We start from the raw sequence: 54,991 nt of genomic DNA, 5'->3' as shown, positions 1-54,991 counted from the left end.
GGATGACGATGTCGGTGTCGACATTCTTCATCCCGAACGGATAGGCCCGGCCGTCGACGATATTCAGCTTTTCCATCAATCCGCCTGTTTGCTCGCCGGGCGTGGCGTATCTTCCGCGCGTCCCAGGGTCGCCGCCATGGCAGCACTCGCCAGCGCGCCCAGCGCCAGCAGCCAGAATACCTTCTTCATGCGACCGCCTCTCCCCTTTTTTCACTCATCAGTTCGCGTACGTCCGTGAGATGTCCGGTGACGGCGGCGGCAGCGGCCATGACGGGCGAGACGAGATGCGTCCGCGACCCCGGCCCCTGCCGACCCATGAAATTGCGATTGCTGGTGGAGGCGCAGCGCTCCCCGGCCGGCACCTTGTCCGGGTTCATGCCCAGGCAAGCGGAGCAGCCCGGCTCCCGCCATTCGAACCCGGCCTCGGTGAAAATGCGGTCGAGACCTTCGGCCTCCGCCTGACGCTTGACCAGCCCGGAGCCGGGAACCACCATCGCATGCTTGATGCCGCTGGCGATGCGGCGTCCCTTGAGCAGGTCGGCTGCGGCGCGCAAATCCTCGATACGGCTGTTGGTGCAACTGCCGATGAAGACATGCTCGATCGCCACATCTTCCATCCGCTGTCCGGCAGAAAGGCCCATGTAATCAAGCGATTTCTGCGCGGCCGCCCGCTTGGACGCGTCCGCGAAACTCTCCGGATCGGGTACCACGCCAGTCACCGGCACAACATCCTCCGGGCTGGTGCCCCAGGTGACGTTCGGCACGATGTCGGCGGCATCGATGACGACGCTCTTGTCGAATACGGCGCCTTCATCGGTCGCCAGCGTCTTCCAATAGGCGACGGCAGCATCCCAGTCGGCACCTTTGGGTGCCAGCGGCCTGCCCTTCAGATAGGCAAAGGTCTTTTCATCGGGCGCGAACAGGCCGGACCGCGCGCCGGCCTCGATCGACATGTTGGCGACGGTCAGCCGTCCCTCGATCGACATGTCGCGGAACACCGATCCGCGATATTCCATGACATAGCCGGTGCCGCCGGCAGTGCCGATCCGCCCGCAAATAGCCAGCGCAACGTCCTTGGGCGTGACGCCATAGCCCAACTCGCCCTCGACGACGACTTCCATCGTCTTCGACTGCTTGAGCAGCAGCGTCTGGGTGGCCAGCACATGTTCCACCTCCGACGTGCCGATCCCGAAGGCCAGCGCGCCCAGCGCACCGTGCGAGCTGGTGTGGCTGTCACCGCAGACCAGAGTGGTGCCAGGCAGGGTGAAGCCCTGTTCCGGCCCGACGACATGGACGATGCCCTGTTCGGGATCCGCGTCGCCGATCAGGCGGACGCCGAATTCCGGCGCGTTCCGTTCCAGCGCCGCCAACTGCTGCGCGCTTTCCGGATCGGCAATGGGAATGCGGTGGCCCGCCGCGTCGCGTCGCGCTGTGGTGGGCAGATTGTGATCCGGCACCGCCAGCGTCAGGTCAGGCCGCCGCACCTTGCGACCGGCAAGCCGAAGCCCCTCGAACGCCTGGGGGCTCGTCACCTCATGCACGAGATGGCGATCGATATAGATCAGGCAGGTTCCATCGGGACGGCGTTCGACGACATGCGCGTCCCAAATCTTCTCGTAAAGGGTGCTGGGCTTGACCATAATGATTTCCCCTAGACCCAGACAGGGGAAGGGAAAAGGGTAAAAGCAGCCAATTTTTGCTGTTGTGGGAGATAATCGGCCGCACCTAGCGTCCAGCCCGGCTCTCGGCCAGTCGCAGCTCAGGCGGCGCGATGGTCCGCCACGATGCGCCCGGCCGCTCCAAGCTCCGCTTCATGGCTTTCCTCGCGCCATGTTTCGGCAAGCGCCGCGCTTTCCCATTCCCGCATGGCGGGCAGCGCCAGCATATGCCCGACCCAGCCCAGCGCCGTCTGGCCGATGTTGAGGCCATAGGTCCGCACCCGAAAAGCGACCGGCGCATAAAAGGCGTCGACGGCTGTAAAGGCGGGTCCGGCCAGGAATGGTCCGCCGAAACGGGACAGTCCTTCCTCCCACAATTCGGTCAGCCGGGCGATGTTGCGGTTCAGTGCGGGCGAAGGCAAATGCGGCTCCACTCGCACGCCGACATTCATCGGGCAATCATTGCGCAGGGTGGCGAAGCCGCCATGCATTTCCGCCACGGCCGATTGCGCCCAGGCCCTCGCCGCCTCCTGCCTTGGCCAGACCTCCGCATGCCTGTCCGCCAGGTAAAGGGTGATGCCCAGCGAATCCCACACCGTCCTGTCCCCATCGATCAGGACCGGCACCTGGCCCGTGGGAGAAAATTCACGGAAAGCGACGTAGTTTTCGGCAGCGGCAAAAGGCTCCATCCGGTCGCTGAAGGGAATGGCCAGCGCCTTCATCAGCACCCAGGGGCGCAGCGACCAGCTCGAATAATTCCGGTTGGCGGTGATGAGGGTGTAGGGCATCGGCTCCTCCGGTGAACGCGGAACCGCAATAGCCCCGCCCGCCCGAATGCGAAACCCGGAACCGGCGAGGGTTTCACAAGCTGGCCTTATAAAAAAACGACCCGGAGCACGAAGCTCCGGGTCGTCAAGTCCTTCCACCCTGCTCGCGGGAACTGCACCCCCGCGACCCGGATCGTTCAGCAGCCTTCAGGGCCGCAAACTGATTCCCTCCGCAGCCTTTAGGCTGCAAACTGATTCATCGTGTTGTGGGTGCCGCCCGCCTTCAGCGCCGCTTCACCCGCGAAATATTCCTTATGGTCGTCGCCAATGTCCGAACCGGCCATGTTCTGGTGCTTGACGCAGGCGATACCCTGGCGGATTTCCTTGCGCTGGACGCCTTCGACATAGCCCAGCATTCCTGCCTCACCGAAATATTCCCTGGCAAGATTGTCGGTCGACAGAGCGGCAGTGTGATAGGTTGGCAGGGTGATGAGGTGATGGAAGATGCCGGCCCGCGCCGCCGCATCCCTCTGGAAGGTGCGGATCTTCTCATCAGCCTCACGGCCCAGCTCCGTCGCGTCATAATCGGCGCTCATCAGCTTCGCCCGATCATAGGCGCTGACATCCTTGTCCTGCGCGGTCCATGCGTCGAACACCTGCTGGCGGAAGTTCAGCGTCCAGTTGAACGACGGCGAGTTGTTGTAGACCAGCTTCGCATTCGGCACGACCTGGCGGATGCGGTCGACCATACCCGCGATCTGTTCGACATGCGGCTTTTCCGTCTCGATCCACAGCAGGTCCGCGCCGTTCTGGAGCGAGGTGATGCAGTCGAGGACGACGCGATCCTCTCCGGTGCCGGAGCGGAACTGGAACAGGTTGGACGGCAGCCGCTTCGGACGGAACAGCTTGCCGCCGCGGGCCAGGACGACATCGCCGCGCAGCGTGTTGATGTCCGTGACCTCCTCGACATCGAGGAAGCTGTTATACTGGTCGCCCAGGTCGCCATCTTCCTTGCTGTAGGCGATCTGCTTAGTGAGACCGGCGCCCAGCGAGTCGGTGCGGGCGACGATGATGCCGTCGTCGATCCCCAGTTCCAGGAAGGCGTAACGGACCGCGCGGATCTTCGCGAGGAAGTCCTCATGCGGCACCGTGACCTTGCCGTCCTGGTGGCCGCACTGCTTTTCGTCCGAGACCTGGTTCTCGATCTGGATGCAGCAGGCGCCCGCCTCGATGAACTTCCTGGCCAGCAGATAGGTCGCCTCGGCATTGCCGAAGCCGGCGTCTATGTCCGCGATGATCGGGACGATGTGAGTTTCGTAATTGTCGATGTCGTGGCTGATCTTCTGCGCCCTCACTTCGTCTCCGGCTTCGCGGGCGGCATCGAGGTCGCGGAACATCATGCCCAATTCGCGGGCATCGGCCTGGCGCAGGAAGGTGTAGAGTTCCTCGATCAGCGCGGGGACGCTGGTCTTCTCATGCATCGACTGGTCGGGCAGCGGCCCGAATTCGCTGCGCAGCGCCGCGACCATCCAGCCGGAAAGATAGAGATATCTGCCCTTGGTCGTGCCGAAATGCTTCTTGATGCTGATCATCTTCTGCTGACCGATGAACCCGTGCCAGCAGCCGAGCGACTGAGTGTAGTTCGCCGGATCGGCATCATAGGCGGCCATGTCCCGGCGCATGATGCCGGCGGTGTAGCGGGCGATGTCGAGGCCGGTGTGGAAGCGGTTCTGGAGGCGCATCCGGGCGACCGATTCGGCCGCGATGCCGTCCCAATGGCCCTGACCCCCGATGATGGTGCCTGCCTTCGTGATTTCCTGCTGATAGGTCATGACTGCTCGATCCCATGAATGTGGCGGTGAATTGATGGCGTTTTCCTAGAAGCGATTTTGCGGGTGCGGCAGGGGGCGCGAAGTTCAGTTGTAGAACTTTACAAGATTTGCGTGTAAAGTTGTAAGGGCTGCACAGGAGCGCTTCACCAATGGCCAAGGATCGTCCGGTTTACATGGGCCCGCGCCTGCGCAGGTTGCGGCGCGAGCTGGGCCTGACGCAGGCCGACATGGCCGAGGATCTGGAGATTTCCGCCAGCTATGTGGCCTTGCTGGAGCGCAACCAGCGGCCGCTGACCGCCGACATGCTGCTGCGCCTCGCCCGCACATACAAGATGGACATGAGCGAGCTGGCGGGCGACGGCGGCGCGGAGCAGACCGCGCGGTTGCAGGCCGTATTGAAGGATCCGATGTTCGCGGACATCGACCTGCCGGTGCTGGCGACCGGGGATGTCGCGGTCAACTATCCTGGGATCACGGAGGCTTTGCTGCGGCTGCACACGGCCTATCGCGAGGAGCAGCTGGCCCTGGCCGATCGAGGCCTGGAAGGCGGCATGGAGCGGGAGGAGGCGACGGAAGCGGCCGATCCGGTGGCCGAATCGCGACGCTTCCTGGGCGCGCGGCGGAACAGCTTTCCCCTGCTGGACGATGCGGGGGAAAAGCTGGCTCAGGAAATCGAGGCTGCGGGCAGCCTGTCGGCATGGCTGAAGGCGAAGCACAACCTGCGCGTCCGGCGGCTGCCGCCCGATGTCATGGCGGGGTCGATGCGGCGGCTGGACCGGCATCGCGACGCGGTGCTGCTGGACGACGCGCTGGACGGAGCGAGCACCCAGTTCCAACTGGCGCTGCAGGTCGCCTATCTGGAAATGCGCCGCGATTTCGACGCGCTGCTGAAGGACGGCCAGTTCGCCGGCGAAAGCGGGCGGCGGCTGACGCGACGGGCGCTCGCCAGCTATGGCGCGGCGGCGATCCTGATGCCCTATACCGCCTTTGCGCGGGCGGTGGAGGCTCGGCGTTATGATGTCGAGGCGCTGGCCCGGCAGTTCGGCACCAGCTTCGAACAGACGGCCCATCGCCTGACGACCTTGCAAAAGCCGGGTCAGGAGCGCGTCCCCTTTTTCTTCCTGCGCGTCGATCATGCGGGCAATGTCAGCAAAAGGCTGGACGGCGCGGGCTTTCCCTTCGCCCGCCATGGCGGCTCCTGCCCGCTCTGGTCGGTGCACCACGCGTTCGAGCGTCCTCGGGAAGTGCTCACCCAATGGCTGGAGCTGCCGGACGGGCAACGTTTCTTTTCGATCGCGCGCACGGTGACGGCGGGCGGCGGCGGCTGGGGCGCGCCGAAGATCGAGCGGGCGATCGCGCTATGCTGTGCGGCGGAGCACGCGCATCGGCTGATCTACGCCGCGGGCGAGGCCGCAGCCGAACCCACGCCGATCGGCGTCACCTGCCGCCTGTGCCATCGCAGCCAGTGCATGGCCCGATCCGCGCCGCCGATCGGGCGCGACATGCTGCCGGAGGATTTCCGGCGGACCCATGCGCCCTTCGGCTTCGCGGCAGGGTGAGGCGGGAGGAAATCAGCCCTCCAGAAGATCGAGATAGGCGACGACATCATTGTCGGTGGCCAGGAACAGGCCGTCCTGCACGTCCTCCGGCTGCTGCCCGGCTATGCGCATGGCTTCGTTCAGCGGGCCGTAGAATAGGGTCGTCGCCCCGCCCCCGCCATCGGCATCGCTGAGATGATAGAGTCGAACGGTGGCTGAACCATAGGTGCTGCGCATGGGGCGGTTATCGGCGCGGGCGCGCCCGCTTGCAAGCCCGGTGCAGGAGGGATCACGCCATCCTGCCCCCCCCATGCCGACGGCCGGCGGCCGGTTCCTTCAGCGCCGATCCGTCACCTTGATCCCGTTCGCCAGGCGGTTCGCGCCGATTTTCACTGCATCGTCGGTGAAATTGGCGACGAAGCTGCTGTTGCGCTGCAATCCGGGCACGAAGGAGGCGCTGTTGTTGGCGATGGAAAGGTTGCTGCTGTCCTGTTCCCGTCCCTCCGGCGCGACGGTGATGAAGGCGCTGTAATTGTCCTTGTCGCGGCCCTGCACCATCGCATTGCCGCTGATCGTGCCGCTGGCCCCGTTGGAGAGGTCGATCATATAGTTGGTGAGGCGCCCGCCGCTGTCGTCGAAGCTGTTGTCGGTGATGGTGACCCGCGGCGTGCGGGTTTTCAGATAATGGCCGCCATCGCCCTGGTCGAACCGGGAATGGGTGACCGACAGGCTGCCATAGCGCCCCGCATAAATGCCGTGAGCGCAGGCGAGGTCGCGGTCGCAGCGCCCCAGATGACGGAAGGTCGACCTGTCGATGCTGATCCTGTTGCCGGGCGCGTCGCCGGTCAAAATACCTTCCTCGCTGTTGCGGAACAGGCTGTTGGTGACGGTCAGGTCGCCGCTTTCCAGCCGGATGCCCGCCCCATTGCCGTCCGGGACGCGCAGATTCTGGAAGATGAGGCCGTCGATGCTGCTCGACCGGCCGCGCAGGACCAGGGCCGCCTTCTGTTCGCAGGCGACGCCGTCGAATATGGCGGTGCCGGGCTTCTGCGCGCGGATGGTGACGTCGCCGCCCTGCTGCACCGCGCATTGCGCATAGCTGCCCGGCGCCACCAGAACCGTGCCGCGGCCATCGCCGATCGCCCTGATCGCGTCGCCCAGTGACGCATAGCTTCGCCCGCTTTCCGCCACGGTGAAGGGCGAAGTGACGCCCTGGGCCAGCGCCGTGGCCGTGACGGCAGCGGAGATGAGCAGGATTATCGAGAAGAGGCGCATATCCGAGGATATAGAATGATGCGCGCGCCGGGCCAATGCGAAGTCATGGTTAACAAAATCCTGTACCGCTATGGGACAGGGGCAAACCTGGCTGCATCAGAGCGATTTCCAAGCGATCGGAACCGATCGCTGGTTAAGAAATCGCGGCAAACAAAGAAACCAGAGCGGCGATCTGGTTCAATCAGATCGAAACCCGCTCTAAGGCAGCGGCGGCAAAATCACGCCTGGCCGGAGCTGAAGCAGCGGGTCGCGTGATGGTGGTTGGCGCGGGCGCCGTTGCGGGTTAAGCCCTGTCTGTACATGTTGTCCCTCCTTCCTCACCGGCTTCTTGCCCGATCACCGCTTGGCGGGCTGGTCATGATGGCCATGATGTTGGGAAGCTGTTCGGACGAGGGCAGCGGTCCGGTGACGGTCAGCGTGATCGGCGACCCTGCGGATTTCGCCAAGCCGCTGGAAAATCTGCCCGATCCCGGATCGAAGCTGTTCCTGGAAACCACCGCGCAGGGGCTGGTGGCATTCGACGCCGACGGGGAAATATTGCCCGCCCTGGCCCAGCGCTGGATCGTCGAGGACGATGGCCGCAGCTACATCTTCCGCCTGCGCCGGGCGTTCTGGCCGGACGGGCGCAAGGTGCTGGCGAAGGATGTCGGACGGCTGCTGATGGCGCGGATAGAGGCGCTGCGGCGGCTGGACCCCGCCGGGCCGCTGGATGCGGTGAGGGACGTCGTCGCCATGACGGGCGAGGTGATCGAGATCAGGCTGGCCGCGCCGCGCCCCTATGTGCTGCAGATGCTGGCCCAGCCCCAGATGGCGATCCTGTCGCGGGAGGGCGGGACCGGCCCCTATCGTCGTGAGGAGCGGGATGGTGTCCACGCCGGGGCGCTGGTGCTGACCCCGGTGGAACGGGTCACGAATGAATCCGGCGATGAATTGCCCATACCCCCCTGGCAGACCCGGATCGTGCGGGCCGAACGCGCGGCGCTCGCCATCACCCGATTTCAGCAGGACAAGGCCGATCTGGTCCTGGGCGGCCGTTTTTCCGACCTGCCGCTGCTGGTGCCCGCCGGTGTCGACCGCGACGATGTGCGGATCGACCCGGTGCAGGGCTTGCTGGGGCTGGCGATGATGAAACGGGGCGGCGCCAACGGCAAACTGCTGGAGGACGACGGCGTGCGGCGGGCGATCAGCATGGCGATCGACCGCAGCCGCCTGCCGGTGCTGTTCCCCGTGGGCGGCTGGGCGACGACGGAGCAGATCGTGCCCGGTCAGTTCGACCTGCCCGGACCGCCGGCCGTGCCGGATTGGTCCGGCCTGTCGATGGAGGATCGCTGGGCGCAGGGACAGGCCATCATGAAACGATGGCGCAGCGATAATGGCGACCCCCCGACGCTGCGCGTGGCGCTGCCCGCCGGGCCGGGCTCCACCCTTCTCTTCGGCTTGGTGCGGCATGATCTGGGCATGATCGGGCTGGCGGTCGAGCGGGTCGACATGGCGGCCGATGCCGATCTGCGGCTGGTCGATGAAGTTGCCGCCTATGACAGCGCGATCTGGTATCTGGGCCGCATCGGCTGCGCGCGGAAGGTGCATTGTTCGGCAGAGGCGGAGGCGCAATTGCAGGCGGCAAGCCTTGCCAGCAGCCTGGACGAGCGCATGGCGCGGGTGGCGCAGGCGGAGGCGCTGATGCAGGCGCATAACGGCTTCATCGCCCTGGGCGCGCCGGTGCGCTGGTCGCTGGTGGCGCAGCGGCTGACCGGCTTCATGCCGTCCCCTCGCGCGCGGCACCCATTGAACCATCTGTTCAGGAGCACCAACTAGGACTTCAGGAAGCCGGATGCCTGGAGGACAGAGGATGGCGATTTCGCAGGAGCAGTTCGATCGGATCGTGCGCGACATGCCCGGATTCGGCCGTGATCCGGCGTCCGTGCGGCGGCGGATCGAAATGATGGAGGCGGTGCTGGAGGGGCTGTTCGTGCTGCCCGGCACCAACCGCAGGGTCGGGCTGGACAGCCTGGTCGGGCTGATCCCCGTGGTGGGCGATCTGGCGACGGCGGCGATGGGCGCATGGATCGTGTGGGAAGCCCGGAACCTGGGCATGTCGAAATGGCAGCTTACGCGCATGGCTGCCAATGTCGGCTTCGACACGGTGATCGGCGCCATTCCCTTCGCCGGGGATATTTTCGATTTCTTCTACAAATCCAACAGCAAGAACCTGCGGATCATCCGCAGGCATCTGGACCGGCATCATCCATCGACGGTGATCGTCGAAGGCTAATCCTTATGTACCTCGGCCTGGGGGTCGAGGTCGAGGATCAGGCCGGGGCGCCGCGCCGGAACGGGCGGAGTGCGCCGGGGATTGGGGATGTTCGGTCCGGGCGCGATGCGCAGCGCCGCCCGGTCGTCCGCCCCGCCCTGATGAGCCGGGCAGCGCGCGAATTCCAGCGTCCGGTCCAGGCACAGCCACAGCTCGTTCAGGCCATTGTCCCGCGTGATCGTGACGCGCATCATGTCGGCGCGCATCCCCTTGTTGGCGGCGGCGAAGGCCTGGGCGAACTGCGCGACCGTCAGCGTCTTGCGACGGGCAAGCGCGGCCATGTCGGGATAGCGGATCGACTGGTAGAGGGCGCGGGAGAGATTGAAATAGAGCTCCGGCTTCGTCGTCATGCAGGTGCCGTGCTTGGCCCATTCATGCTGGAGCAGCTGGGCGGACGGCGTGGAGCAGAGATTTTGCCGGATGACCGGGCGCGGCAGCAGATCGGTGGCGCGGCAATATTGCGGCCAGTCCTTGCCGATGCCGTCCGGCCAGAGACCGTGCAGGGTGAAGCCGAAACGGCCGTTGCGGCCGCCGCACTGAAAGGCGTCGTCGCCGCCCTTCGCGCCCTTGCAATATTGCGGCGACCAGGTGAGCGCCAGCGTGTAGCCGCCAATGGGCAGCAGGCGGCGCGGCTGGTCGGCATTCGGAAGGTCGGGGCGCGGCCGGGGCATCTGGGCGGGCAGGCTGCACTGCGCCGACTGCGCCAGGGCGCCGGCCGGGGCCGCGAGCAGGAGCAATGGCAGCACCAGTCGCAGCAAGGGCGCGAACTCAGGCAAAGGCGAAATCCAGTCCGATGTCGGCGGCCGGGGCCGACTGCGTCAGGCGGCCGACGCTGATATAGGTGACGCCGGTTTCCGCCCGGGCGCGGATGGTGTCGAGCGTGACGCCGCCCGACGCTTCGGTGGGGACGCGCCCGCCGACCAGCGTGACGGCCCCGCGCAGGGTGGGCGCGTCCATATTGTCGAGCAGGAGGTGCGTGGCGCCCGCCGCGAGCGCCGGTTCGATCTGGTCGACGCGGTCAACCTCCACGATGATGCTGGCGATCCCGGCGGCGGCGGCGCGGCGGACTGCTTCCTCGACCGATCCGGCGACCGCGACATGATTGTCCTTGATCATCGCCGCATCCCACAGGCCCATGCGGTGATTGGTGGCGCCACCCATGCGCGTCGCATATTTTTCCAGCACGCGCAGGCCGGGAATGGTCTTGCGCGTGTCGAGCAGGGTCGCGCCCGTGCCCAGGATCGCGTCGACATAGGCGCGGGTCATCGTGGCGATGCCGGTCAGATGCTGCACGGTGTTGAGCGCGGACCGCTCGGCCGTGAGCATGGCGCGGGCCCGGCCGCGGATGCGCATGATGTCGGTGCCCGCCGCCACGCGGTCGCCGTCCTGCCGAAGCAGTTCGATCTCCGCATCGGGATCGAGCGCGCGGAAGAAGGCGGCGGCGATGGGCAGGCCGGCCAGCGTCACGGCATCGCGGCTGTCCATCACCCCGTCGAAGATCGCGTCGGCGGGGATCACCGCCTCGCTCGTGACGTCGCGGCCCTGCGGGCCAAGATCCTCCGCCAGGGTGGAGGCGACGAAGGCGTCGAGATCGAAGCCGGGAAGGGAAAAGCCGATGCTCTCCCCCAGCCCTTTCGCGATCATGTCCATCAGCGCGTGCCCAGGTCGCCCTGCCCGACCGTCCCGCTTGCCATTTCCAGCATCCGGTCGAGGCTCTTCCTGGCGGCGAGGCGCAGCCCCTCCTCCATCTCGATCCGCGGCTGCAGGTCGCGCAGCGCGAGATAAAGTTTTTCCATCGTGTTGAGCGCCATATAGGGGCAGATGTTGCAGTTGCAGTTGCCGTCGGCGCCGGGTGCGCCGATGAAGGTCTTTTCCGGAACCGCCTTCTGCATCTGGTGGATGATATGCGGTTCGGTGGCGACGATCAGCGTGTCGCCGGGCATGGTCCTGGAGAATTCCAATATGCCGCTGGTCGACCCGATATAATCGGCATGGTCGACGATATGCGGCGGGCATTCCGGGTGCGCCGCCACGGGCGCGCCGGGATGCTGGGCCTTCAGCTTCAGCAGCTCCGTCTCGCTGAACGCCTCATGCACGATGCAGACGCCCGGCCAGAGCAGCATGTCGCGGCCGAGCTTGCGCTTCAGATAGCCGCCCAGATGCTTGTCGGGGCCGAAGATGATCTTCTGCTCCTTCGGAATCTGCGCCAGGATCTTTTCCGCCGAAGAGGATGTGACGATGATGTCGGAAAGCGCCTTCACCTCCGCCGAGCAGTTGATGTAGCTCAAGGCGATATGATCGGGATGCGCCTCGCGGAACGCCTTGAACTGGGCGGGCGGGCAACTGTCCTCCAGGCTGCATCCCGCGTCCATGTCGGGCAGCACGACGATCTTTTCGGGCGAAAGGATCTTCGCCGTTTCCGCCATGAAGCGCACGCCGCAGAAGGCGATGACGTCCGCGTCCGTTTCCGCCGCCTTGCGCGAAAGTTCCAGGGAATCGCCCACGAAATCGGACAGGTCCTGGATTTCCGGCTTCTGATAATAATGGCCGAGGATGACGGCGTTGCGTTCCTTGCGCAGCCGGTCGATCTCCGCGCGCAGGTCGATCCCCTGCGGGATTCCGGTGATGGCGTTCATGTCCCTACCCTACTCCTTGAAGGGCCTTCATGCAGCGCCCCCTAACGGGCGTTGCGCCTGTTGGCCAGTACCTCGTTGATCGGCGTGGTCACGTCCCACCGTTCCCGGTCACGGTTCGCGCGTTCCGGCGGAAAGGTCACGATCACCCGCGCATCGCCATGACCCAGCGCCCCCAGCGGCGCGCCGAGCAGCCTGCCGAGCGCGGCACGGCCGTAATCGCGGGCCTGCGCCATGCGTTCGGGCGAGCGCGCCTCGCCTTGCGCGCGGGCCTGCGCATGGAGCGAAGCGCGGCGGCTGAGTTCCTCGCCCGCCTGCCGCGTCACGAACAGGCCGTTGGTTTCAACCAGCGTCCGGCGGCTTTCGTCGATATTGGGCCGCCCAGGCCTGACATCCGGCGCGTTGACGATGAGCGTCCGGCTGTTTGCGTTCCATTCCAGATCAGCGGCGTCGATGCCGCCCACGTCGATGAAATAATCGACCGAGAAGGGCATTTTCACCAGCTGATCGGACTTCAGCAGGCCGAAGCCGCGCACATCCTGCGCCGTGCTCTGGATCGTGCCGGACAGTTCCGACACCTTCAGGCTGGCGGCGCCGGCAAGCCGCCCGGCGATGATCCTGGTCACGGCCGAGCCGTCATCCTCCACGCTTACCACATAGTCGCGTTGATAGCGATGCCAGCCGACCAGCATGGCCCCGCCCATGGCGAGCAGGACCAGCGCGGCGAGGACCGGCAAGGCCAGGCGTTTCAGCGCAACTGCCATCGTCCGTCCGCCGTCGCGGCGGCGATGCCGCGCCCGTCAAGGTCGATGAGATGCGCCAGCACCGAACGGCCCGCCGCGCTGTGAAGGCGCGGGTCGACGCCCTTGTACATCTCCAGCACCATGGCGGGGACTTCCGACGCGCCGTTGCGTTCCAGGAAGCGCACTATCTGGCCCTCGCGCTGCTTGCGGTGGCCCATCATGCCGCGCACCAGCCGCTGCGGACTGTCGACCGGATCGCCATGGGCCGGATAATAGACGGCGTCGTCACGGTCGAGCAGCCGCTGCATCGACGCCATATAGGCCGTCATGTCCCCGTCGGGCGGCGACACCACGCTGGTCGACCAGCCCATCACATGGTCGCCGGTGAAAAGAGCGCCTTCCTCCGGCAGGGCGAAGCAGAGATGGTTGGAGGTATGACCCGGCGTGGCGACGGCCATGAGCGTCCAGCCCATGCCGCCCACCCCCTGCCCATCGGCGAGCACGCGATCGGGCCGATAGGCGGCGTCGAAGGCGGCGTCGGCGCGGGGCCCGTCATCATCCATCGTCAGCGGCGCGCAGCCGATGACCGGGGCGCCGGTCAGCGCGCCGAGCGGCGCGGCGGCGGGACTGTGGTCGCGATGGGTGTGGGTGCAGAGGATCGCCCTGACCGGGCGCCCGCCAATCGCATCGACCAGCGCCGCCAGATGCGCCGCATCATCGGGGCCGGGATCGATCACCGCTACATCCTCCGCACCCACGATATAGGTCTGCGTGCCGGTATAGGTGAAGGGCGAGGGATTGGGCGCCAGCACGCGCCCCACCAGCGGGGAAAGCCGCATCAGCGCGCCTGTCGGCAGGTCGGCCAGGTCGAAGGGAGTTGCCATGTCGATTTCCATGTGCCCATTTTGGGGTGGTTTTCAAGGGCGGTCCCCCGCCCTGGAGCGGGTTCGATCTGACTGAAATCAGATCGCCGCTCTAGATTTCCTGTTTTTCGCGATTTCTTAACCAGCGATCGGTTCCGATCGCTTGGAAATCGCTCTAATGTGGACACCATGGCGGCTTGCGACGATCTTTGCGAACAATGGCGGCGGCATCTGGCGCTCGACCGGCGGCGATCGGTGCATACGGTGCGCGCCTATGTGGCGACCGCCGAACGCCTGCTGGCCTTTCTGGAGGAGCATCGCGGCGAAGCGGTCACGGCGGCGATGCTGGCGGGTATCGGGCAGGCCGACCTGCGCGCTTTCCTGACAGTGCGGCGGATGGACGGCATCGGCAATGTCTCGGCCGCGCGGGAATTGTCGGCGGTGCGCGGTTTCCTGCGGTTCGTGGGCGGAGAGGATGCCCGCGTCCCGATGCTGAAGGGGCCGCGGGTGAAGCGTGGCCTGCCCCGCCCCATCTCGCCCGACGAGGCGGTGGCGCTGGCCGGGGACATTGCCGAAACCGCGCGGGAACCGTGGATCGGCGCGCGGGACTGGGCCGTGCTGCTGCTGCTCTATGGCGCGGGACTGCGCATCGGGGAGGCGATGGGGCTGACCGGCGCGGTGCTGCCGCTGGGAGAAACGCTGCGGGTCACGGGGAAGCGGGGGAAGACGCGGATCGTGCCGCTATTGCCGCAGGTGCGCGAGGCGATGGAGGCTTATGTGGCGCTCTGCCCCTTTGCGCAGGAGAAGGATGGGCCGCTCTTTCGCGGCGCGCGGGGCGGGCCGCTTTCGCCGGCGCTGATCCGCCGCGCCGTGCAGGGCGCGAGGGGCCGGCTGGGCCTGTCGGACCGGACCACGCCGCATGCGTTGCGCCACAGCTTCGCGACGCATCTGCTGGGGCGCGGCGCGGATCTGCGGTCGTTGCAGGAATTGCTGGGCCATGCCAGCCTGTCCTCGACCCAGATCTATACGCAGGTGGATGCCGCGCACCTGTTGGACATCTACCGCAATGCCCACCCCCGGGCATGAGGCCGCCGCGCCGTGATGGAGGCACGAGCGCTCTTGCGACCTGGCGTATCCCGGATCAGCCCCTGGGCTTCCAGGTCGCCAGCCGCCAGAGATAGAAAAGGACCGCCCCGATCACGCAGGCCGTCGCCACTGGTCCCACATAGCGGTCGATGTCGCGGAAATTCTGACCCAATATGTAGCCCGCATAGGCAAGGATGATGTTCCAGATCAGCGCACCGCCGCTGGTCCACAGCAGGAAGCGGACATGCCCCATGCGGAACAGGCCCGCCGGCAGCGATATCATCGTGCGGAAGGCGGGCATGAAGCGGAAGACGAACACGACGATCTGCCCATATTTGCCGAAAATATGGTCGAGCGCCTCGACATCCTTCCACTCCAGCGTCGCCCAGCGGCCGTAGCGGTCGACGATCGGCTTCAACCGGGCAAAGCCCAGGACATGGCCGACCAGATACCAGAAATAATTGCCGATGGTGGTGCCCACGGTGCCCGCGAACAGCAGCCATTCCATCGCCATCCGCCCCTGCCCGACGCGAATGCCGCCGATGCCCATGATGAGTTCGGACGGGATCGGCGGGAAGATGTTTTCCAGCACCATCAGGGCGAATATGCCCCAATAGCCGCCCGCGTCGATCAGGCGGAGAACCCAGTCGGTCATGGCGCTGGACGATCGCTCAATCGGCGGCCCGCGCCGCCAGCCGGGCGTCGATGGCGTCCCAGATCATGCCGCCGGTGTCGGTGCCGTTGAAGGCGTCGATGGAAACGATGCCGGTGGGCGAGGTCACGTTGATTTCCGTCAGCCATTCCCCGCCGATCACGTCGATGCCGACGAACAGCAGGCCGCGCCGCTTGAGTTCCGGACCCAGCGCTTCGCAGATTTCCAGTTCCCGATCGGTCATTTCCGTCTTCGCCGCCGAGCCGCCCACGGCGAGATTGGAGCGGATCTCACCGGCGCCGGGAATGCGGTTGACCGCGCCCGCGACTTCGCCGTCGACCAGGACGATGCGCTTGTCGCCCTCCGCAACGCCGGGAATGAAGGCCTGGACCATGAAGGGTTCGACCCAGGAGGCGTTGAACAGTTCCACCAGCGCCGACAGATTCGCGCCGGACCGCCCGACATGGAAGACGGCGTTGCCCGCATTGCCGTAGAGCGGCTTCACCACCACCTCGCCATGCTGGGCGAGGAAGGACTTCACCTCCGCCAGGTCGCGGGTGATCATGGTCGGCGGCATGAATCGGGCATAATCCAGCACGAACAGCTTTTCCGGCGCATTGCGGACGGCGCCGGGGTCGTTCACCACCAGCGTCTCCTGCTGCACCCGCTCCAGAAGGTGCGTGGCGGTGATGTAGCTGAGATCGAAGGGCGGATCCTGCCGCATCAGGACGACGTCGACGTCGCGGCCAAGGTCCAGCATCTCCGGCTCCCCGAAGGCGAAATGATCGCCCTGCACCTTCTGCACCCGGACCGGGCGCGCCCGCGCCAGCACGCGGCCCTCGCGATAGGTGAGGTCGGGGGCGAGATAATGATAGAGCCGGTGCCCGCGCGCCTGCCCGGCCAGCATGATGTGGAAGGTCGAATCGCCGCCGATCCTGATCCCCTCCATCGGGTCCATCTGTACGGCGACGGTGAGCGGGTTGAGTGCGGTGGTCATCGACTTGTTTTCCTGCCGTTCGGGCTGAGCATGTCGAGGCCCGGCCCTTTTCCTGAAGAAACTTGAGGCCCCTCGACAAGCTCAGGGCGAACGGAACGGGAGGATCGGATTGCTCACCCCCCGTGCCAGACATTGGCCAGATGGCGCGGCGGACGGCCGGGCGCAAGGAGGATCACGTCGATTCGCATGTCGTCGCCCGGTTTGGCGAGGTCATGGAACAGGATTTCCGCCGCCGCCGCCACTCGCGAAAGGCGCCGCTCATCTATGGCGAGGTCGAGATCGGCGCCGCGCGCGCGAGCCTTCACCTCGACAAAGGCCAGCATGGCGCCGCGCCGGGCGACCAGGTCCACCTCCCCCGCAGGCGTGCGCATGCGGCGGCCAACGATCTGCCAGCCCTTGAGGCGCAGCCACCAGCCGGCGATGCGTTCCGCCTGCCGCCCGCGCTTTTCGGCGGCCAGCCGGGCGCCCGAAGGCTGCGCCTTCACGCCTTGAGTTCCAGGGCGCGGTCGTAAAGCGCGCGGCGGTCCAGTCCGAGCTTCTTTGCGACCTCGCCTGCCGCCTTGGAAACCGGAAGCCGCTCCATCGCCTCCAGCAAGGCCGCGTCGGCATCCTCCGCGCTGGCGGGCGGCGCCTCGCCCGGCGGGCCGACGATCACGACGATCTCCCCCTTTGGCGGGGCGTCGGCATAGCGGGCGGAAAGTTCCAGGAGCGTGCCGGTCGCCGTCTCCTCGAACGCCTTGCTGATCTCTCGGGAGACGGCTGCGTCCCGGTCGCCCAGATGGGCGGCCATGGAGGCCAGGCTTTCCGACAGGCGCGGCCCGCTTTCATAGAAGACCAGCGTGGCGCGCAGGGCGGCGACTTCGTCCAGCGCGTCGCCGCGTGCCTTCTGCTTCGAGGGCAGGAAGCCCATGAACAGGAAACGGTCGGTCGGCAGGCCCGACAAGGTCAGTGCGGCGATGACGGCGCTGGGGCCGGGGAGCGTCGTGATCCGGCGGCCCGCCGCCCGCGCGTCGCGCACCAGCTTGTAACCGGGATCCGAGATCAGCGGCGTTCCCGCGTCGGAGAGCAGCGCCACCGATTCGCGCGCCATCCGATCGACCAGGCGCGCGCGCACCGCTTCGGCGCTGTGGTCGTGATAGGGGACCATCGGCCGGTCGGACCCGGCATGGCGCAGCAGGCGTGCGCTGACCCGTGTATCTTCCACGGCGATCACATCGGCCCGGCGCAGGACTTCCGCGGCGCGGGGGGTAAGGTCTCCGAGGTTGCCGATCGGCCCCGCAACGATGTAAAGCCCCGGTTCAAGCCCAGAAGCAAGATCAACAATATCAGTTTCCATAAGGACGCCAGATGACAGAGACGGATGCCCCCCGGCAAGCGGACTTGTTCGCCGTGATGAAAGGGGTGGGGATGAAAAGGGCCTGGCGGATCATGTTCGCCACGGCCGCGCTGCTGGTCGCCGCCTGTCAGTCGATCGTGCCCAAGGGCCCCGGCCCCGCCCAGCCCGGCGGCCCGGCGCAGACCGGCCCCGACGTCACCGAGGGCCTGCCCACCGACACGCTGCGCCACCGCGTCGCGCTGCTGGTGCCGATGAGCGGCCCCAATGCCGGTGTCGGCCAGTCGATCGCCAATGCGACCACCCTGGCGCTGCTGGACACAAAGGCGGACAAGGTTCGCATCACCACCTACGACACCGCCGCGGGCGCTGCGGCGGCGGTGAACAAGGCGCTGGCGGACGGCAACAGGCTGATCCTGGGGCCCTTGCTGGCGGAGGATGCGCGGACCGTCGGTCCGCTCGCGGCGCGGGCCAATGTGCCGGTGATCAGCTTTTCCAACGACACCAGCGTCGCCGGGAACGGCGTCTATATCATGGGCTACAATCCCAATCAGTCGATCGAGCGGGTGGTCGACTTCGCCAAGGGCAAGGGCCTGTCGAAATTCGCCGCGCTGGTGCCCAAGGGAACCTATGGCGAGCGGTCGGGCACAGCGCTGCTGCGCGCGGTCGAGAGCGCGGGCGGGACGGTCGTGTCGATGCAGACCTTCGACCGCAGCCCCGCCTCCATCACGGCGGCGGTCAGGAAATTGCAGGCTTCGTCCAGCTATGACGCGCTGCTGATCGCGGACAGCGGGCGGGTGGCGATGCAGGTCGCGCCGATCGTGCGGAAGAATGGCGGCGCTACGGCACGACTGCTGGGCACCGAATTGTGGAACACCGACAGCGGCCTGGCGTCCAGCCCGGTGCTGCGCGGCGCATGGTTCGCCAGCGTGTCGGATGGCCTCTACCGGCAGCTCGCGACCAAATATCGCGCGCGCTACGGCAGTGCGCCGTTCCGGCTGTCGGCGCTCGGCTATGATGCGGTGCTGCTGACCGTGCGGATCGCGCGCGACTGGAAGCCCGGAACGCCCTTCCCGGCGGCGCGGCTGCGCGATGCGGGGGGGTTTGCCGGGATCGACGGCGCGTTCCGCTTCGGCCGCGACGGCATTGCGGAGCGGGCGCTGGAAGTGTCCGAAATCGGTGCGGGAACCTTCACGGTGGTCGCGCCCGCACCCCGGACCTTTGGGGAATAGGACACGCCCTGTTCCTGCCGTCGCGGGAACAGGCGGCGAATAGCAGTCAGGATCTGGTCCGCCCCGTCGGCAGGACCAGCGGCCAGTCGCCGTTCGTTTCTATGCGAGCGGAAATGCCATACACCCTGGCGAGATTCCCCTCCGTCAGCACGTCCAGCGGCGCGCCGTCGGCCACCGGCGACCCGCGCTCCATCAGCACGAGCCGATCGCAATAGCGCGCCGCCATGCTGAGGTCGTGCAGCACGGCGACGACCAGCGACCCGGCCCGCGCCTCCGCCCGGAGCAGATCCATGACGTCGATCTGATGCCCCGGATCGAGCGCGGCCAGGGGTTCATCGGCAATCAGGGCAGGCGCGCCCACCGCCAGCGCGCGGGCCAGCAGCACGCGGGCGCGCTCGCCACCCGACAATTCGGTCGCCACCCTGCCTTTCAGATGCAGCACATCGGCCCGCGTCAAGGCGGCGTCGACATGCGCCTCATCCTGCGCGGAAAGGCGCGACAGCGGCCCCAGATGCGGCAATCGACCCAGCGCCACCAGCCGCTCCACCGCCAGCGGCCAGTGCAGCGTCTGTCCTTGCGGCAGATAGGCGATGCGCCGGGCGATCTCCCGCCGGCTGAGCCGCGCGCTGTCGTCGCCGTCGATCAGGACTGTCCCGCCCGACCGCCCGACCAGCCCCAGCAGCGCCCGGATCAGGGTGGATTTGCCGGCGCCATTGGGCCCGATGATGCCCACCAGCTCCCCCGGCTCCAGCAGGAGGTCGGCGCCGTTCACCGCAGGATACCGGCCCAGCCTGACGGAAAGTCCCTGCGCGCGGATCGTCACCATAGCCGCCGCTCCCGCATCAGGTGCATCAGGAACACGGGAACGCCCAGCAACGCCGTCAGCACCCCCAGCTTGAGTTCGCTGCTGGTAGGGATCAGCCGCACGCCGATGTCCGCCAGCGTCAGCAGCACCGCGCCGCCCAGCATCGAGGGCAGCAGAATGGCGGAGGGCGAGCGGTCGGTCAGCGGTCGGACCAGATGCGGCACGATCAGGCCGACAAAGCCTATCGCCCCCGACACCGCCACGGCGCCGCCGACGCCTATGGCGACGCCCAGCATCAGGCGGATGCGCGCCCAGCGAAGATCGATGCCAAGCGCCTGCGCCCCATCCTCGCCCAGCGTCAGCGCGTCCAGCGTCCGCCCGTCGCCAAGCAGCAGCGCCGCGCCCATGGCGACGCAGGGCAGCGCGATCCAGACATGGCCATAGGCACGGTTTTCCAGGCTGCCCATCAGCCAGCTCATGATCTCCATCGCGGCGAAGGGGTTGGGCGACAGGTTGAGCGACAGGCTGATCCCCGCCCCCGCGAGCGTCGCGATGGCGATGCCGGCGAGGATGAGCGTGAGCGGACTTTCCGCCGGGCCGGCGAGCAGGAACAGCGCGCCAATGCCGATCAGGCCGGTCATGATGGCGAGCGCGGGAAGCGCCAGCGGATGCGCCTGCGCCAGCCCGAAATAGAGCGCGCCGACAGCGCCGAGCGCGGCGCAGTTGGACGCCCCCAAGACCGAGGGTTCGGCCAGCGGGTTGCGCAGATAACCCTGGAGCGCAGCACCCGCGAGGCCGAGCATCGCGCCGACGATCAGGCCCAGCAGCATGCGGGGCAGGCGCAGGTCGAGAAGGATGGCGCGGGCGACGTCGTCGCCGCCACCGCCGAGGACAGCAAGGACGCGGGCCGGAGAAAGCGGAACGGCGCCAAGAGCGAGGGAAGCCAGCGCGGCAAGCAGGGCCGATACGATCAGCGCGGGGATGAGCAACGGGTGGCGGCGGGCGCTCATGGCTTGCGCGTTCCTCCCTGCTTGCTACAGCATCTGTCCAGGCGCTCCCTATTCCCGCGAGGGAGTGTGTCGAGGCACGATTTGTTGGGGCGCAGCACAGGGGCCACAGGGTGCGCAGAAGAATGATCCTTGCCGCATTTTGCGCCCTTTCGCTGACCGGCGCCGCGCCGGTTCCGCCGAAACGCATCGTGTCGCTCAACACCTGCGCCGACCAATATGTGCTCGCGCTGGCCGATCCGGCGCAGATCGCAGCGCTCAGCCCCTATGGACATGACCCAGAACTGTCGGCGGCGGTCGGCAAGGCCCGCGCCTTCCGTACCCTCAAGCGCCCTTCCGAGGAAGTGTTGGCGCTTCGCCCGGACCTGCTGATCGGCTTTCCGGCGGGCGACAACGTGGTCGGCGCGCCACCGGGCCGATGGCGGACCCTGGCACTGGCGAGCGCGGACAGCTATGCGATGATCCTGGCGCAGATCCGGCAGGTGGCGGCGGCGGTCGGCCATCCCGAACGGGGCGAGGCGATGATCGCCCGCATGGACCGGGCTCTTGCCGCCCTGCCCCATCCGAAGCATCGCGGCGTCGCCGCCTATTATCAGCGGCGCGGCTATATGACCGGCACCGGCACGCTGGTCGACGACCTGATGCGGCGCGTGGGCCTGGTCAACCTGGCGGCCAGGCTGGGCAAGCCGGCACTGTCGCAGCTTTCGCTGGAGGAGATGATCGCCGCCCGCCCGGACTGGCTGATCGTCGAGGCGGGGAGCGAGAAGGTGGTCGATCAGGGGACGGAGATGCTGCACCATCCGATATTGCGCGCCATTCCGCGCATCCGCGTGCCGCAGGCGTGGACGGTGTGCGGCGGCCCCGCCTATGTCGACGCCGCGAGGAGCATCACGGCGCAGCTTGACGGCGCAGCGCGCAGGGGCGCGGCGCAGATCAACGCCGCGCCGCGCCCATAAGCCGTCAGAAGCGCACACGCACGCCGCCAAAGGCCGATCGCCCATAGGTGCCATAGCCATAGACCGTGGCGTATTTCGCATCGGTGACATTGTCGATGCGGCCATAGATTTCCAGCTTCTCCATGATCGGGAAAGACGCCCGGATGTTCGCTATCGCATAGCCGTCCAGCCGTACCAGATTGGTCGCGTCGTTGAAGCTGTCGCCCACCATCGTCACGGTGGCGCCGGTCGACAGGCCGAAGGGCCAGACATAATCCGCTGAAACGCTGACCGCGTCGGGGGCGCGGCGGGGCAGCCGGGCGCCGCTACTGCGGTCGCGCGCATCGACATGGCTGTAGGCGGCCGTGACGGTCAGCGCATCGACCGGCCTCAGCGTCAGCATCGCCTCCACCCCCTTGGCGCGGGTGCGGTCGAGATTATTATACCCGCCATAGAGGCCGATCGAATAATCATAGTTGATCTGGTTTCTGGTATCGCGGCGGAACGCCGTGACGGAGAGGATCGCCCGGTCGCCGTCGAGCCTCTGGTCAAAACCGATATCGTAGCTTTTCGACCGCTCGGGACGCAGGCCGGCATTGCCGACATCGGCGCCGTAAAGCTGGTAGAGCGACGGCGCCTTGAACCCCTCGCCATAGCTCATGCGGATATTGGTCGCGCCGGCATTGGGCGTGTAATTGGCGTTGGCGCCGAAGGTCGTCGCGCCGCCGAACTGGCTGTGATCGTCATGCCGCACGCCGCCGGTCAGCGACAGGCCGGCAAGGGGCTTGACGACGGCCAGCGCATAGACGCTGTCGATATCGGCCTTGTGGCGTTCGGTGGAACCGAAGCCGGAAAAATCATAGTCGGGCCGCTCATGTTCATAGCCGAAGACCAGCTTCGCCTGATCGACCGGCTGGTAGACCCCTTCATATTCGAAGCGCAAATTGGTGCCGGAATAGGCATAAGGCCCGAAAGCGGACGTATAGTCGCGGTCGATGCGGAACCAAGTGACGGCCGCCCGATTGGTGAGCCTGCCGTCGAGCAACGCAAGGTTGAGGCCCGCATAGCCGACATATTGATCCGATTTCGAGGAGTCCGTGGTGCTGTCCACCACGCCATTGTCGGTATCCAGGTCGGCATGGATATAATAGCCGCGCAGGTCGAGGTTGAGGGTATCGGTGAAGGACAGCTTCAGCCTGGCATTGGCGGCGATATTCTCATAGCCGTCCTTTTCGGTGCCGCTGGCGGCGGAGGAAATGCCGTCGGTGTTGAAATAGGCGATGCCGACGCCGCCCGACGCGATGCCGCTGCCGCTGCCGCCCGAAACGTCCGCCTTCGCGTTCAGCGTATTGCTGTAGCCGTAATCGACGGAGGCATTGCCGGCAAAGCCGGTGCCGGGCGTTCCGGTCATGACGTTGACCACGCCGCCGATCGCCTGGCTGCCGTAGACGATCGAGTTGGAGCCGCGCAAAATCTCGATCCGCTGGATATTGCCGGTCAGCAGATTGCCGAAATCGTACATGTCGCCGATGCCGCTGGGGTCGTTGACCTTGACCCCGTCGATCAGCACCAGCGTCTGCGTCGTTTCCGCGCCGCGCAACGAAACCCCGGTCACGCCGCCCAGGCTGCCGCTGCGGTTGAAGCGCACGCCCGGCGTGGTGGCCAGCAGGTCGACCACGCTGACGCTCTGGCGGGTGCGGATGGTGTCGGCGTCGATCACGGTGACGGCCTGGCCGACCTCGTCGCGCGGCTGTTCGATGCCCAGCGCGGTGACGATGATCTCATCCTCCGCCAGCGCAGGTGCGGCCGCGAGCAAGGCGGCGATGGAAACGGAAATCCTCAACATGTCTGTCTTCCCCCTGAGCGCGATGCAACATGGCTCAGGGCGTCCGCTCATGCGGCCGGACAGGGGAAAATGGCTGGCGCCCGCGCCCTCCCCCACACCGATGCGGCCCCGCGCCGCTTCGTCGCTCAGACGGAGAACACCGTGCCGTGGCCATACCCTGGACCAAGGCAAGAGCGACCATGCGTCGGCAGGTCTCCTGGCTCGCGGGTCAATGCGGCGATGCACGCCTTCCCGGACTTGCGTCCAGTGGCCGGCCCTGGGGGCCGAAGTGCATCGCGCTCACCGCTTACAGTTGCAGGGACAGCCGCGGATTGGGACGGCTTCCCGTCCGCACCGCATTCCCGTTTTCAGCCCTTCCGGGCACCGGCGCGATCTTCCTTGCGCGCAGGGGCTTTGCCCTGCCCGCGCCGGGCGCCATAAGGGAAAGCGGCGGCCATGCCAAGGGGCAGCCGCAGAAGGAGATTGCATGTCGTTCGCCATCAACGCCGCCGATGTCGAGGATGCGGCGCGGGTCATCGCCCCCGCCGCCATCCGCACCCCCCTGCTGGAAAATGCGGCGCTCAACGCCCGCTGCGGCCGGCGGGTGCTGGTGAAGTTCGAGGGCGCGCAGCACAGCGGATCGTTCAAGTTCCGCGGTGCCTACAACCGGCTGGCCCGGCTGGACGCCGGGGAGCGAAAGGCAGGCGTCGTCGCCTGGTCATCGGGCAATCACGCGCAGGGCGTCGCCTTTGCGGCGCGCTTGCTGGGGATCGCGGCGACGATCGTGATGCCGGCCGACGCGCCCGCGATCAAGACGGCGAACACGCGGGCGCTGGGCGCCGAAGTCGTTGCCTATGACCGCTTCACCGATAACCGGGAGGAGATCGCCACGCGGCTGGCGACCGAGAGGGGCGCGGTGCTGGTGCCGTCCTTCGACGATCCCTTCATCATGGCGGGCCAGGGCACGATCGGGCTGGAGATCATGGAGCAGGCCGCCGAAGCTGGCGCGAAGATCGGCCAGATCCTGGTCAATTGCGGCGGCGGCGGCATGGTGTCGGGGATCGCGACGGCGGTGAAGGCGCGCATGCCCGAGGTCAACATCCATGCGGTGGAACCGGAAGCGTTCGACGATACGGCGCGGTCCCTGGCCAGCGGCAAGCGGGAAAGCGTGTCGCCCGATGCGCGGTCGATCTGCGACGCGCTGCTGTCTCCGACGCCGGGAGCGCTGACCTTTCCCATCAACCAGGCGCTGTTGTCCGGGGGCCTGGCGGTGAGCGACGATCAGGTGCGCGACGCGATGCGCTTTGCCTTTTCCGTGCTCAAGCTGGTGGTCGAGCCGGGCGGAGCCGCATCGCTGGCGGCCATGCTGGCCGGAATTGCTCCGCCTGCCGAAGGGGCCGGCGTCGTGGTGATTTCAGGCAGCAATGTCGATCCCGACAGCTATGCCCGGATCATAGGCGGCGGCGCATGATGCGGCTGATGGGGGCGGTGCTGGCTGGCGGGCGGTCCAGCCGGTTCGGCAGCGACAAGGCGCAGGCGATGCTGGAGGGGCGCACCCTGCTGGACCATGCGGTCGAGGCTCTCGGCCGCCATGTCGAAACCGTCGTGGTATGCGGCCGGCAGGTGGAGGGCATGATCGGGCTGGCGGATCGGCCCGCCGCGGACATGGGGCCGTTGGGCGGCCTCAACGCGGCGCTGCATCATGCCCTGGCGCAGGGTTATGACGCCGTGCTGACGACCGGGTGCGACGTGCCCGCCTATCCGGACGGCCTGGCGCAGGCCCTGATCGGCCCTGAACCCGCCATCCTCAAGGGGCAGCAACTGGCCGGATTCTGGCCCGCTTCGCTGGCGGGCGAACTGGATGCCCATCTGGCGGAGGACAATAACAGATCGATCCGGGGCTGGCTGGAGCGGGTCGGCGCCCGGATCGTCGACCGGCCCGAATTCGTGCTGCCCAACATCAACCGGCCGGAGGATCTGCAGGCTCTGGCAAAAGGCAGTCGATGAATGGAGTGCTTCCGCCAAGGCACCTGAACGAGGCAAGCCGCGAGAGCGCCCCGTACCGACTTTGAACGGGCCTCCCGCCTTCGCGGGAGCATGCTGCGCTGTCGTTATTTGGTCAGGGCTACAGCCGCCATGGTCTCCACCGGCGCATGCGTCCCGGCCACCGCCTCCCCGATCAGCAGAAGCGTCGGGTCTTCGTCGCTGATCGTCCGCACCAGGAAGGCCAGAGCCGACAGCTTGCCCCGGATCAGCCGTTCCGTCGGCAGGGAGACATTGACCGCCACCATCACCGGCGTTTCGGGATCGCGCCCGGCGGCGATCAGGCAATGGCTGATCTCGCCCGCCGCGGCCCGGCCCATATAGATGCCGATCGTGCCGCCCGGACGGGCCAGCGCTTCCCAATCCAGCTTCAGCGGTTCGCCCGCCTTCAGATGCGCGGTGACCAGCGTCAGCCCCCGCGCCACGCCGCGCAGGGTGAGCGAGGCATGGCCGCTCGCCGCCGCAGCGCTGGCCGTGGTGATGCCGGGGCAGATGCGCACGGAAACGCCCGCCTCCGCCAGATGCGCCATCTCTTCCGCCGATCGGCCAAAGACCGAGGGGTCGCCGCCCTTCAGGCGCACGACGCGCTTGCCCGCCCTGGCGGCCGCGAGCAGCAGGTCGTTGATGCTGTCCTGCGCCCTGGAATGGCGGCCCGAACGCTTGCCGACGCTGACCCGCTCCACCCCCGGGGGAATGAGGTCGATCACGCCCGGCCCGACGAGCGCGTCGTAGAAGACGACCTCTGCCGCGGCGATCAGCCTTTCCGCCTTGCGCGTGAGCAGGTCCGGATCACCCGGCCCCGCGCCGACCAGCCAGACCTGTCCGGGCGCGATCAGGTCCTGGGGCAGTTCATTCGGCTGCATGAAGCGTCTCCTGCATGCTTTGGGCAAGGATATTGGCGAGCGCGGGGCGGCATGACCCGCAATTGGTGCCCGCGCCCAGCGCCTTGCCGATGGCGGGCATATCGACCAGTTGCTGTTCGCGGATCGCGGCGACGATCTGGTTGAGGCCGATGTCGAAGCAGACGCAGATGGTCGCCCCCTTGTCCGGCTGGCTGCCGGGTCCGCGCGCCGCAAGGACGGAACCGCCGACCCCCTCGACCAGCAACTGGCCGATCAGCCAGTCGCGCGAGGGCAGCAGGCCGGTGCGCGTCACGAACAGCACCCCGTTTAGTCGGCCTTCGCCGATGGTCGCGATGCGCCGCGTTCCGCGTGAGGCGTCCATCGCCTCCACCCGGTCGCCCTTTGGAAGAAAGGCGTCGAGCCGGGCAGGATCGCCATTGCCGGCAATTTCATAGAGCGCGCCGCCCGGCACGGCGATCCTGGTCGACCAGAGACAGGGCAGCTTCACGGGCTGCCCTGTCGCAGCCTGATCGCGCAGGATGAGAAAGCCCTTCCATTCGGCGGCCACCTTCTCGACGCTGGCCGGGGTCGATTTGAAGCCCGGCTGGCCCGAATGGGGATCGACCAGCGGACGGGGCAGCAGACCGGTGCGGCCCCCGCTCGACATCTGGTCCGTCCAGTGGATCGGCGTGAAGATTTCGCCGGGCCGCTGGCCCTCGCTCAGGCTGACGCGAAAGATGCTGTTGCCCTGCGCTGTCGCGACGCGGGCCAGGTCGCCGTCGACGATCCCGAGCGCCCCGGCATCGCGGGGATGGATTTCCACCAGCGGCTCCTCGCGATGGCGGGCGAGTTTCGGGGACAGGCCGGTTCGGCTCATCGTATGCCACTGGTCGCGATAGCGCCCGGTGTTGAGCGTCATCGGCCATTGCCCCAGCGGCTCCTGAACCTCCATCTGCTTCGTCAGCACCAGCCGCGCCCTGCCGTCCGGCGTGGGGAAGCGGCCGTCGGCGAAAGCTGTGCCGCCCCAGCGGAACGGCTCCATGGCGTCATAGGCATCATTGCCGATCGTCGCCCAGGCGCGCAGGTTCAGCATCCGCTGCCCATCATTTCCATAGGCGGTAAGGCGCGCATGTTCGCGCCAGATGTCGGCGGGCCGGTCATAGGCGAAGGCGTTGCGCCAACCCATGCGGCGCGCGACTTCCTTGACGATCCACCAGTCCGGCCTGGCCTCTCCGGGCAGCGGCAGGAAGGGGCGCTGGCGGCTGATCGTGCGGTCCGAATTGGTGACGGTGCCGTCCTTTTCCCCCCAGCCGGCGGCGGGCAGGCGGACATGGGCATGGGTGCTGCTGTCGGTGTCGGCCATGATGTCCGAGACGACAAGGAACGGGACGGCTTCCAGCGCTTCGCGCACGCGGCCCGCATCGGGCAACGAGACGGCGGGATTGGTCGCCATCACCCAGAGCGCCTTGATCCGGCCTTCGTTGATGGCGCGGAACAGGTCGACGGCTTTCAGGCCGGGCTTCGTCGCCATCTTCGGCGCGGCCCAGAAGCGGCCGACGCGCTCCACATTGTCCGGGGCGAAGTCCATATGGGCGGCGAGGGTCGAGGCAAGCCCGCCGACCTCGCGCCCGCCCATCGCATTGGGCTGGCCGGTGATCGAGAAGGGCGCCGCGCCCGGCTTGCCGATGCGTCGGCAAGCGAGGTGGACGTTGATGATCGCGTTGACCTGATCGGTGCCGCGGATCGACTGGTTGATGCCCTGGCTGAACATCGTGACCGTGCGCGGCGTGGCGGCGAACAGCGCGTAGAATTGCTCCAGCAAAGCGGGCGCGATGTCGCAGGTCCTGGCGGTCGTCCAGAGATCGTGGCCGGTGCGGATATGGTCCCAAAAACCTTCGGGTGCGCTGACATGATCGGCGACGAAAGCCGGATCGGTGATGCCCTCGGCGTCGCACCATGCCAGCAGCCCGTTCATCAGCGCGACGTCCGTGCCCGGCTTCACGGGCAGGTGCAGGTCGGCGCCCTCGCAGGTTTCGGTGCGGCGCGGGTCGATGACGACCAGCTTCGTGCCGCGGGCGGCGCGGGCCGCCTGGATCCGCTGATAGACGATCGGATGGCACCAGGCCGTGTTGGAGCCGACCAGCACGATCAGGTCGGCCTGATCCAGATCGTCATAGCTGGCGGGCACCACATCCTCGCCAAATGCGCGATTGTGCCCGGCGACTGCGCTCGACATGCAGAGGCGGCTGTTGGTGTCGATGTTCGCCGAGCCGATAAAGCCCTTCATCAGCTTGTTGGCGACATAATAATCCTCGGTCATGAGCTGGCCGGAGACGTAGAAGGCCACGCTGTCCGGGCCGTAACGATCAATGGTTTCGCGGAATTTCTTCGCGACGAGGTCAAGCGCCTTGTCCCAGTTCGCCTGCCTGTTGCCGATCATCGGGTGCAGCAGGCGACCCGTCAGGCCCACCGTCTCGCCCAGATGCGTGCCCTTCGAACAGAGCCGCCCGCGATTGGCCGGATGCGCCGCGTCGCCCGCGATGGTCGCGGAACGTGCCCCGCCGGGCGTGGCCACGATACCGCAGCCAACACCGCAATAGGCGCAGGTCGTGCGGACCGCGTCCGCCATCAGGCCGCCGCCTTCAGGCCTGTCGGACGGGCGATCAGGATGCGGCCGCCCTCCTGCCTGACCTGGACGGTCGGCGTGCAACCCTCATCCGAGCCCTGCGCCTCGCCCGTCTTCAGCGCGATGTTCCAGTTGTGCAGAGGACAGGCGACGCTGTGGCCATGGACGATGCCCTGGCTCAGCGGCCCCTTCTTGTGCGGGCATTGGTTGACCAGCGCGAAGACATGGTCGTCGCCGGTGCGGAAGACGGCGATTTCCTCTTCGCCGGCAATCTGCACCGTGCGGGCGCCGCGCTGGGGAATGTCGGCCAGCGTTCCGATGTCGATCCAGTCGGTCATGGGTGTTACTCCGCAGCGATGGCGATGGGGGCCAGGGGCTGGTGCAGTTCGGCATGTTGGCCGGCTGCGCGCTCGGCCCAGGGGTCGTCCTGGCTGAAGCTCTGCGAATAGAGGAAGCGGGCACGAAGCGCCTCACGGCCGGCCTCGTCCTCGACGATCCGCTGCTTGACATACTCAACCCCGACGCGCTCGATCCAGGGTGCGGTGCGCTCCAGATAGCGCGCTTCCTCGCGATAGAGCTGGATGAAGGCGGCGCAGTGATCGAGCGCCTCCTGCTCGGTCGAAACCTTGCACAGTAGGTCGGTGGCGCGGACATGGATGCCGCCATTGCCGCCGACATGCAGTTCATAGCCCGAGTCCACGCAGACCACGCCGAAGTCCTTGATCGTCGCCTCCGCGCAGTTGCGGGGGCAGCCGGAGGCCGCGATCTTGAACTTGTGGGGCATCCACGATCCCCAGGTCATCCGCTCGATCTTGACGCCCAGGCCAGTCGAATCCTGCGTGCCGAAACGGCACCATTCGGAGCCCACGCAGGTCTTCACCGTGCGCAGCGACTTGCCATAGGCGTGGCCCGACACCATGCCCGCGGCATTGAGGTCGGCCCAGACGGCGGGCAGGTCTTCCTTCTTGATGCCGAAGATGTCGAGGCGCTGGCCGCCGGTGACCTTCACCATGGGCGCATCATATTTCTCGACCACGTCGGCGATGGCGCGCAACTCGCGCGGGTTGGTGAGGCCGCCCCACATGCGGGGCACGACCGAATAGGTGCCGTCCTTCTGGATGTTGGCGTGCATGCGCTCATTGACGAAGCGGCTCTGCTGATCGTCCTGATATTCGCCCGGCAGCGCGCAAAGCAGATAATAGTTGAGCGCGGGGCGGCAGGAGGAGCAGCCGTCCGGGGTGGACCAGTGCAGCTTCTGCATCACCTCCGGGATCGAGCGCATGTTCTGCGCGACGATCTCGCGACGGACATCGTCATGGCCGAAGCTGGTGCATTTGCACATGGTCTTCGGCCCGGACTGGACGTCGTCGCCCAGCACCACGGCCAGCAGATTCTCGACCAGGCCGGTGCAGCTGCCGCAGCTTGCCGACGCCTTGCAGGTGGCGCGGACGGCATCCAGGCTGCACGCGCCCTTTTCGATGCAGGCGACGACCTGGCCCTTGCTGACGCCGTTGCAGCCGCAGATCTCGGCATCGTCCGAGAGCGCCGCAACGGCCGCCTTAGGGTCCAGCGCGCCCCCTCCCGAGGCGAAGGCCTGGCCGAAGATCAGCAGGTCGCGAATTTCCGCGACATCCTCTTCGCGCTTCAACAGGTCGAAATACCAGCCGCCATCCGCCGTGTCGCCATAGAGGACGGCGCCGATGATCCTGTCATCCTTGACGACGACACGCTTGTACACCCCGCGCGAGGCGTCGCGCAGGACGATGTCCTCGCAGCCTTCGCCGCCCGAGAAATCGCCGGCCGAGAAGACGTCGAGCCCGGCGACCTTGAGCTTGGTCGAGGTGACCGAACCCCTGTAGCCCGTGTGCTGGTCGGTCAGGCCGTCGGCCAGGCTGCGGCACATGTCCCAGAGCGGCGCGACGAGGCCGTAGACATTGCCGTCATGTTCGACGCACTCGCCGACCGCCAGCACATCGGGATCGCTGGTGACCATATGGTCGTCGACCTTGATGCCGCGATTGACCTCCAGCCCGGCTTCGCGGGCCAGCGCGGTGGAGGGGCGGATGCCGACCGCCATGACGACCAGGCTGGCCGGGATTTCGCGGCCATCCTTCAGGCGGACACCCTCGACCTTGCCGTCGCCATAGATGCTGTCCGTGTTGGCGCCGGTCAGGATGGTCTGGCCCCGCGCCTCCAGCGCCGACTTCAGCAGCCAGCCCGCCGCCTCGTCGAGCTGCCGCTCCATCAGCGTGTCCATGAGGTGGATGACGGTCACCTTCATGCCGCGCAGGGAGAGGCCATGCGCGGCTTCCAGGCCCAGCAGGCCGCCACCGATCACCACTGCCCGTCCCTGTTCACCATTTTTGGCGCCCGCGTCCGCGGCGGCCAGCATGGTGTCGACATCCTTCATGTCGCGGAAGCTGATGACGCCGGGCAGATCCTTCCCCGGAACCGGGATGATGAAGGGGTCCGAGCCGGTGGCGATCAGCAGCTTGTCATAGCCCATGGTGCGACCCGATTGGCTCGTGACGGTCTTTCCGGCGCGGTCTATGGCCGTCACCGGATCACCGGCGATCAGTTCGATATTATTTTCCGAATACCAATCGCGGCTGTTGATGATGATGTCGTCGAAGCTCTTTTCCCCGGCCAGGACCGGAGAGAGCATGATGCGGTTGTAATTCACATAGGGCTCTGCGCCGAAGATGGTGACGCGATAACGGTCCTTGTCCCGCGCCAGCAATTCCTCCACCGCGCGGCAACCGGCCATGCCGTTGCCCACCACCACCAGATGCTCGCGAACATCGTCAGAAGGCATGAAGAGATCCTCTTCATTGGCCGTCTCCGGTCCCGCGTTGTTCTGAAAATCCATCCCTCGACTCCAGAAAAGAAAAAAGGCCGCCATCCGGACCCCCGGTTCTGAAACCGAAGGTCTGGATGGCGGCCTTGCCATCATAACGCCTTGATCGTCCGTCCCTGGACCATCGCGGCTATGGAAGAAGAACAACCCTGTCCTTTGCATTGCAGCATAGGCCGAATCGATATGCGGTCAAGCGATTCCTCGTAGCACGATGTATTTTTGGTCGGCCGGGGCGCAAGCGTATCGCAGACGCGAAAAGGGCGGCGGCCTGTCGTGGGCCGCCGCCTCCCTCTCCTGGACGTAAACCGGTCAGATGCGCGCGGCGCTGGTCCAGGTCGCGCGCCAGCGGGCACGGACCAGCGCGATGCCGAGGAACGCGACCAGGGCAAGACCCGCGAAGATCAGGAAGCCGGGCGCGAAGCTGCCGGTGAACTGCTTGGCGATGCCCAGCGACGAGGCGAGATAGAAGCCGCCAATACCGCCCGCCATGCCGACCAGCCCGGTCATGACGCCGATTTCCTGCGCGAAACGCTGCGGCACGAGCTGGAAGACCGAGCCATTGCCAACGCCCAGCGCCAGCATCGCGACGATGAAGAAGCCAAGGGCGGAGAACAGCGTGGGCGCATAGGCGACGCCGGCCAGAGCGAGCGCCGCCGCAACATAGACCATCATCAGCGCCTTGACGCCGCCGATCCGATCCGCCAGCGCGCCGCCGATCGGCCGGACCAGCGATCCGGCGAAGACGCAGCCAGCCGTGCAATAGCCCGCAACCACCGGGGTCAGGCCGAATTGATCGGTGAAATAGATCGGCAGCGAGGCGGCCAGTCCCACGAAACCGCCGAAGGTCACCGAGTAAAAGCCCATCAGCCACCAGGCGTCGGCGCTCTTCAGTGGGTGGAAATAATCGACCAGCTTCTTGGGCGCGGGTGCATTGGGCGCGTTCCTGGCCATGATCATGTAGATGATGAAGACGATGGTGAGCGGAATGCAGGCAAGGCCCAGCACCGCGTTCCAGCCGAACAGCTTGGCCAGTATAGGCGCGAAGAGGGAGGCCAGCACCGTACCCGAATTGCCCATGCCGGCGAGGCCCATGGCCTTGCCCTGATGTTCGGCGGGATACCAGCGGCTGGCGAGCGGCAGCGCGATCGCAAAGCTCGCCCCGGCAAAGCCCAGGATCACGCCCAGCGCCAGCGTACCGCCGAAGCTGTCAACGCCCATGAACCATGCGGTCGCGAGGCCGAGGATCACGATCACCTGGCTGATCGCCCCCGCCTGCTTGCAGCCGATCCGATCGACCAGCAGGCCGTTGACGACCCGCAGCACCGCACCCGCCAAGGTCGGGACAGCGACCATCAGGCCCTTTTCAGCCGGCGTCAGCCCCAGCGTCTTCGAAATGGACGGCGCCAGCGGTCCCAGCAGCACCCACACCATGAAGGCGAGGTCGAAATAGAGGAAAGCAGCGATAAGCGTAGGCGTGTGCCCTGCCTTCCAGAAACTGGTCTGGCCGGCCTCCCCTTCAACCCCCGGAGCCTGTCCTTCCGGGCGCTCCCAATACGCAGTTGCCATGATGACGTCCCTCGAATCTTGTGAAATGGACACGAAAAAAGCCGCGCCCGGACCTCGCATCCTGCGAAATCCGGCCAGCGGCTTTGCTGTAAAATCGGAGGGAGAACGCGATCCCGACCTTGGGAAGGGCTCATCCCGAAAACGCGCCTCGTCGCGCGACTCTCATCTTATCTCGCGATTCGACCTATGTTGCAAGGCACAAAATTTGCGGGTGCCGGATCGCCTTCAAAAGCTGGCCAGGAAGTCCTCGATCCGTTCCGGATCGAACACCCGGCCGTCGAAGAAGCGGTCCGGGCCCAGCGTCAGCTCGCCCCGCTTCGATCCCACGGCCAGCGGGGAGCCCACAGCCCCTTCCACCTTCATGCTGGCGCCCGGCATCGCCACATCACTGTTCGCCAGTGCCCGGCGGAATATGTCCGGCCGGAACACCGAGGCGGCCTTGGCCGCATTGTCCGCGCTATGTTCCACCATTTTCCAGCGGACAAGCTGCGAATAGATCCAGAGCGCCTGGCTGCGCCAGGGAAAGGGCGTCGCCTCCCGCGAGAAGAGCATGAAATCAGGCATGGAGAGGGGCGCCATGTCGACGCGCGGCACGATGCCGCCCGACAGCGCGCGCAGGATCACATCGGCAGGCTGGTCCACATATTGGGGGCGCGAGAGAAGATGCGCCAGCGCCTCATGATGCTGCGGATCGTCGCACCAGGCGGCCGCCCGCACCAGCGCCCGCAGCAACCGGTCGACGCTGTCGGGATTCTCCTCCAGCCAGGGCGTGCGGAAAGCCAGTATCTTCTCCACCCCGCGCCGCCAGATGCGTTCGCCGATCGCCACCGCCTCGGCCAGCCCCGCATCCACGGCCGCGCTGCCCCAGGGTTCGCCCGCGATGAAGCCGTCTATCTCCCCGGCCCCGATCGCCTCCACCGTCAGCGAGGGCGGGAGCACGCGCAGGATGACGTCGCGATCCGGGTCGACCCCCGCGCTCGCCAGCCAATAGCGCAGCATCACCGAATGGCTGGAAAAGCGGTGGACGACGCCGATCACCGGCTTGCGCTTCCATAGGCCGATGGCGGCCGCGAAATCATGCGCGGTGCCCAGCGGATCATCCAGCCGCGCCGCTATGTCAGGGTCCAGCGCCTGCGCGAACGCGCTTGCCATCACCAGCATGTTGCCGTTGACGTTGAGCTTATAGGGGGCGGCAAGCGGCGCAGCCTGCTGGCTGAGGCCCAAGGTCACGGCGACGGCGAGCGGCGCCAGCATGTGCGCGGCCTGCACCTGCCCGAACACCAGCCGGTCGCGCAAAGTCGCCCAGCTCGTGGTGCGGACAAGGTCGAGGTGCAGCCCCTCCTCCTCAGCAAAGCCCTTTTCCCGCGCCACCGCCAATACGGCGGCGTCGGTCAGCGGCAGGAAGGCGATGCGCAGGTCGGTCGTCATCACATCCCTCCCAACAAATCGCTGGCCGTGATGAGGGCCTGGGCGACGTCCACGATCTTCTTCCCCTGATTCATCGCGCTCGACCGCAGCAGTGCATAGGCATCCGGTTCCGAAAGGCCACGCTGGCTCATCAGGATCGATTTGGCCCGGTCGATGATCTTGCGGTCGGAAAGCGCGGTGCGCGCCTCGTCCAGTTCGGACTGCAGCTTGGCAAAGGCGTTGAAACGGCGCACCGCCAGTTCCAGCACCGGCTTCACCCTCTCCTTGCGCAGCCCGTCGACGACATAGGCGGATACCCCCGCGTCGATGGCCGCGCCGATCATCGTCTCGTCGGACTGGTCGACGAACATGGCGATGGGGCGGGCGAGCGCCCTGCTGACGGTCAGCATCTCCTCCAGCGTGTCGCGGCTGGGGCTGCCAAGGTCCATCAGCACGACATCCGGGGCCATGCGCTCCAGCCGCGCGACGAAGCCGCCGCGCGGGGGGACGATGTGAATATCGTCATAGCCCGCCTCTCGCAGCCCTTCCTCCAGAACGGTCGCGCGCAGGCCGCTGTCGTCGATGATGACGATTCGCATGAGACCCCAAGCCTTTTTTTGCCACTCAGTGGCCGGGATGTTGCGCCGCGTCAATCATGGGCGAAACGATGCCCGTACTCAAGGGGCCGCCGCCGCCTTCGCGATGTCGGCTTCGGGGATGAATGCCGCGATGGGCAAGTCCTTGATCGCAAGGTTGAAATGTCGAGCGTCCGACGCAACCGGATGCTTCCTCAATGCGCCGCCGACAAGTCCACCTTCGCCGTGGGGCGCGGCGCCAGCCACACCACGGCGGCGGCCAGGAAGAGAACCAGCGAGGCGATGAAGAAGACATGGTCCATCGACACCACCATGGATTGCGCATCGACCATGTTGGCGATCATCTGCCGGGCCTGATCCTGCGTGAAGCCGCGACTCGTCAGGTCGGCCAGGGTTGCGTCCGGATGCAGCGTGCCGACCATCTCGTTGCGCGAAACGCGCTGCCCATTGCCCCAGCCGGTCAGCACGATGGAGGTCGAAATGGCGATGGCGAGGGTACGCAGGAAATTCTGCATTCCCGCAGCCGAGGCGGTCTCCTCCGGCCGGACCGACCCCAGCGTCAGCGTGGTCAGCGGGATCATGAACAGGGGCATGCCAAACCCCTGAACCAGTTGCGGCAGGGCAATCGTCCAGAAATCGGCATCGGTCGTCCAGTGCGCCCGCCACAATGTCATGATGCCGATCCAGGCGACCGAGCCGGAAATCATGATGCGAACGTCAACCTTGTTGACCAGCCGGCCGGCAATGGGCGCGACCAGAATGGCGGTCATCGCCGTGAAGGCGGTCGCATAGCCCGCCCAGGCGGCGGTATAGCCCATCGAAATCTGCAACCATTGCGGGATGACGACGATGCCCGCGAAATAAGCGCCGAAACACAGCGCCAGCGTGAACACCCCGGACGTGAAGCCGACATGGCGGAACACCCGCAGATCGACGATCGGATGCTCCTCCGTCAGTTCCCATATGATGAACACGCAAAAGCCGATCGCCGCGAACACCGCCAGGATCACGATCAGCGGATCGCCGAACCAGTCACGGTCGCGACCGATGTCCAGCATGATCTGCAGGCAGCCAATCCAGAAGATCAGCAGGCCCAGGCCCATATAGTCGATCGGCAGCTTCACCCGCGGCGTTTCCACCGGGCGCAGCAGCGCCATGGTGGCAAGCACGCACACGACCGCGATCGGCACGTTGATGAAGAAGATCCAGTGCCAGCTCCAATTGTCGCTGATATAGCCGCCGAAGATCGGACCCAGGGCCGGGCCGAGCAGCGTCGTCATCGCCCACAGTCCCATCACGCGGGCGCGCTGATCGGGCGGGAAGACGCGCATCAGCAGCGTCTGCGACATCGGCATCAACGGCCCGCCGCACAGGCCCTGGCCGATACGGCATGCCACGATCATGCCCAGCGTCATGGACAGGCCGCACAGCAGCGAGAACAGGCCGAAGCCGAGCATGCCGAAGGTGAACAGCCGCACCGCGCCGAAACGCTGCGCAAGCCATCCGGTCAGCGGCACGCAGATCGCTTCCGCCACGGCATAGCTGGTGATGATCCACGTCCCCTGATCGGCGGAAATGCCCAGATTCCCGGCGATATGCGGCACAGAGACATTGGCGATGGTAAGGTCGAGCACGACCATGAAATTGCTGAGAGCCAGGACCAGTCCCGCCAGCAGGCGATGACGGGGCGACAGCAGCGTCAATGTTTCGGCCGGGCGGCTCACCACAGGCCTCCTTACCGGCCCGAAAGGTCGATTTCGGCTTCCATGGAAAGCCCGACGCGCAGCGGATGCTCAGCCAGTTCCTTCGGATCGAGCGCAATGCGCACGGGCACGCGCTGCACGACCTTGATCCAGTTGCCGGTGGCGTTCTGCGCCGGGATCAGCGCCATCGACGCGCCGGTGCCGCCGGAGAAGCCAACGACCTTGCCATGATAGACGACATCGCCGCCATAAAGGTCCGATGTGACGGTCGCTGGCATGCCGACCTTCACCCGGCCAAGCTGGCGCTCCTTGAAATTGGCGTCGACATAGACCTGGGCGAGCGGGACGATGCTCATGATCGGGCTGCCCTGCGCCACGCGCTGGCCGATCTGCACCGACCGCCGGGTCACGACGCCGTCGATCGGCGCGCGGATGACGGTGCGGTCCAGATCGAGCCTTGCACTGTCCAGCTTCGCCTTGGCGGCGAGCACGGCGGGATCGGTGTCGATGGTCGATCCGCGCACCAGCGCGTCATTGGCGGCAAGCTGCCCACTGGCGGCGCCACGCGTCGCTTCGGCCGTCGCCACCCCGGCCTTGGCCAGGTCGAGCGCCGCCTGCGCCGCGGCATAGCCCTTGCGCGCGCTGGTCAGTTCCTCACCGGAAACAGCGCCATTGGGGGCCAGCGCCTCGCGCCGGCGAAGATCGATGCGCGCCTTGTCGAAATCGGCCTGCGCACTTGCGAGCTGTGCCCGCGCCTGGTTGATGTCGGCGCCGCGCGCCTCCACCTGCGCGGCCAGCGAACCGCTGGTCGCGACGGCCTGGCGGAACCGGCGACGGGCCTCGGCCAGGTCGGCCTCCGCCTGGGCGATGGCGATGCGGGCGTTGGTGGGGTCGAGCTTCACCAATATGTCGCCGCGCCGGACGGCCTGCGTATCCGTCACCAGCACGTCGGTCGCCTGGGCGGAGATGAGCGGCGTCACCTGCGCCACGTCCGCATTCACATAGGCATTGTCGGTGCTGACATGGTTGCGCCCGATCAGCAGGTACCAAAGAGCATAGGCCGCGCCGAGGATCAGTACGGCCAGCGCCAGCCGCACCAGCCATTTCTTGCGGATTGCCTTGCGCTGGGCGGCGGCTTCGGCCGCATCGTCGGCCTTGCTCGCATCGGACGTGAATTCGGGCTTGGCGTCAGCCATGGGGCGTATCCTTGGACAACTGGAGCTGTGTCTGCGCGCCGTCCGCGGCAAAGCCGCCGCCCAACGCGCGAATAAGGGCGATGTCGAGCGTGAAGGCGCTCGCCTCCAGCTCCGCGACGGCCTGACGCGCGGCCAGAAGCTGGTCCTCCACGTTCAGCACGTCAAGATAGGTGTTGAGGCCGCCTTCATAGCGCTGGCGGACAATGCCATAGGCTTCCTCCGAAGCCGCCAGCGCCGCGCGCGCATCGATCAGCCGCTGGTCCAGCGCCCGCCGTCCGGTCACCGCATCGGCCACCTGCTGATAAGCGCCAAGCACGGTCCGGTCATAGCTGGCCACCGCCTCGTCATAGACGGCGCGTGCGCCGCGATACTGGCCACTCAGCGCACCACCGTGAAAGATCGGCAGGCTGATCGCGGGACCGGCATTGCCGAACAGCGAATCCTTCTTGAACAGCGTGTCCGCGAAGGAGCTTGGCCCGCCCGCGAAAGCGCCATTCTGGAGCACCGTCTGATAGCCGAGCGATTGCACGCCGATCAGCGCGCTCAGGCGAATGGCCGGGAAGAAGTCGGCCCGCGCCACCTTGACCCGCTTCGCCGCCGCTTCGGTCCGGGCCAGCGCCGCGGCGACATCGGGCCGACGCGCCACCAGATTGGTGGTGACGTCCGCAGGCAGGCCGAGCGGGCCCGGCTTGCCGAGCTGCGGCCGGGCAATGGCAAGGCCCCGGTCCGGCCCGGCGCCGATCAGGGCGGCTATCTGATGCTGGCGCATCGCAATCGCCTGGTCCGCGGCGGCAAGCTGCGCCTTGGCGGACGAGACGGTCGCGTCGGCCTGCCGTTCGCTGCCGCGCGTTTCCAGCCCGTTGGCGCGGCGATCCGCCACCAGCTTCTGGCTGGCGGTCCGGATTTCCAGCGCCCGCGCCTGAATATCGCGCTCATCATATAATCGGGCCAGGTCCGCATAGGCGTCGGCCACGCCGGTCGCCAGCGCCAGCCGCGCCTGCCGCGCGTCGATCTCCGCCGCGCGCGCCTGGGACGTTGCCGCAGCCAGCGCCGCCCGATTCCTGCCCCAGAGGTCGAGGTCGAAACCGAAATTCAGCGCCACGCGGCCCGTGCCCAGCCAACCCTTGGGCACGAATTCCTTCGGCATGCCCATATTATAGCTGGATTTGGTCGCACCGCCGCTGGCGTCGAGGTCGATCGAGGGCAGCAATGGCGCGCCCGCCTGCTGCGCGGCGGCATTGGCCTGGGCGAATCGGGCGGCGGCGGCGCTGACGTCCGGCGACCCCTTCAACCCTTCCTCCACCAGCGCATCCAGTTGCGGATCGCCATAGGCCTTCCACCAGCCGTCGGAGGGCCATTGCACGGCATTGTCGGCCTGAAGGCTGCGCTCCGCCGCGATACTGTCGGGCGCCCGCACAACCGGCTGCGGACCAAGCTTTGGCACGGCCGCGCAGCCCGACAGCAGAACCGCGCCAGCAAGAAGCAGGGCGCGGGCGGAAGAAGACAGGAAATCGGGATGACGACTCATGGGCATAAAATCGTACCACTTAGTATGAAATCGGCCTTTGCGCCGGTTGCAAATCCTTGTCAACCAAATTATCGTACTATATGGTACGATATCATGACAGTGCCTGATCCCCTGCCGAATCCCCGGCCCGACCCCCCGTTCAGCCGCAGGGAAGCCCGCCGCCTGGACCGGCGGAAGGCCATATTGGCGGTGGCGTCGCGTTCATTCCTGGAGGACGGCTATGCGGCGACCACCATGTCGGGGATCGCCGCGACGCTTGGCGGTTCAAAGGGTACGCTCTGGAGCTATTTTCCGTCCAAGGAAGCATTGTTCGCCGCCGTCCTGGACGAAGCCACCACCGCCTATAAGGCGCGCCTCGCGGAAATACTCGATCCCGATGGCGACCTGACGGAAACATTGCGGACGCTGGGGCTGGGCATGCTGACGAAGATCACCGCGCCGGAAAGCATCGCGCTCTACCGGCTGGTGGCGTCCGAATCGGGGCGCTTTCCCGAAATGGGAAGGATCTTCTACGAACATGCGCCGGGCGGTGCGCGGCGGCTGGTATCCGCATTTCTGGAAAGGGCGATGGATCGCGGCCTGCTGCGCCGGGCCGACCCCGACCAGGCGGCGCGCACCTTCACCATGCTGATGCTTTCGGGCTGTCATCAATCGCTGGTCTGGGGACAGATCGAACAGGCAGGGGCGGACCAGATCAAGGCCGATGTCGAACATGGGCTGGACTGTTTCCTGCGCGCCTATGCGCCGGACATGCGTTAACCATTTCTTTGCGCGCCGATCCTATGCTGCGCGGTGGCAAGAGGTGGGACGTCATGCAATTCTGGAAACGCGACAGCATCAGCAGGCCGCAACGGGCACAGGCTGTGGAACAAGGCCGAACGCCCCGGCGCCTGCGGCTGCTGATGGTGGATGAAGACGCCACCTCCCGCGCTGTCGTCGCGCGCCGGCTGTCGCACCTTGGCTATGATGTCGGGCTGGCGGAAGACGGCTTTGCTGCATTGACGATGCTGGTCACGCGGCCGGTCGACATCATCCTGATCGACATGGGGCTGACCCTGTTGCCCAGCCTGACGACGATGCGGAAGATCCGCGCGGCGGGGCTTGCCGGCAATGCCTGTTTCGTGATGATCGGCGGAGCGCAGGACGCGATCTCCGCTGTCGAGGCGCTGGATGCAGGTGCCGACGATCATGTAGTGAAGCCCTTTGATTTCGACCTGCTCGACGCCCGGCTGCGCCATCTCTGGGCGCGGGCCGAAGAGATCGGCACCCTGACCCGGCACAATGCGGAGCTGGACGCCCGGATCGCCCGCCGCGCACTGGAACTGGGGGAAACGCGCGATGCGCTGGCGGAGATGCAGGCGGATCGTGCGCGGCTGGTGTCCTCCATCCAGGCACTGCATGACGAAATCGCGCGCCTGAACGCGGTGCGGAATTAAGGATTAATCCTCCCCATCGTCCCTTGGAGGACCGGGCAAGGGCGCTTGCATCTCATTTCAGCCACTGGGTCGCGGCGAACCATCCGCCGATCCCGGCCGCCATGACGACGCACACCCCCACCACCCCCCAAAAGGCCCAGGATTCATGGGCAAAGGGGATCCCGTCGACATTCATGCCCAGCAGCCCGGTCAGGAAGGTCAGCGGCAGGAACACCAGCGCGACGACGGAGATGAGCAGCGCCTGCCGGTTCATCTGTTCCGCGCGCAGGTCGGTCAATTCTTCATGGGCAAGCGCCGACCGCTCACGCACCGCCTCCAGTTCCTCCGCCATGCGGGCGCAACGATCCGCCGCTTCCTGAAGGTGCAGCCGGTCGTCAGGCTCCAGCCATGGCGCATCGGCGGTCGACAATCTTTCCAGCGCCTGCCGCTGCGGGGCGATGAAGCGGCGGTAGCCGATCGCCGTCGCGCGGATTTCCGATACCCGCCGCCGCGCCTCGGCCGGTCCATATTCGGTCAATGCGCTTTCAATGTCGTCCAGGCCATCGCCCAGTTCAGCGACTTCCGGGTCGAGCGCTTCGGTGATCTGCTGCGCCAGGGCGGCGATCAGGTCGCCGGGGTCGCGAATGAGGCCGCGCAGCATCTGCTGCCGGACCGGCTCGATCGCCGCGAGCGGACGATAGCTGACGGAAATGACCCGCGCCTCTTCCGCCCAGAGGCGGATCGACACCAGCGGATCGCCGATATCATCCTCTCTGGTCCCAAGCCCGCGCAGGTTCACCAGCGCGCCATGGGCCATCAGCGTGCAGCGCGGCCGCGTCTCCTGCGCCAGCAGGGCGGACAGAGCCGCTTCGGGCATATGGTCGCAGCGGGACGCAACCAGCCGGGCATCCTCCTGCCAGCCATCGGCATGAACCCAGCTGAACGGTGCGTCCTGCGTCCGCGCGCAGAAATCGTCGAGCGATACTTCCTGCGTCCGCGCGCCGTCGAAAAGAAATACCCGGCTTATGGCATCATCTCCAACCAGAGCGACAGCCCCGCCCCGGGCTTTTCGGGCGCGGCGCTGGCCGCGATCCGCACCGCATCGGCCCGCGCCCGGTCCAGGATCGCGTCGGGCACGTCGGGCGCGTGATACAGCCGATCGGCCTCGCCCAGCAGGCGGGCGGCGCGCAGCGTGAGGTCATCGGGATCGCGCGAAAGCAGGCGGACGGTTTCCAACCGATCGGCCCGTGCATCCCCGGCATCGGCCAGCCAGTCCGGCAGGGCATCCACCGCCCCCTCGGAAAGCGGATCGATAAGGCCGCCTTTGGCGAGTCCCGTATCGATCGCCCTTCGCCGCGCCGCTGCGTCGGGCCAACGGCGGCGGATCGCGGTGCGCGCATCGTGAAGTGCCGTCGCCAGCGACCCCAATCGGGCCGGCAGCATGGCTTCGATCCGCTGGCGCAACGCCTTGGCCAGGCCGGCCGATGCGCCCCCGGTCCCAATGGCGACCAGAACCGGCTCGCGGGCGACTATGGCGGGAAGGGTGAAGTCGCAAAGCTCCGGCCTGTCGGTGGCGTTCACCAATATGCCCCGCGCGCGCAGCCGCTGCACCGTCGCCTCATCGCCGTCCGCGACGATCGCCAGCGCGGCATGCTCGCCCTCGTCCACGACGCGGGCGCCCGCCCGTTCCAGCAGGCGTCGCTTGGCGTCCGCCGCCTCGCCCACGCCTGTCAGGATGACGGCCCGCCCTTGCAACCGCAGGAAGACGGGCAGGCTGTGCATTATTCCGTCGCGCCTTCCGCGACCCAGGCCGGAATGCTGTCGCCTTCGATCAGCGCCTCTATGGGCGGGCGGGCGCGGACCACGGCCCATCGGTCCCCCGACACCAGCACTTCGGGGGTCAGCGCGCGGCTATTATAGGTGCTGGCCATGGTCGCGCCATAGGCGCCCGCGGTCATGAACGCGACCAGGTCGCCCGCCGCCACCACGTCCATGTCGCGATGCATGGCGAAGGTGTCGCCCGTCTCGCACACCGGGCCCACGACATTGGCGGCGGCGCGATCGCCCTTCGGATGGACGGCGCGAATGTCGTGCCAGGCATCGTAGAGGCTGGGCCGCAGCAGGTCGTTCATCGCCGCGTCGACGATCACGAAGGGCGCCTGCGCGCCCTGCTTCACGCGCACCACCTGCGACAGCAGCACGCCGGCATTGCCGACGATCAGGCGGCCCGGCTCGAACATCAGGCGGACGTCCCAGCCCTGCGTCACCCGCGTCACCATCGCGCCATATTCAGCGGGGCTCGGCGGCAGCGGCTGGGAGGGATCATAGGGCACGCCCAGCCCGCCGCCCAGGTCCGCGGTGCGGATGTCGTGGCCTGCCTCACGCAGGCTTGCGATCAGCGCGCCCACCTTGACGAAGGCGGCTTCCAGCGGCTTGAGATCGGTCAACTGGCTGCCGATGTGCACCGCCACGCCCTGCACATCCAGGCCCGGCAGGTCGCGGGCGGCGGCATAGCTGGCGAGGGCGCGGTCATAGGGGATGCCGAACTTGTTTTCCGACTTGCCGGTCGAAATCTTGGCATGGGTTCCCGCGTCGACATCCGGGTTGATGCGATAGGCGACCGGCGCTTTCCGGCCCATGGACAGCGCCACCTGGGACAGCATCTCCGCCTCGGGCTCGCTTTCCAGATTGAACTGGTAGATGCCCTTTTCCAGCGCGATGCGCATTTCATCCGCCGTCTTGCCGACGCCCGAAAAGACGATGCGGTTCGCCGGAATGCCGGCCGCCAGCGCGCGCAGCAATTCACCCGCCGACACGACGTCCGCGCCCAGACCCAGCTTCGCCAGCGTCGCCAGCACGGCGGCGTTGGGATTGGCCTTCACCGCAAAGGCGATCAACGGATCGGCAAGCTGCGACAGTCCATCGCGGAACACGCCGACATGGCGGCTCAGCGTCGCAGTGGAATAGATATAGACGGGCGTGCCGACCTGCGCCGCGATCTCCGCCATCGACACCTGCTCCACCTGCATGGCGCCGTCGACATAGTTGAAATGGTCCAAGGCTGTTATCCTAGTGAAATCCTGGCGCCGGGATCCAGCGCCCAACGCTATTGCAGTTCGCTTTCGGGCGGCAGGTCGAATTTATCGTCGTCGCGTTCCTTCGACTGGGTCAGCAGTTCGACGTTGCGTTCCGGCCGCGCCTGAATGGAGGGCGCAGTAAGCTGCGCCGCCGTGGGCGCCGTCGCCGCGCCGACCGGCACGGCGGGCAGGCGCTGGCCCTGAATGGGCTTGAGCGGCTGGCGGCCGCCGCAGGACGCCAGGACCAGCGCCACGCTGGCCAGGGCCATTCCCGCGGCAATTCGTGCGACCGTCATTGTTTCTGCCCTTTCGCGTTCTGCCGGGCCTGCGCGATCCGCGCGCGCACCTGGTCGGGCGCGGTGCCGCCATGGCTCCTGCGGCTGGCGACCGAGGCATCGACCGTCAGCACCGCATAGATACGCTCATCGATGCGCGCATCAATGGCCTTGAGCGTATCGATGGGCAGGTCGGCAAGCTGCACGCCCGCCGCTTCCGCCGCCGCGACGGCGCGGCCGGTGATATGATGCGCCTCGCGGAAGGGAATGTCGCCTTCGCGCACCAGCCAGTCGGCAAGGTCGGTCGCCGTGGCGAAGCCGCTCTCCGCCAGTCCGCGCATCCGGTCGGTGCGGAAGGTCACCGTCTCGATCATCCCGGTCATCGCGGCGATCGAAAGGCCCAGCAGGTCATGCGCCTCGAACACCGGCGGCTTGTCGTCCTGCATGTCCTTCGAATAAGCGAGCGGCAGGCCCTTCATCGTCACGCAGAGCGCGTTCATGCAGCCCATGATCCGCCCGGAATGGCCGCGCACCAGCTCGGCAGCGTCGGGATTGCGCTTCTGCGGCATGATCGAACTGCCGGTCGAATAGGCATCGGGCAGTTTCACGAAGCCGAAGGGCTGGCTCGCCCAGATGATGAACTCCTCCGCCAGGCGGGAAAGGTGCAGGCTGCACTGCGTCGCCGCCATCAGGTAATCGAGCGCGAAGTCCCGGTCCGACACGCTGTCGAGGCTGTTGTCGGTCGGCTTGGCGAAACCCAGCGCCGCCGCCGTCGCGTGGCGATCGATCGGAAAGCCCGTTCCCGCCAGCGCCGCCGCGCCCAGCGGACATTCGTTGAGCCGCGCCCGCGCATCGGCGAAGCGGCTGCGGTCGCGGCGAACCATCTCATGATAGGCCATCAGGTGATGACCCAGCGTCACCGGCTGGGCGGATTGCAGGTGAGTGAAGCCGGGCATCACCGCATCGGCATGCTCCTCCGCGCGGGCGAGCAGCATGTCGGACAGGCCCTGCAGCCCCATCTCGACCTCATCGATGGCGTCCCGCACCCAGAGGCGGAAGTCGGTCGCCACCTGGTCGTTGCGCGAGCGCGCCGTGTGCAGCCGTCCCGCCGCCGGACCGATCAGTTCGGCAAGGCGCGACTCCGTCACCATGTGGATGTCTTCCAGGTCCAGGTCGACCGGCACGCCGTCGGCTTCATATTCCGCGGCGATGCGGTTCAGCCCCTCGGTGATCGCCTGCGCATCCTCGCCATCGACGATGCCCTGCTTGGCCAGCATCGCGACATGCGCCTTCGATCCGGCGATGTCCTGCTTCCACAGGCGCTTGTCGAACGGGATCGAGGCATTTATCTCCCGCATGACCGAAGCCGGACCGGCCGCGAAGCGTCCGCCCCACATGCTGTTGGAGCTTTTTCCCGTGCGATCTTCCCCGTTCCGATCTTCCTTGCGCTGCGTAATGACACTGCTCCTGCTGGCTGGCCTTGGCGCGTGCGATAAGCAATCGCCGCCCGCCGGGCAAGGCCCGAACGCCAGCGAGGAGGCGACGGGACCGGGACAAAGCGGCGCTCCGGGCAAGGGAGGCGCGTTCAGCTATACGATCGACCGATCAAAGGCCGGAACCCCCGCACCCGATTTCACCTTCCAGAACCCGGACGGCAGCGACGCCGCGCTCAAGGATTTCGCGGGCAAGCCGATGCTGGTCAACCTGTGGGCCACATGGTGCGCGCCCTGCGTGGCGGAAATGCCGACTTTGGACGCGGTCGCGGCGGAATATGGCAAAAAGGGGCTGGCCGTCCTCACCATCTCCCAGGACAGCCAGGGAGAGACGGTGATCAAGCCCTTCTTCGAAAAACATCCCCTGCCGCATCTGAAGGGCTGGATCGACCCGGAAAACCAGTTCGGCTTTCATTACAATACCGGCATGCTGCCCACCACCGTCATCTATGATGCGCAGGGCAAGGAAATGGCGCGTGTCGTTGGCGCCATGGATTGGAACAGCAAGGAAGGGCGCGCGCTGATCGACGCGGCCATGGCAAGCTGACGCAGGACGCTCCTTCCCCTGCCCGCGCCGCCCGCCTCCTGCAAAATGCGGCTGATCCCACGCACCTTGGCGAACTTTCATTCCGCTCCGCAGCATGGAAGTTTGCCGCCACTTCCCTTCAGAAATGAAGCAGAAACGTTTCTTCCCTTATAATTTTTGTGCAGCGCAATAGCGGTTTCCCCGACTCAGTCCGTTGAACCCCCTGTCATGAACAAGTGCAAACAGGGGGCATTAGATGACAGGAATATCCGCTCTTCGCCTTTCATTGGTGCTGGCCTCGTCATGGTCGGCCTGCGCGATGGCGCAGGAGGCACAGACAGCGCAGGCCGATGAAGGCGCCGCCATCATAGTGACCGGCACGCGCGCCGTGGGCATGCAGGCCGCCGAAAGCGCCGCGCCGATCCAGGTGCTGAGCGAGGAAGCGATCAGCCATGTCGGCCAGCCCAACCTCAACCAGGTGCTGACCCAGATCGTGCCGAGCTTCACCGCCCAGACGCAGGGCACCGACCTTTCCAGCTTCTCGCTGTCTGCCCGGCTGCGCGGCCTCAGCCCCAACCACACGCTGGTGCTGGTCAACGGCAAGCGCCGCCACGGCAACGGCATCCTCCAGGTGATCTCCGGCGCGTTCCAGGGTTCGGCCGCGCCCAGCATCGACCTGATCCCGCCGGACGCCATCGCCCGCGTCGAGGTGTTCCAGGAAGGCGCGGCGGCCGTCTACGGCACGGACGCGATCGCCGGCGTCATCAACTTCATCCTCAAGGACAACAACGAAGGCGGCAGCTTCAAGGTAACCGGCGGCCAATATTATGACAGCGAGGGCGAGTTGTTCTCCGTTTCCGGCAATATGGGTTTCAAGCTGGGCGAAGACGGCTTCTTCAACCTCAGCCTGTTCCACCGCCGCCAGGACTACACCACCGTCGGCACCGGACAGGTGCAGATCACCCGGCCGGACGGCACGCTGCAATCCAACACGCCGGCCCAATGGTCGAACCTGGCGGGCGACGCGCTGTCGGGGATCAACGGCGGCCAGCCCAAGACCTATCTGACCGAAGCCTTCTACAATATGGGCTATGATTTCGGCGGCGTCGAACTCTACAGCTTCGGCGATTATGCCCGCCGCATCGGCTATGCCAAGCAGGGCTACCGTCATCCCAAGCGCATCTGTTACGAAACCGGCAATCTGGGCGGTGGCATCACGCCCGCGGCCTATGATCCCAGCATCTGCTATGGCGATACCGGCATCTGGGGCATGGTCCCGCTTCAGCATGTGATCGAGGACGAATACAGCTTCACCGTCGGCGCCAAGGGCGAGGTGTCGGGCTGGAACTATGACCTCAGCACCACCTATGGCCACCAGAAGGACGACATCTGGACCGAAGCGTCCGCCCATCGCGAAGTCTGGCAGGAAAGCTATGCCGCATCGCTACAGGGCATCGGCAAGCCGAACACGGTGGACAAGGCCTATGACGGCGGCTTCCGCCTGAGTCAGACCACCGTCACCGCCGACATCCGCAAGGAATATGAGGTCGGGCTGGCCAGCCCCCTCACCTTCGCCTTCGGCGGCGAATATCGCCGGGACACCTATGAGATCGTCGCAGGCGACTATTATTCGACCTACAGGACCGGCGTTCAATCCTTCCCCGGCTACAAGGCGACCGACGCGGGCAAGTTCCACCGCAGTTCGAAGGCCGGCTATATCAACCTGATCGCGGAGCCGGTGGAACATTGGTCCGTCGACCTTGCCGGCCGCTATGAGGATTATACCGACTTCGGCAACACCACCATCGGCAAGATCACCACGCGCTACGACTTCAGCCCCGCCTTCGCGCTGCGCGGCACCGTCAGCACCGGTTTCCGCGCCCCGACGCTGGCGGAGCAGAAATATTCGACGATCAACGTCGGCCCGACCAGCGCCGTCGCGCAGCTTCCCGCCGGCACGCCCGCCGCGGCGCTGCTGGGCTTCAACGCGCTGAAGCCTGAAAAATCGAAGAACTTCTCGGCAGGCGTCGTGCTGCGGCCGGTGCCCAAGCTCGCCATTACGGTCGACGGCTACATCATCAAGATCAAGGATCGCATCACCGGCACGGCGGCGCGCAACGCCGTCCTGAACGGCGTTGCCCAGCCGGGCGGCGCCGATATCCTGAACGCCCTGAACGCGGCGGGCATCGTCCTCGACAGCGCGCTGTTCACCAGCGGCACGATCGGCGTGTCCAGCTTCACCAACGGCATCGATACCCGCACCTGGGGCATCGACTTCTCCGCCGCCTACCCCGTCGCGCTGGACTTCGGCACGCTGAACCTGTCGCTGACGACGAACTACAACAAGACGAAGATCACCAACAACAAGGTCGGCTATCCGATCTTCAACGCGGCGTCGGAAAGCAATATCGAACGCTCCAACCCGGACTACAAGATCGTGGCCGGCGCCTTGTTCAAGAGCGGGAAATTCTCGCTCAACCTGCGTGAAACCTTCTACGGCAAGACCAGCGTGCTCGTCCGCCCGGCCTTGTTCATTCCCAGCGGCGGGTTCCTGATCGCGGACGGCGCCATCGTGAACGGGGTCAACGCCAATCAGCTCTACTTCAACGGCGTGGTCAAGGCGACGGCGCTCACCGACCTGGAGGCGAGCTACGACTTCACCGACGCCGTCACTTTCTCGGTCGGCGCGAACAACCTGTTCAACAAGCGGCCAGAGGTGCCCGCGATGATGCAGGGCGTCACGCCGGGTGCGGGCGTTTCGCCCTTCATCAACGGTGCCGGCGCCTATAACGCCTATTTTGGACATGGTCCCTATGGCACGTCGGGCGGCTATTATTACGCGCGGCTCGACTTCAAGTTCTGAAGCGTCACGAAGGGAAGGGCCGGTCTCGAAAGGACCGGCCCTTTTATGCCGTGGGAAACTTTATGCCGGCGGAAACCGGGGTCTCAGGGTTCGCCCTTCGATTCCTGCATCCGCCGTTCGGCAAACCATTGTTCCAGCATCTTGGCGGTGCAGCCTGTAAAGCCGTTGCTGCCGATGGCGGAGCAACTGCCCGGCAGGGTCTGCCGCTGCACCTCCTCCATCGTGGCGACCTGGCTGCCCCAGCCCGGTCCGCCCGCCGGCTCCGGCTTTTCGCGCAGCTTCTTGGGAATGCGGTATCGTTCGGCTTCCGGCTTGCGAGCGCAGACGATGATCTCGTCGCCCTCGCCCTTGGGACAGGGATCATCGCCATAGACGACCAGGTTGAAGATCTTTTGCGGCGGCTCGGCACGGGCCGCGCCCCCGAAAGTCAGCGGAACCAGCGCGACGGCGGCCAGGGAAAGGGCGGGGAAGAGACGCATCGATCCATATTCCTTCTTCGTCCCCTGTCCCGCCGTCCGGATTGCCCGGTTGCCGACGGCCTTATTTTCAAGACGCCGGCGACCGGCCCTTGCCGTCACTGCTGCGGCGGCGTTCCCTGTTGCGCGCCTGCCGCCCCGCCTTGCTGCTGTTGCTGGGCAGCCTGCGTCCTTTCCTCGGCAACGGCCCGCGCCTCGATCGCCTTGCTGTCCGCGTCGATGGTGGAGAGGCGCCGGGCGCGTTCCGCCGCGACCAGATCCTTCCAGCCTGCGCTGTCCGCCGCCTGCCGTTCCGCCTTGGCAAGCCGCGCCAGTTGCGCGAAGCAGCCCGTGGCGCCGCCGCCGCCCACCGGCGAGCAGCTTTCGGTGCCGCTGCGGCCGACATATTCCATCGATCTCACCCGCTCGCCCCAGGCCTGGTGGCTCGGCTGGTTGGGGTCGCCGCGCAACGGCTCGGGAATGCGGTAGCGCTCTTCCTCGCCCTTGCGGGCGCAGACGACGATGTCGCTGCCCTGGCTTTGCGGGCAGGGGTCATCGCCATAGACGATGACCAGATTGACGCGTTCCGACCCGGTTTGCGCGGCAGGCGCCTCCTCCTTCGGCAAAGTCGGCCCCTGCTGTGCCAGCACGGGGGAGGCGGCGCCCAGCAAAAGCATGGCGGCGATCAGGCTGGTCTTCATCATGCTTCTCCTCAGATGCGCTTCGAAAGGGCGATGGCAGCGCGACAGCCCAGTCTGATGGCGCCGGACAACAAGGGGTAGGCCGGGGCCTGCTCCGCGCCATGGGCGATGGCGGCATCGCGATGCTCGACCTCCTCCGCCTGGAAATCCGCGATGGCAGTGGAGAGTTCCGGATCGTCCTGCCCCAATTGCTCGAGCTGTTCGGCATAATGGCGGTCGATCTCCGTCTCGATCGCCGCGGTGCAGGCCATGGCGGCGCGCGGCCCGATGGCGGCCGTTACCGCGCCCAGCGCGAAGCCCGCCACATTCCAGATCGGCTGGAGCGCCGTCGGCCGCCCACCCCGGCGCGCGATCATCGCGTCGAAATGCTTGCGGTGCCGTTCCTCCTGCGCGGCCATGCCGGCGATCAGGCGGGAATCGGGATGCCGGTCGCCCATGACGGCCAGTTGCCCGGCATAGATGCGCGTCGCGCCAAATTCCCCCGCCTGGTCGACGCGCAGCATGGAGGCGCGCTCCGCATCGGTCACGCGGCGACCGGGGCGTGGAAAGTCCTTTGCGCTCATGCCTTGCTCCCTTTCCCAAGCAGCAATGCCAAGATGAGGAGCGCCGCCGCCCCCGACAAGAGGCCGTTATAGCCCGCCATCGAAATGCCGAACAGGCTCCAGGCCGCCACATCGCATCGGGTGATCGGCGTCGCCATGATCTGGTTGAGGATATCCGCGGGATTGCCGGCAGTCGGGCTGGTCGAACAGGCGGTAAGGCCCTGCCACCAGCCATATTCCACTCCGGCATGGAACAGGCCGATGCCGCCGCTTATGCCGATGGCAAGGCCGGCGAGGCCAGTGAACAGCGCGCTGAAGCAAGCCCGGCCGCGCAGCGCATAGGCGATCAGCGCCAGCGGAATCGCGGCGAAATGGGCGTAACGCTGCCACCAGCACATCTCGCAGGGGTGCAGGCCGCCAAGGAACTGAAAGGCGTAGGCGCCGCCCAGCATGGCCAGGGGAAAGATCAGCGCCAGCGCGCGGGCAAGGGGCAGTGATTTCATATCGCCCGCTTAAACCGTCTCGCGCCTTTCGTCATGCTGAACTTGTGGCGGGGAACCTGTGAGGTGAAGCGGCGTGACGCATCGGCCTCATCCGACCTGCTCCTGCAAAGGCAGGAGCAGGTCGGTTTTCGCTATCAGCGCGTCGCCGGCTTGCGGGCAGGCGCTGCCTGGGCGACGGCCGCCCCCGGCTTTGCCGCCAGCCGTGCCAGCGTCTTCAGCGCATAGTCGAGCTGGAAATCGTCGATCCCCTTCTTCTTCAACTCCTCGGCCGTGGCGGCGAAGCGCGGATCCTCCTTGCCGTCCTCCTCCAGCGCCGCATTGTCGGTCTTGATCTCGTTGATCAGATGGCGGCGCAGGTCGCTTTCGCGGAATTTCGGCCGGTTCTTGTAATCGGGATCGCTCAGCTGCGGCACCTTGACGTCCGGCTCGATCCCGCCTTCCTGCACGGAACGGCCGGATGGCGTGTAATAGCGTGCGGTGGTGAGCTTGAGCGCGGTGGTGCTGCTGAGCGGCAGCATGGTCTGGACGCTGCCCTTGCCGAAGCTGCGCTCGCCCATCACCAGCGCGCGATGCTGGTCCTGAAGGGCGCCCGCGACGATTTCCGATGCGGAGGCGGAGCCCGCGTCCACCAGCACGATCACCGGCAGCCCCTTCGCATCGTCGCCCGGCTTGGCATAATAGCGCTCGACATCGCCCTTGTTGCGGCCGCGCTGCGACACGATCTCGCCCCGTTCCAGGAAGGTGTCGCTGACCGACACCGCTTCGTCCAGCAGCCCGCCCGGATTGGAGCGCAGGTCAAGGATATAGCCGGTGGGCCTATGGCCCAGGCTCTTGTCGATGCTGCGGATCGCCTGGCGAACGTCGGCGCCTGTATTGGCCGAGAAGCTGACGATGTTGATGACGCCGATGCCGTTCTTCACTTCCCATTTCACGGGCTTCAGCTGGATGATCTCACGCGTCAGGGTAAGGTCGATCGGCTTGTCGCGGCCGGGGCGGACGATGGTCAGCTTGATCTGCGTGCCCGGCGCGCCGCGCATCTTGTCGACCGCCTCGTCCAGCGTGCCGCCATAGATGAGCTGCCCGTCGAGATGGGTGATATAGTCGCCCGCCTTGATCCCCGCGCGCCAGGCCGGGGTATCCTGCGTCGGCGCGATCACCTTGACCGCGCCGTCCTCCTGCGTGACGGAAAGGCCAAGGCCGCCATAGCTGCCCTCCGTCTGGGTCTTCAGATTCTGGAAATCGCGCGCGTCGAGGAAACTGGAATGCGGGTCCAGGCTGGCAAGCATGCCGTCGATCGCGCCCTTGATCAGCTTTTCATCGTCGACCTTCTCGACATAATCGCTGCGGACCTTCTGGAACACGTCCATGAACTCGTCGAGCGCCTTGTAGCTGCTTGCCTCCCCATCGGCGAGCGCCGCGGTGGTGGCAGGGATGAGCGCGAGCGCGCCAAGGGCGACGGCGCCCCGGAAGAAATTGGATTTCATGCGTGTCCTGAGTCCTGGCATCGAAGCGGCAGTATAGGGCATTTCCTCGCGGACGCAAAAATCTTGCGCATGCCCATGCTAAGCCGGCCGATGCCCCTTGCGCCATTTGGTGAACAGGTGCCGCGCCAGCATCGCGGGCGGCATCCTGAGCCAGTGGGACCGCAGATAGAAGGCGAAACGCAGCAGCTTTCGCCTTTCCCGGCCCCACCCGTCGCGCGCCAGCAGCCGGGCCATGACGATCCGGTCCCAGAACGTGAGCCGCGCCCCTTCGCCATAGAGCGCCATGGCCATGCGCCGCGCCTGCCGCACATGGGGCAGCAGGCCATGCCGCGCCGCCCGCGCCTCCAGCGCCGCTTCGTCGGCGCCGTCGAGCAGGCAATATATGTCCCAGAGGTTGCGAAGTCCCCCGGCCAGGTCGCCATCGGCCAACAGATGCGCCGCCGCGTGACAGACCCGGTCCTCGGCGGACAGAATGGATAACTCGTTGGTAATGGAAACCGCCTGCGCGATCATCGCCGCCGCGTCGGGCGTCGGCCGCGCCGTCAGGGGCAGGACGGTATGATGCACGTCGATCATCCGGTCCCGCGCCGCATGGATCATCGGCGGCAGTTCATGCATCCATTGCCGGTAATAGGCATCGTCATAGGGGTCGTCCTTGACCCATTCCCATCCCGCGCCGATCAGCGCCTGCTCCACCCGATCCATGGCGTCGCGCGGCACCAATATGTCGAGATCGCCGATGAAGCGCCCCTGCCCGGCGCGCAGCCCAGCCGCCGCATAGGCCGTACCCTTGAGCAGCACGACGGGCACCTCCAGTCCTGCGAGGGCCTCCGCCGCGCGATCCGCCTCCCACAATGCCTGCCGGCCCTCGCGCTCCGCATCCAGCCGGGCGTCCGCCAATATGGCGCGCACCGCCGGGGGCACGGGCCGATCGCCGATCCGCAGGGCAAGCGTGCCGATCAGCCGCTCTGCCCTGGCCATGGCGACCAGGGCGTTCCACCCGGCCGCATCCAGCGCCGTCACCCCGTCAGGGTCGCGCAAGGCCCGCGCCAGCAGCCGGGCGCTCATGCCAGTTCCTCCCAAAGCCGCTCGACCAGGGCGATGGCCTCTTCGCCCGACGGAAAGTCGATGGCGCGCGCGGGGACATTGCGGACGAAACCACTCAATGCCGCGAAACCCGGCTCGCCCAGGGCGACATAGTTGGTCGATGCCTGGGTCAGCCGCATGAAGACCTCCCCCTGGCCGACCGACCGCATATCCGCTTCATGGCCAAAGCGCGGGAACAGCAGCATGGCAGGCTGCGCCCCCTCCCCCATGCGCTCGATCGCGTCGCGGCGAGGAACGAGGTGGCGGATATCCCCCTTGGCCGTTCCGGCCAGCATGGGACCCATCCGCTCCGGCGGCGCTTCCGCCGCGAGGACATCGATCGCGCGGTTCTTGAGCGAGACGAGGCGCGGAAAGGGAAGGATCGCCCCCGTTTCCAGGTCGAGCAGCGCGAATTCGTCGCCCATCAGCCGCCAGCCGCGTTCACCCAGTTGCGCGGCCAGGGTCGATTTGCCCGAGCCGGACTCCCCGGTCATCACCAGTGCCCGCCCGTCCTTTTCCACGCTGGAGGCATGGAGCAGCAGGTGCCGCCGCCATCCCAGCGCCATTTGCAGGTTCATCCCCATTTCCGCCGCCAGCAGCCCATGGCCAAGGCTCATCGGCGCCGCGTCGGCCAGCCCATGGTCGCCGGTGATGAAGATGGAGGGACGGACCCAGCGCCGGAACGGACCCGCCGGTTCCAGCCGCACCGTGAAAT

The 54,991-nt window shown here is 66.6% G+C and carries 52 protein-coding genes and 1 riboswitch (2 of these 53 only partly in view); of the genes, 12 read left to right on the top strand and 40 right to left on the bottom strand.

What is annotated here, in order from left to right:
• From leuD to MRBLMA1_RS19600, 4 genes are all read right to left on the bottom strand, one after another.
• Positions 1–76, bottom strand: partial view of a 3-isopropylmalate dehydratase small subunit gene (leuD, locus tag MRBLMA1_RS19615; protein ID WP_363739154.1) — the beginning only. The gene continues 518 nt to the left of window position 1, outside the view; the window shows 76 of its 594 coding nt (coding positions 1–76); it begins with the start codon at positions 74–76; its stop codon lies beyond the left edge, outside the window.
• A gap of 109 nt (positions 77–185) precedes the next feature.
• Positions 186–1,640, bottom strand: coding sequence for a 3-isopropylmalate dehydratase large subunit (gene leuC, locus MRBLMA1_RS19610; RefSeq protein WP_363739152.1), 1,455 nt, complete (start codon positions 1,638–1,640; stop codon positions 186–188).
• A gap of 119 nt (positions 1,641–1,759) precedes the next feature.
• Positions 1,760–2,446 (bottom strand): glutathione S-transferase family protein, encoded by a 687-nt coding sequence (locus MRBLMA1_RS19605; protein ID WP_363739150.1) that lies wholly within the window; start codon positions 2,444–2,446, stop codon positions 1,760–1,762.
• Positions 2,447–2,664: 218 nt separating this feature from the next.
• Entirely contained in the window at positions 2,665–4,257 is a 1,593-nt protein-coding gene (locus tag MRBLMA1_RS19600; protein ID WP_363739148.1) for an isocitrate lyase, read from the bottom strand.
• A gap of 149 nt (positions 4,258–4,406) precedes the next feature.
• Between MRBLMA1_RS19600 and MRBLMA1_RS19595 the strand changes: the two genes are divergently transcribed.
• Complete coding sequence (locus MRBLMA1_RS19595) at positions 4,407–5,816, top strand: helix-turn-helix domain-containing protein (RefSeq protein WP_363739146.1); 1,410 nt, start codon at positions 4,407–4,409, stop codon at positions 5,814–5,816.
• A 12-nt stretch (positions 5,817–5,828) separates the two neighbouring features.
• On the opposite strand, the gene MRBLMA1_RS19590 is transcribed toward MRBLMA1_RS19595, so the two are convergent.
• Both MRBLMA1_RS19590 and MRBLMA1_RS19585 read right to left on the bottom strand, forming a co-directional pair.
• Positions 5,829–6,032: a hypothetical protein gene (locus MRBLMA1_RS19590; protein ID WP_133653675.1), complete on the bottom strand. Its 204-nt coding sequence runs from the start codon at positions 6,030–6,032 to the stop codon at positions 5,829–5,831.
• 99 nt (positions 6,033–6,131) lie between these two features.
• Positions 6,132–7,070 (bottom strand): right-handed parallel beta-helix repeat-containing protein, encoded by a 939-nt coding sequence (locus MRBLMA1_RS19585; RefSeq protein WP_363739144.1) that lies wholly within the window; start codon positions 7,068–7,070, stop codon positions 6,132–6,134.
• A gap of 300 nt (positions 7,071–7,370) precedes the next feature.
• Between MRBLMA1_RS19585 and MRBLMA1_RS19580 the strand changes: the two genes are divergently transcribed.
• Positions 7,371–8,885 carry an ABC transporter substrate-binding protein gene (locus MRBLMA1_RS19580; protein WP_414714740.1) on the top strand — a complete coding sequence of 505 codons (1,515 nt, stop codon included), beginning with the start codon at positions 7,371–7,373 and terminating at the stop codon, positions 8,883–8,885.
• 34 nt (positions 8,886–8,919) lie between these two features.
• Complete coding sequence (locus MRBLMA1_RS19575) at positions 8,920–9,342, top strand: DUF4112 domain-containing protein (protein ID WP_363739142.1); 423 nt, start codon at positions 8,920–8,922, stop codon at positions 9,340–9,342.
• Here MRBLMA1_RS19575 and MRBLMA1_RS19570 read toward each other — a convergent pair.
• The 5 genes from MRBLMA1_RS19570 to MRBLMA1_RS19550 are packed head-to-tail and all read right to left on the bottom strand — an operon-like array spanning position 9,339 to position 13,641.
• The gene (locus MRBLMA1_RS19570; RefSeq protein WP_363739271.1) at positions 9,339–10,139 is read right to left on the bottom strand and encodes a ribonuclease T2 family protein; all 801 of its coding nucleotides are present in this window, start codon (positions 10,137–10,139) and stop codon (positions 9,339–9,341) included. The genes MRBLMA1_RS19575 and MRBLMA1_RS19570 overlap by 4 nt on opposite strands.
• Positions 10,140–10,149: 10 nt before the next feature.
• The gene (gene nadC / locus MRBLMA1_RS19565; protein WP_363739270.1) at positions 10,150–10,998 is read right to left on the bottom strand and encodes a carboxylating nicotinate-nucleotide diphosphorylase; all 849 of its coding nucleotides are present in this window, start codon (positions 10,996–10,998) and stop codon (positions 10,150–10,152) included.
• A gap of 32 nt (positions 10,999–11,030) precedes the next feature.
• Positions 11,031–12,017: a quinolinate synthase NadA gene (gene nadA / locus MRBLMA1_RS19560; protein ID WP_363739140.1), complete on the bottom strand. Its 987-nt coding sequence runs from the start codon at positions 12,015–12,017 to the stop codon at positions 11,031–11,033.
• Positions 12,018–12,058: 41 nt separating this feature from the next.
• Positions 12,059–12,778, bottom strand: coding sequence for a DUF4230 domain-containing protein (locus MRBLMA1_RS19555; protein ID WP_363739139.1), 720 nt, complete (start codon positions 12,776–12,778; stop codon positions 12,059–12,061).
• On the bottom strand, positions 12,763–13,641 hold the full coding sequence (locus tag MRBLMA1_RS19550) for an MBL fold metallo-hydrolase (RefSeq protein ID WP_363739137.1): 879 nt from the start codon (positions 13,639–13,641) through the stop codon (positions 12,763–12,765). Before MRBLMA1_RS19550 ends, MRBLMA1_RS19555 begins: the two co-directional genes overlap by 16 nt.
• A gap of 168 nt (positions 13,642–13,809) precedes the next feature.
• Here MRBLMA1_RS19550 and MRBLMA1_RS19545 point away from each other — a divergent pair, with 168 nt between their 5' ends.
• Positions 13,810–14,706: a tyrosine recombinase XerC gene (locus MRBLMA1_RS19545; RefSeq protein ID WP_363739268.1), complete on the top strand. Its 897-nt coding sequence runs from the start codon at positions 13,810–13,812 to the stop codon at positions 14,704–14,706.
• A 55-nt stretch (positions 14,707–14,761) separates the two neighbouring features.
• Here the strand turns inward: MRBLMA1_RS19545 and MRBLMA1_RS19540 are convergent, their stop codons facing one another.
• From MRBLMA1_RS19540 to rsmI, 4 genes are all read right to left on the bottom strand, one after another.
• Positions 14,762–15,361: a DedA family protein gene (locus MRBLMA1_RS19540; RefSeq protein ID WP_363739136.1), complete on the bottom strand. Its 600-nt coding sequence runs from the start codon at positions 15,359–15,361 to the stop codon at positions 14,762–14,764.
• 16 nt (positions 15,362–15,377) lie between these two features.
• Positions 15,378–16,355, bottom strand: coding sequence for a glutathione synthase (gshB, locus tag MRBLMA1_RS19535; protein WP_363739134.1), 978 nt, complete (start codon positions 16,353–16,355; stop codon positions 15,378–15,380).
• A 113-nt stretch (positions 16,356–16,468) separates the two neighbouring features.
• Positions 16,469–16,840 (bottom strand): YraN family protein, encoded by a 372-nt coding sequence (locus tag MRBLMA1_RS19530; protein WP_363739132.1) that lies wholly within the window; start codon positions 16,838–16,840, stop codon positions 16,469–16,471.
• Positions 16,837–17,691: a 16S rRNA (cytidine(1402)-2'-O)-methyltransferase gene (rsmI, locus tag MRBLMA1_RS19525; RefSeq protein WP_363739130.1), complete on the bottom strand. Its 855-nt coding sequence runs from the start codon at positions 17,689–17,691 to the stop codon at positions 16,837–16,839. The genes MRBLMA1_RS19530 and rsmI overlap by 4 nt, the downstream gene beginning before the upstream one ends.
• 11 nt (positions 17,692–17,702) lie before the next feature.
• On the opposite strand from rsmI, the gene MRBLMA1_RS19520 reads away from it, so the two are divergent.
• The gene (locus MRBLMA1_RS19520) at positions 17,703–18,920 is read left to right on the top strand and encodes a penicillin-binding protein activator (protein ID WP_414714779.1); all 1,218 of its coding nucleotides are present in this window, start codon (positions 17,703–17,705) and stop codon (positions 18,918–18,920) included.
• 46 nt (positions 18,921–18,966) lie between these two features.
• Here the strand turns inward: MRBLMA1_RS19520 and MRBLMA1_RS19515 are convergent, their stop codons facing one another.
• Positions 18,967–19,746 carry an ABC transporter ATP-binding protein gene (locus tag MRBLMA1_RS19515; RefSeq protein ID WP_363739128.1) on the bottom strand — a complete coding sequence of 260 codons (780 nt, stop codon included), beginning with the start codon at positions 19,744–19,746 and terminating at the stop codon, positions 18,967–18,969.
• The gene (locus MRBLMA1_RS19510) at positions 19,740–20,735 is read right to left on the bottom strand and encodes a FecCD family ABC transporter permease (protein ID WP_363739126.1); all 996 of its coding nucleotides are present in this window, start codon (positions 20,733–20,735) and stop codon (positions 19,740–19,742) included. The genes MRBLMA1_RS19515 and MRBLMA1_RS19510 overlap by 7 nt, the downstream gene beginning before the upstream one ends.
• Positions 20,736–20,845: 110 nt before the next feature.
• On the opposite strand from MRBLMA1_RS19510, the gene MRBLMA1_RS19505 reads away from it, so the two are divergent.
• A complete protein-coding gene (locus tag MRBLMA1_RS19505) occupies positions 20,846–21,688 on the top strand; it encodes an ABC transporter substrate-binding protein (RefSeq protein WP_363739124.1) in 843 nt (280 codons plus the stop codon).
• Positions 21,689–21,692: 4 nt separating this feature from the next.
• Here the strand turns inward: MRBLMA1_RS19505 and MRBLMA1_RS19500 are convergent, their stop codons facing one another.
• Positions 21,693–23,513 (bottom strand): TonB-dependent receptor plug domain-containing protein, encoded by a 1,821-nt coding sequence (locus tag MRBLMA1_RS19500; RefSeq protein ID WP_363739122.1) that lies wholly within the window; start codon positions 23,511–23,513, stop codon positions 21,693–21,695.
• 169 nt (positions 23,514–23,682) lie between these two features.
• Positions 23,683–23,896: riboswitch (cobalamin riboswitch) on the bottom strand.
• An 83-nt stretch (positions 23,897–23,979) separates the two neighbouring features.
• On the opposite strand from MRBLMA1_RS19500, the gene MRBLMA1_RS19495 reads away from it, so the two are divergent.
• Positions 23,980–24,963 carry a threonine ammonia-lyase gene (locus tag MRBLMA1_RS19495; protein ID WP_363739119.1) on the top strand — a complete coding sequence of 328 codons (984 nt, stop codon included), beginning with the start codon at positions 23,980–23,982 and terminating at the stop codon, positions 24,961–24,963.
• Positions 24,963–25,499, top strand: coding sequence for a molybdenum cofactor guanylyltransferase (mobA, locus tag MRBLMA1_RS19490; protein WP_363739264.1), 537 nt, complete (start codon positions 24,963–24,965; stop codon positions 25,497–25,499). Before MRBLMA1_RS19495 ends, mobA begins: the two co-directional genes overlap by 1 nt.
• Positions 25,500–25,603: 104 nt before the next feature.
• Here the strand turns inward: mobA and cobA are convergent, their stop codons facing one another.
• The 10 genes from cobA to MRBLMA1_RS19440 all read right to left on the bottom strand — a co-directional run bounded on the left by cobA (position 25,604) and on the right by MRBLMA1_RS19440 (position 39,862).
• On the bottom strand, positions 25,604–26,398 hold the full coding sequence (cobA, locus tag MRBLMA1_RS19485; RefSeq protein ID WP_363739117.1) for a uroporphyrinogen-III C-methyltransferase: 795 nt from the start codon (positions 26,396–26,398) through the stop codon (positions 25,604–25,606).
• The gene (locus MRBLMA1_RS19480; RefSeq protein ID WP_363739115.1) at positions 26,385–29,006 is read right to left on the bottom strand and encodes a molybdopterin-dependent oxidoreductase; all 2,622 of its coding nucleotides are present in this window, start codon (positions 29,004–29,006) and stop codon (positions 26,385–26,387) included. Before MRBLMA1_RS19480 ends, cobA begins: the two co-directional genes overlap by 14 nt.
• Positions 29,006–29,341 (bottom strand): nitrite reductase small subunit NirD, encoded by a 336-nt coding sequence (nirD, locus tag MRBLMA1_RS19475; protein ID WP_133653656.1) that lies wholly within the window; start codon positions 29,339–29,341, stop codon positions 29,006–29,008. The genes MRBLMA1_RS19480 and nirD overlap by 1 nt, the downstream gene beginning before the upstream one ends.
• A gap of 5 nt (positions 29,342–29,346) precedes the next feature.
• Positions 29,347–31,872, bottom strand: a complete 2,526-nt coding sequence (gene nirB, locus MRBLMA1_RS19470; RefSeq protein ID WP_133653655.1) for a nitrite reductase large subunit NirB — start codon at positions 31,870–31,872, stop codon at positions 29,347–29,349.
• A gap of 297 nt (positions 31,873–32,169) precedes the next feature.
• Positions 32,170–33,426, bottom strand: a complete 1,257-nt coding sequence (locus MRBLMA1_RS19465) for a nitrate/nitrite transporter (RefSeq protein WP_363739113.1) — start codon at positions 33,424–33,426, stop codon at positions 32,170–32,172.
• Positions 33,427–33,651: 225 nt separating this feature from the next.
• The gene (locus MRBLMA1_RS19460) at positions 33,652–34,854 is read right to left on the bottom strand and encodes an ABC transporter substrate-binding protein (RefSeq protein ID WP_363739111.1); all 1,203 of its coding nucleotides are present in this window, start codon (positions 34,852–34,854) and stop codon (positions 33,652–33,654) included.
• Positions 34,854–35,432 (bottom strand): ANTAR domain-containing response regulator, encoded by a 579-nt coding sequence (locus MRBLMA1_RS19455; protein ID WP_133653652.1) that lies wholly within the window; start codon positions 35,430–35,432, stop codon positions 34,854–34,856. The genes MRBLMA1_RS19460 and MRBLMA1_RS19455 overlap by 1 nt, the downstream gene beginning before the upstream one ends.
• A gap of 191 nt (positions 35,433–35,623) precedes the next feature.
• Positions 35,624–37,153, bottom strand: a complete 1,530-nt coding sequence (locus tag MRBLMA1_RS19450; RefSeq protein WP_133653651.1) for a DHA2 family efflux MFS transporter permease subunit — start codon at positions 37,151–37,153, stop codon at positions 35,624–35,626.
• Between the two features lie 11 nt (positions 37,154–37,164).
• On the bottom strand, positions 37,165–38,328 hold the full coding sequence (locus MRBLMA1_RS19445) for an EmrA/EmrK family multidrug efflux transporter periplasmic adaptor subunit (RefSeq protein ID WP_363739108.1): 1,164 nt from the start codon (positions 38,326–38,328) through the stop codon (positions 37,165–37,167).
• The gene (locus tag MRBLMA1_RS19440; RefSeq protein ID WP_363739106.1) at positions 38,321–39,862 is read right to left on the bottom strand and encodes an efflux transporter outer membrane subunit; all 1,542 of its coding nucleotides are present in this window, start codon (positions 39,860–39,862) and stop codon (positions 38,321–38,323) included. Before MRBLMA1_RS19440 ends, MRBLMA1_RS19445 begins: the two co-directional genes overlap by 8 nt.
• Positions 39,863–39,949: 87 nt before the next feature.
• Here MRBLMA1_RS19440 and MRBLMA1_RS19435 point away from each other — a divergent pair, with 87 nt between their 5' ends.
• The gene (locus MRBLMA1_RS19435; RefSeq protein WP_363739104.1) at positions 39,950–40,615 is read left to right on the top strand and encodes a TetR/AcrR family transcriptional regulator; all 666 of its coding nucleotides are present in this window, start codon (positions 39,950–39,952) and stop codon (positions 40,613–40,615) included.
• 53 nt (positions 40,616–40,668) lie between these two features.
• Positions 40,669–41,292, top strand: a complete 624-nt coding sequence (locus tag MRBLMA1_RS19430) for a response regulator transcription factor (protein WP_363739102.1) — start codon at positions 40,669–40,671, stop codon at positions 41,290–41,292.
• Positions 41,293–41,344: 52 nt separating this feature from the next.
• Here MRBLMA1_RS19430 and MRBLMA1_RS19425 read toward each other — a convergent pair whose 3' ends face one another.
• Genes MRBLMA1_RS19425 through argH form a run of 5 tightly spaced genes read right to left on the bottom strand, consistent with a single transcriptional unit; the run spans position 41,345 to position 46,020 of the window.
• Positions 41,345–42,298, bottom strand: coding sequence for a zinc transporter ZntB (locus MRBLMA1_RS19425; RefSeq protein WP_133653648.1), 954 nt, complete (start codon positions 42,296–42,298; stop codon positions 41,345–41,347).
• A complete protein-coding gene (locus MRBLMA1_RS19420; RefSeq protein WP_363739100.1) occupies positions 42,295–43,053 on the bottom strand; it encodes a precorrin-2 dehydrogenase/sirohydrochlorin ferrochelatase family protein in 759 nt (252 codons plus the stop codon). Before MRBLMA1_RS19420 ends, MRBLMA1_RS19425 begins: the two co-directional genes overlap by 4 nt.
• Positions 43,053–44,330 carry a diaminopimelate decarboxylase gene (lysA, locus tag MRBLMA1_RS19415; protein WP_363739099.1) on the bottom strand — a complete coding sequence of 426 codons (1,278 nt, stop codon included), beginning with the start codon at positions 44,328–44,330 and terminating at the stop codon, positions 43,053–43,055. The genes MRBLMA1_RS19420 and lysA overlap by 1 nt, the downstream gene beginning before the upstream one ends.
• A 47-nt stretch (positions 44,331–44,377) precedes the next feature.
• Positions 44,378–44,644: a hypothetical protein gene (locus MRBLMA1_RS19410; RefSeq protein ID WP_133653645.1), complete on the bottom strand. Its 267-nt coding sequence runs from the start codon at positions 44,642–44,644 to the stop codon at positions 44,378–44,380.
• A complete protein-coding gene (gene argH / locus MRBLMA1_RS19405) occupies positions 44,641–46,020 on the bottom strand; it encodes an argininosuccinate lyase (protein WP_363739097.1) in 1,380 nt (459 codons plus the stop codon). Before argH ends, MRBLMA1_RS19410 begins: the two co-directional genes overlap by 4 nt.
• A 58-nt stretch (positions 46,021–46,078) precedes the next feature.
• On the opposite strand from argH, the gene MRBLMA1_RS19400 reads away from it, so the two are divergent.
• Both MRBLMA1_RS19400 and MRBLMA1_RS19395 read left to right on the top strand, forming a co-directional pair.
• Entirely contained in the window at positions 46,079–46,663 is a 585-nt protein-coding gene (locus MRBLMA1_RS19400; protein WP_363739095.1) for a TlpA family protein disulfide reductase, read from the top strand.
• Between the two features lie 235 nt (positions 46,664–46,898).
• A complete protein-coding gene (locus tag MRBLMA1_RS19395; protein ID WP_363739094.1) occupies positions 46,899–49,505 on the top strand; it encodes a TonB-dependent receptor plug domain-containing protein in 2,607 nt (868 codons plus the stop codon).
• Positions 49,506–49,588: 83 nt separating this feature from the next.
• On the opposite strand, the gene MRBLMA1_RS19390 is transcribed toward MRBLMA1_RS19395, so the two are convergent.
• The 7 genes from MRBLMA1_RS19390 to MRBLMA1_RS19360 all read right to left on the bottom strand — a co-directional run.
• Positions 49,589–49,984 (bottom strand): hypothetical protein, encoded by a 396-nt coding sequence (locus MRBLMA1_RS19390; protein ID WP_363739092.1) that lies wholly within the window; start codon positions 49,982–49,984, stop codon positions 49,589–49,591.
• Positions 49,985–50,079: 95 nt separating this feature from the next.
• A complete protein-coding gene (locus MRBLMA1_RS19385; RefSeq protein WP_363739090.1) occupies positions 50,080–50,664 on the bottom strand; it encodes a hypothetical protein in 585 nt (194 codons plus the stop codon).
• Between the two features lie 8 nt (positions 50,665–50,672).
• The gene (locus tag MRBLMA1_RS19380; protein WP_363739088.1) at positions 50,673–51,224 is read right to left on the bottom strand and encodes a demethoxyubiquinone hydroxylase family protein; all 552 of its coding nucleotides are present in this window, start codon (positions 51,222–51,224) and stop codon (positions 50,673–50,675) included.
• Entirely contained in the window at positions 51,221–51,706 is a 486-nt protein-coding gene (locus tag MRBLMA1_RS19375) for a disulfide bond formation protein B (RefSeq protein WP_363739087.1), read from the bottom strand. Before MRBLMA1_RS19375 ends, MRBLMA1_RS19380 begins: the two co-directional genes overlap by 4 nt.
• Positions 51,707–51,840: 134 nt before the next feature.
• Complete coding sequence (locus MRBLMA1_RS19370; protein ID WP_363739085.1) at positions 51,841–53,190, bottom strand: S41 family peptidase; 1,350 nt, start codon at positions 53,188–53,190, stop codon at positions 51,841–51,843.
• Between the two features lie 78 nt (positions 53,191–53,268).
• Entirely contained in the window at positions 53,269–54,258 is a 990-nt protein-coding gene (locus MRBLMA1_RS19365; RefSeq protein WP_363739083.1) for a nucleotidyltransferase domain-containing protein, read from the bottom strand.
• On the bottom strand, positions 54,255–54,991 hold the 3' portion of the coding sequence (locus MRBLMA1_RS19360) for an HprK-related kinase A (protein WP_363739081.1). It continues 127 nt past the right edge of the window; the window shows 737 of its 864 coding nt (coding positions 128–864); its start codon lies beyond the right edge, outside the window — the gene reads right to left on this strand; its stop codon occupies positions 54,255–54,257. The genes MRBLMA1_RS19365 and MRBLMA1_RS19360 overlap by 4 nt, the downstream gene beginning before the upstream one ends.

Source organism: Sphingobium sp. LMA1-1-1.1 (assembly GCF_040676365.1).
Lineage (GTDB): Bacteria > Pseudomonadota > Alphaproteobacteria > Sphingomonadales > Sphingomonadaceae > Sphingobium.
This window is presented reverse-complemented; position numbering and strand designations above follow the sequence as displayed.

What these genes read in the sequence shown, in the direction of transcription:
- MRBLMA1_RS19510 (WP_363739126.1), bottom strand. Translation starts at nt 20,735, where the DNA reads ATGAGCGCCCGCCGCCACCCGTTGCTCATCCCCGCGCTGATCGTATCG.
- MRBLMA1_RS19435 (WP_363739104.1), top strand. Translation starts at nt 39,950, where the DNA reads ATGACAGTGCCTGATCCCCTGCCGAATCCCCGGCCCGACCCCCCGTTC.
- MRBLMA1_RS19580 (WP_414714740.1), top strand. Translation starts at nt 7,371, where the DNA reads ATGTTGTCCCTCCTTCCTCACCGGCTTCTTGCCCGATCACCGCTTGGC.
- MRBLMA1_RS19400 (WP_363739095.1), top strand. Translation starts at nt 46,079, where the DNA reads ATGACACTGCTCCTGCTGGCTGGCCTTGGCGCGTGCGATAAGCAATCG.
- MRBLMA1_RS19440 (WP_363739106.1), bottom strand. Translation starts at nt 39,862, where the DNA reads ATGCCCATGAGTCGTCATCCCGATTTCCTGTCTTCTTCCGCCCGCGCC.
- MRBLMA1_RS19370 (WP_363739085.1), bottom strand. Translation starts at nt 53,190, where the DNA reads ATGAAATCCAATTTCTTCCGGGGCGCCGTCGCCCTTGGCGCGCTCGCG.
- gshB (WP_363739134.1), bottom strand. Translation starts at nt 16,355, where the DNA reads ATGACCACCGCACTCAACCCGCTCACCGTCGCCGTACAGATGGACCCG.
- MRBLMA1_RS19555 (WP_363739139.1), bottom strand. Translation starts at nt 12,778, where the DNA reads ATGGCAGTTGCGCTGAAACGCCTGGCCTTGCCGGTCCTCGCCGCGCTG.
- nirD (WP_133653656.1), bottom strand. Translation starts at nt 29,341, where the DNA reads ATGACCGACTGGATCGACATCGGAACGCTGGCCGACATTCCCCAGCGC.
- MRBLMA1_RS19585 (WP_363739144.1), bottom strand. Translation starts at nt 7,070, where the DNA reads ATGCGCCTCTTCTCGATAATCCTGCTCATCTCCGCTGCCGTCACGGCC.
- MRBLMA1_RS19465 (WP_363739113.1), bottom strand. Translation starts at nt 33,426, where the DNA reads ATGGCAACTGCGTATTGGGAGCGCCCGGAAGGACAGGCTCCGGGGGTT.
- MRBLMA1_RS19495 (WP_363739119.1), top strand. Translation starts at nt 23,980, where the DNA reads ATGTCGTTCGCCATCAACGCCGCCGATGTCGAGGATGCGGCGCGGGTC.
- MRBLMA1_RS19540 (WP_363739136.1), bottom strand. Translation starts at nt 15,361, where the DNA reads ATGACCGACTGGGTTCTCCGCCTGATCGACGCGGGCGGCTATTGGGGC.
- MRBLMA1_RS19375 (WP_363739087.1), bottom strand. Translation starts at nt 51,706, where the DNA reads ATGAAATCACTGCCCCTTGCCCGCGCGCTGGCGCTGATCTTTCCCCTG.
- MRBLMA1_RS19520 (WP_414714779.1), top strand. Translation starts at nt 17,703, where the DNA reads ATGACAGAGACGGATGCCCCCCGGCAAGCGGACTTGTTCGCCGTGATG.
- MRBLMA1_RS19515 (WP_363739128.1), bottom strand. Translation starts at nt 19,746, where the DNA reads ATGGTGACGATCCGCGCGCAGGGACTTTCCGTCAGGCTGGGCCGGTAT.
- MRBLMA1_RS19605 (WP_363739150.1), bottom strand. Translation starts at nt 2,446, where the DNA reads ATGCCCTACACCCTCATCACCGCCAACCGGAATTATTCGAGCTGGTCG.
- MRBLMA1_RS19380 (WP_363739088.1), bottom strand. Translation starts at nt 51,224, where the DNA reads ATGAGCGCAAAGGACTTTCCACGCCCCGGTCGCCGCGTGACCGATGCG.
- MRBLMA1_RS19420 (WP_363739100.1), bottom strand. Translation starts at nt 43,053, where the DNA reads ATGCACAGCCTGCCCGTCTTCCTGCGGTTGCAAGGGCGGGCCGTCATC.
- MRBLMA1_RS19365 (WP_363739083.1), bottom strand. Translation starts at nt 54,258, where the DNA reads ATGAGCGCCCGGCTGCTGGCGCGGGCCTTGCGCGACCCTGACGGGGTG.
- MRBLMA1_RS19595 (WP_363739146.1), top strand. Translation starts at nt 4,407, where the DNA reads ATGGCCAAGGATCGTCCGGTTTACATGGGCCCGCGCCTGCGCAGGTTG.
- MRBLMA1_RS19575 (WP_363739142.1), top strand. Translation starts at nt 8,920, where the DNA reads ATGGCGATTTCGCAGGAGCAGTTCGATCGGATCGTGCGCGACATGCCC.
- MRBLMA1_RS19455 (WP_133653652.1), bottom strand. Translation starts at nt 35,432, where the DNA reads ATGCGAATCGTCATCATCGACGACAGCGGCCTGCGCGCGACCGTTCTG.
- MRBLMA1_RS19480 (WP_363739115.1), bottom strand. Translation starts at nt 29,006, where the DNA reads ATGGCGGACGCGGTCCGCACGACCTGCGCCTATTGCGGTGTTGGCTGC.
- cobA (WP_363739117.1), bottom strand. Translation starts at nt 26,398, where the DNA reads ATGCAGCCGAATGAACTGCCCCAGGACCTGATCGCGCCCGGACAGGTC.
- MRBLMA1_RS19395 (WP_363739094.1), top strand. Translation starts at nt 46,899, where the DNA reads ATGACAGGAATATCCGCTCTTCGCCTTTCATTGGTGCTGGCCTCGTCA.
- mobA (WP_363739264.1), top strand. Translation starts at nt 24,963, where the DNA reads ATGCGGCTGATGGGGGCGGTGCTGGCTGGCGGGCGGTCCAGCCGGTTC.
- nadA (WP_363739140.1), bottom strand. Translation starts at nt 12,017, where the DNA reads ATGAACGCCATCACCGGAATCCCGCAGGGGATCGACCTGCGCGCGGAG.
- MRBLMA1_RS19600 (WP_363739148.1), bottom strand. Translation starts at nt 4,257, where the DNA reads ATGACCTATCAGCAGGAAATCACGAAGGCAGGCACCATCATCGGGGGT.
- MRBLMA1_RS19410 (WP_133653645.1), bottom strand. Translation starts at nt 44,644, where the DNA reads ATGACGGTCGCACGAATTGCCGCGGGAATGGCCCTGGCCAGCGTGGCG.
- nirB (WP_133653655.1), bottom strand. Translation starts at nt 31,872, where the DNA reads ATGGATTTTCAGAACAACGCGGGACCGGAGACGGCCAATGAAGAGGAT.
- MRBLMA1_RS19550 (WP_363739137.1), bottom strand. Translation starts at nt 13,641, where the DNA reads ATGGCAACTCCCTTCGACCTGGCCGACCTGCCGACAGGCGCGCTGATG.
- MRBLMA1_RS19460 (WP_363739111.1), bottom strand. Translation starts at nt 34,854, where the DNA reads ATGACGACCGACCTGCGCATCGCCTTCCTGCCGCTGACCGACGCCGCC.
- MRBLMA1_RS19545 (WP_363739268.1), top strand. Translation starts at nt 13,810, where the DNA reads ATGGCGGCTTGCGACGATCTTTGCGAACAATGGCGGCGGCATCTGGCG.
- MRBLMA1_RS19385 (WP_363739090.1), bottom strand. Translation starts at nt 50,664, where the DNA reads ATGATGAAGACCAGCCTGATCGCCGCCATGCTTTTGCTGGGCGCCGCC.
- leuC (WP_363739152.1), bottom strand. Translation starts at nt 1,640, where the DNA reads ATGGTCAAGCCCAGCACCCTTTACGAGAAGATTTGGGACGCGCATGTC.
- MRBLMA1_RS19500 (WP_363739122.1), bottom strand. Translation starts at nt 23,513, where the DNA reads ATGTTGAGGATTTCCGTTTCCATCGCCGCCTTGCTCGCGGCCGCACCT.
- MRBLMA1_RS19590 (WP_133653675.1), bottom strand. Translation starts at nt 6,032, where the DNA reads ATGCGCAGCACCTATGGTTCAGCCACCGTTCGACTCTATCATCTCAGC.
- MRBLMA1_RS19390 (WP_363739092.1), bottom strand. Translation starts at nt 49,984, where the DNA reads ATGCGTCTCTTCCCCGCCCTTTCCCTGGCCGCCGTCGCGCTGGTTCCG.
- MRBLMA1_RS19445 (WP_363739108.1), bottom strand. Translation starts at nt 38,328, where the DNA reads ATGGCTGACGCCAAGCCCGAATTCACGTCCGATGCGAGCAAGGCCGAC.
- MRBLMA1_RS19430 (WP_363739102.1), top strand. Translation starts at nt 40,669, where the DNA reads ATGCAATTCTGGAAACGCGACAGCATCAGCAGGCCGCAACGGGCACAG.
- argH (WP_363739097.1), bottom strand. Translation starts at nt 46,020, where the DNA reads ATGTGGGGCGGACGCTTCGCGGCCGGTCCGGCTTCGGTCATGCGGGAG.
- rsmI (WP_363739130.1), bottom strand. Translation starts at nt 17,691, where the DNA reads ATGGAAACTGATATTGTTGATCTTGCTTCTGGGCTTGAACCGGGGCTT.